This window comes from Proteus sp. G2674, assembly GCF_009915195.1.
In the GTDB taxonomy this organism is placed as follows: Bacteria; Pseudomonadota; Gammaproteobacteria; order Enterobacterales; family Enterobacteriaceae; genus Proteus; species Proteus mirabilis.
Genome location: NZ_JAABLS010000040.1, coordinates 173,015 through 216,397, shown reverse-complemented (window position 1 = coordinate 216,397; position 43,383 = coordinate 173,015). Strand labels below are relative to the sequence as shown.

The window sequence follows — 43,383 nt, the reverse complement described above, 5'->3', positions numbered from 1 at the left end:
GTGCAACTGTCGCTGCCGTTTCCGGTCTTCTGCGTTGTTGCGAGGAGGTGCATTCTACATCTTCCTCATTCAGTGTCAAGCGCTAATTTATCAGGCTTTTCACTTTTTATTTTGTTCTCTCAGCCGGTTCGCTTAGCGCCCTGTGCCGTGACAACGAGGGCGCATTATAGGGAGTTTTGTGAAGCTGGCAACACTTTTTTTTGATTTTTTTACCGACCGTTTAATTTTCCAACAAATTTAACTTAAAGCGCCAATTTTCTGAGCGTTTTAAAGCCAAAATCGGCTAAAACCGGTTTTAATAATTCACTATACTCATCTTCTTTAAGACAGTAAGCAAAACTAATTTCTTTTGAACCTCTGATTTTATCTTGATTTACAACTAACCACGCAGTTCTTCTTGCAATTGCACCACCAGAATCAATAATTCGAGTACCATCAGGCAAAACAGAAAGTAACTCTTCTTCTAATAGAGGAAAATGGGTACACCCTAATACTACCGTATCTGGTGGCTCTTTCATTTTAAGCCAAGGGGCTAAAATTCTACGTAGCTCATCGCATGACACCTTTTCGCCATGCAGTTTTTTTTCAGCCAACTCCACCAGCTCTGCTGAACCTAATAGATGCACTTTACACTCCGTCGCAAAGCGTTCGATAAGTTCATGGGTATAAGGTCGCTTAACCGTTGCTCTTGTGGCTAATAGACCGACCACACCATTACAGGTAAGTTTTGCTGCAGGTTTAATCGCAGGAACAACACCAACAATGGGGATATCAGTAAATTTAGCACGTAAAGCAGGCAGACTTACTGTACTTGCTGTATTACAAGCGATCACAATCGCTGCTAACTCATGCTGTTGCGCGACAGCACTGACGATACGAACGACACGCTCAATAATAAACTCTTGCGGTTTCTCACCATAAGGAAATGCTTCATTATCGAAAACATAGATATAGTGAGCATCCGGCAGTTTTTCACGGATCTCTCGATAAATAGATAAACCGCCAACCCCAGAGTCAAAAACTAAGACAGTGGGATTAGCGGTAGATTGTGCATCAGAAGTTGTAGCTTCCGGTGAGGAAATATTCACGTCCTGGCGTGCGATAGCCATAAGCTGTCTCATAATCTTTATCAAACAGGTTGGCTATTCTACCACGAATTGAGAGATGAGATGTAATAGGATATGACGCAGTTAAATCCCAAAGACTTACCCCACCTAAAGAAACATTCTTATTTGTGCCATAATCTTTATCTGTACGCTGACCAATATATTGGTAAGTAACTCCTATATCGAGTTTTTCAACTTGCCAATCAAGTTGATATTTCAACTGTTGACGAGCCCGACGATCAAGACGTTGGTGTGTTCCTTTATTTCTAGTATCTATATATTGTAAATTAAAGGTATGATGGAAAATCCAAGTATCCATTTCTCCAGTAAATTCAACACCTTTAATTAACGCTTTGCCAATATTATAATTTTTCCATCCTTGCTTATCATCGGCTTCAATCAAATTAGTAATATTATTTCTATATGCAGTCAAACGCCACTCTAAAGGCCCTGTTATCCCTTCAAAGCCTCCCTCCCATTGTTTACTTTCTTCTGGCTGTAAATTTGGGTTGCTTCCCCATGTACTATAGAGTTGCATCAGTGTTGGTGCCTTATACGCAGTACCATAACCACCAATCACGCGATAACCTTCCACAAATTCCCATGCTAAATTCGATTGCCAAGTCGTATGCCAACCATATTCAGAATGCTTATCCGAGCGTACTGATGCTTCAGCAATAACATCGCCTAACTTTTGCTGCCCTGTTAGATATAAACCCGTATTATCGAAATGTTCTTTATTAGGGAATCCATTAGAGCCCGCTTTAATTGATTGACGCTGCCAATCAATACCCCCCCCAATACTGCCATTTCCTAATAAAAGGTGATTACCCCACTGAACATTATATTGTTCGGAGTTGGTAAACCGGCTACCTTTACCATAGCGACCTTGATGTGGATCGTAATCATAATCTTTGGTGTAGTTATAACTGGTATTCAAATAAGAAGAGTAGTTATCACGATGAAACTTCACACCACCATCATAAGTGCGGCTAAATAGTGCACGAGTATCAGTAATAATGGTATTATCGTTATAATCTGGCTCAGCATCATAAGCCATACGATTATCAAAACCATAAGCCCGTGCATATACAGAAACGTTATCATTTATATCGTGATTAACGCCTAACCATAGTGACTTATTCATAAAACCATCACGATCAGGTTGAGGATGCCCTCCTGTATTACCTCTCGCTTCTACATCATAGCCTTTGGTATAGAGATAACTACCTGCCACCGTTAGTGTTGTTTTATCACCGATTTTTTGTTTTACAGAGCCATCATATTCTTGATAACCATGAGAACCCATTGTGGCATTAAGCGTTCCTCCTTCCGTGTTTCTTTCTGTGAGGATATTAATCACACCACCAATTGCATCAGATCCATAAACCGAAGAGCGAGGCCCTCTTATATATTCAATTCGCTGAACAAGAGAAAGGGGAATTTGGCTAATATCAGAACTTCCTGAAACATTCGCCTGATTTAAACGTACACCGTCTACTAAAATAAGAACATGGTTTGAATTTGTACCTCTCACAAATATTGAGCTTTGTTGCCCTATACCACCACTTTGTGCTACATCAATCCCTGGCATTCTACGCAATACATCAAGCACACTATTGCTCTGCCAGCGATCGATCTGTTCACGATCAACAATAGTCACTGGCGCTAAAATAGAGGAGGTAGGTTGTTGAAAACGGTTAGCAGTCACACTCAATGTATTATCAGCCTGTGCAAATAGGTTGAAACTGCTCGTCATAACACTTAAAGCAACACTTGAAAGAAAAAATACTTTTTTATTATTCATGAAATCTGCATCCAACAGAAATAAGTAGCAGGATGCCGCCAAAATTAAATAAAACGCGTACTTAATTTTACATGCGACAAATGTTCGGCAGGTCTTCGGACTCTAGGTTAAATACTCTGAGCATTTAAGATAATGACTTCCCACAGCACTGATTTTGGTGCATTGCAGTGTCTTTTATTATCCTTGATCCTATTACCGCTGCGCGTCAGTTCTGGCTTTGCACCAGATTCCCTTTTCACTCCATATCGGAGACCGAATCGCTATGCTACGATGCCAACTTCACTGAGTCCAGAAATTGAACATGAAGAATACTGGACATCTTCATGAGGATCTCTACAATTTCGCTCGCTTAACTTTATTACTGCCAAAAACAAGGCGAGATACCATGCAAAATTCATTACCTACGCAAACATACCAGTCTCAACTGAATGAAAAGACCGAACGCCTACAAAAGATGATGGCACCTTTTAATGCGCCTAATGTAGAAGTTTTTTCATCACCAAAACAACATTATCGTATGCGTGCAGAATTTCGCATCTGGCATGAGCAGGACGCTCTGTATCATATTATGTTTGATCAAGAAACTAAGCAGCGTATCCGCGTTGACCAATTTCCAGTGGCGAGTCAACTGATTAATCAGATGATGGTAGCTTTATTGGCAGAAATAAAAGATAAACCAACACTGCGCCATAAATTATTTCAAATTGATTATCTTTCAACCTTAAGCAATAAAATCATTGTATCGTTGTTATATCACAAAAAAATTGACGAGACTTGGCAACAAGAAGCGACAGCATTACGCCAAACATTAATTGCTCAGGGATTTGATGTGCAATTAATTGGCCGTGCATATAAAACTAAAATTATGCTCGATAATGATTTTGTCGATGAAGTATTACCTGTTGCGGGTCAACAGATGATCTATCGTCAAGTAGAAAATAGCTTTACCCAACCTAATGCACAGGTCAATATTAAGATGTTGGAATGGGCACTATCAGTCACTGAAAACTCAACCGGTGATCTGTTAGAGCTTTATTGTGGTAACGGCAATTTCTCTCTCGCCCTTGCGCGTAATTTTAAGCGAGTGCTGGCCACTGAGATAGCGAAGCCTTCAGTGCATGCAGCGCAATATAATATCGCGATGAACCATATTGATAATGTTAAAATTATTCGTATGTCAGCGGAAGATTTTACTCAAGCAATGAATGGCGTAAGGGAATTTAAACGCTTAGAAGGGATTAATCTACAAGATTACCAATGTGAAACTATTTTTGTTGACCCACCACGCAGTGGTTTGGATGAGAAAACTGTTGAGTTGGTTAAGAATTACTCGCGCATTTTATATATCTCTTGTAATCCCCAGACTCTGTGCCAGAATTTAGAAACGCTGATCAAAACTCACAAAATCAGTAAGTTAGCACTTTTTGACCAATTCCCTTACACCCATCATATGGAATGTGGTGTGCTATTGGAGAAAAGATAACTTTTAGTTTTAGAAGTTATAGTAGAAATTACCACTAAAACGCCAATAAAAACAAAACACCAGTAAGTGCACTTACTGGTGTCAAAATCTCGCTGTGTTTACAACCAAAAGCTGATAACAATTAATATTGCTCTGCTTGCGATGCTTTCTCAGCGTCTTCTTCCTGTTCACGTAGACGTTTACGCTGTTTAATTTGACGATAAATCCATAAAGCAATAATCACAATACATACAGAAGAGAAGAAGTTAGAGCCCATTTCAGGGTTAGAGGTTTTTAAATAAGCATTGTAACCAAATAGCCCTAATAAAAAGAATGAGAAAATTAACTTAGGCATACCATCAGTCATTGGTTGATTTAAATAACGTTGGTATAAGCAGTAAACAGCTAGAACTAAACTAATCAGTGGAAAAATAGACCAAGGTCCAGTAAGTGGGTTAAATAAAGTTGAGTAACTACCATGTAAAGCAACACCGATAACTACGGAAAGTAATAGTGTGCTTTTTTCACAGCGATTTTGTTCCATCATTTATCTCCTTTCTGATGCATTTTTTTCTTTATTTCGGGGTTATTTTGTAGAGGTGTTTCTAAATCACGTCGATACCAATAGTAAGCGCCTTTGGCAATCATCCGTAGTTGTATTACTAATCTTTCTTCTAATTGTTGGCGTTTTTCAATATCAATATCTAATGCTTCTGCCCCTGCACTAAATACGATAGTCACCATCGCTTCAGCCTGCATTTCAGTAAAATAACGTGGCATATTACTTTCTTGCTCAAGGTAGTCTGCCAGTTCTGCAATAAAATGTTGGATCTCTCGTGCGACAGCGGCACGAAATTCAGCAGATGTGCCAGAGCGTTCACGTAACAATAATCGAAAAGCATTCGGATTATTACCAATAAATTCCATAAAGGTAGAAACCGATGTACGGATCACACTTCCACCTTTAGCAATACGCTGTCGTGCTTGTCGCATCAATTGACGTAGCATCAGTCCACTTTCATCGACCATAGTTAACCCCAACTCATCAACATCTTTAAAATGACGATAAAATGAGGTAGGTGCAATACCCGCTTCTCGCGCCACTTCTCGTAAGCTTAGGCTAGTAAAACTACGTTCTGCACTGAGTTGGCTAAAAGCTGCTTCAATCAAAGAACGGCGGGTTTTTTCTTTTTGTTTCGCTCTGATGCCAATATTATTACTCACAGCAATCCTGATAATCCAAATGTGGTTTATAACCAATATATCAAATTTTTACAGAAAATAAGTACGTACCGTTATCCATAACGACACATTCAGATAAAAAACTAAATAAAGTGTGACTAATGCCCCTAATGTCAATTGGGCTATTATTCATTCTAATGTTAATATGTCGTTGTCGTTTTGTATAAAACAGGTCTCTTCCTATGCAACATTCTCATTTCGATGCAATTGTAATCGGTTCAGGTCCTGGTGGTGAAGGCGCGGCCATGGGGCTGGTTAAACAAGGAAAACGCGTCGCCGTCATTGAACGTTATGATCAAGTCGGTGGTGGTTGTACTCACTGGGGAACTATCCCTTCAAAAGCTCTACGCCACGCGGTCAGTCGTATTATCGAGTTTAATCAAAACCCGCTCTATAGCGACCAATCTCGCCTGATCAACTCCTCTTTTTCTCAAATACTACGCCAAGCCAGCACGGTAATCAGTCAACAGACTAAAATGCGTCAAGGCTTCTACGAGCGTAATCATTGTACGATGTATTCAGGCGAAGCTGCTTTTATTGATGATCATAGAATTAGCGTACGTTATCCTGATGGTACTTGTGATATTCTCAGTGCAGATAATTTTATTATTGCCACAGGCTCTCGCCCTTATTGCCCACCGGATGTTGATTTCTCACACTCTCGTATTTATAACAGCGATACCATACTCGACCTTGAGCATGAACCTCGCCATGTCATTATTTATGGTGCTGGGGTCATTGGTTGTGAATACGCTTCTATTTTTAGAGGTCTAAGAGTAAAAGTTGATTTAATTAATACTCGTGATCATCTACTATCATTCCTTGATCAAGAAATGTCAGATGCACTCTCTTACCATTTTTGGAATAACGGTATTGTTATTCGACACAATGAAGAGTACGACACCATCGAAGGCGTTGATGATGGCGTTATTGTTCATCTAAAATCCGGTAAGAAAGTCAAAGCCGATTGTCTGCTTTATGCTAATGGTAGAACGGGTAATACCGATACACTTGGTTTGGAAAATGTTGGGATCAAAACCGATAGCCGTGGACAAGTGGCAGTTAATGCGCATTATCAAACCAGTTGTGAACATATCTATGCAGTGGGTGATGTGATTGGCTATCCAAGCTTAGCCTCTGCGGCTTATGATCAAGGGCGCATTGCGGCACTTGCGCTTACCACAGGTACCTCGGAAACGCATTTAATTGAAGATATTCCAACGGGTATCTATACCATTCCAGAAATCAGCTCTGTGGGTAAAACGGAACAGCAACTCACCGCAATGAAGATCCCCTATGAGGTCGGTCGTTCACAATTTAAGCATCTTGCTAGGGCCCAAATTGCGGGTATGAATGTCGGTAGCTTAAAAATTCTTTTTCACCGTGAAACCAAGCAAATTTTAGGTATACACTGCTTTGGCGAGCGCGCTGCTGAAATAATTCATATCGGCCAAGCAATTATGGAGCAGAAAGGAGAAGGCAATACTATCGAATACTTCGTTAATACCACCTTCAACTATCCAACCATGGCGGAAGCCTATCGCGTTGCTGCTTTAAATGGTTTAAATCGCTTATTTTGATGCTGCTTTCTTAGCCTCATAAAATGCGGTCATATGATCACGGATTGTCTCTGCTAATTGTTCATAACGATTACGCAAAGGCGATCCGGGGCGATAAGCTAAAATAATAGAACGTGATGGATTAGGTGAAGTACAATCTAAATAGCAAACGCCATCGCGTTTTTGCGCTTGAGGTACCGCTAAATCAGGTAAAAGTGTAATACCACTTCCTGCAGCGACCATATTACGCAATGTTTCTAAACTAGTTGCTCTAAAATGGGTATCTTCTTTAGCCCCTGCTTGGAAACAAAAACCTAAAGCTTGATCACGTAAGCAATGCCCATCTTCTAACATTAATAAACGTTGGCCTGCTAAGTCCCCCATCGGCACTGATTTGCGATCATGCCATGGATGCTCATCATAAATAGCCAATTTCATCGGCTCTTCAAACAAAGGCACTTCTATAAAAGGGGCACTCTCTTTTACCATGGCTAAAATAGCACAGTCGAGTTTACCACTATCTAGCTGAGCTAATAAGCTATTGGTTTGTGCTTCGTGAAGATACATCTCTAACTTAGGGTAGTTTCTATGTAATTCGGGAATAATATGCGGTAATAAATAAGGTCCAACAGTAGGAATAAGCCCAATATGTAACGGCCCTGCCATACTCTCACCTTGTAGTGATGCCATTTCTTGTAGCACTTTCACTTCACGTAATACCGTTTTCGCTTGCTCTACTAGCAATAATCCCTGCTGGGTAAACAGTACTTTGCGACTAGTTCTTTCAAGTAACATAACGCCTAATTCGTCCTCAAGTTTACGAATTTGGCCACTTAATGTTGGCTGGCTCACATGGCAAGAATCTGCCGCACGGCGAAAATGTTTATGCTCAGCTAGAGCCACCAGATATTCCAAATCACGGATATTCATTGCAGATCCCATACTTATTACTGATAGTTAATAGCTATAGATAATATAACAACTGATAAATTTTTCTATCAATCGTGCGTTATTGTAACGCGATTTTTTCATCTTTTATCAATAAATAGTGATATATCAATTGATTAAACTATTATTATCGGTAAGCGTCCATAAAAAAGCAGGGCATGAGCCACCCCGCTTTTTTTGAATAATCTGTCAGTTATACAATGGGATAAAACTACTCATCCATATTAAGCTGTTTTTTGGCCTCAATAATGGCATAAGAAACCTGCTGTTGAGATACTCCACCTTTTGCTAATCGTTTATCTAAACAAGATTGCAATGAAAGGATCTCGTAAACTTCAACGGTAATTTTGCTACTAAACTTCTGTAATTCAGATAGCGCCAACTCTTCAAGCGCTTTACCTTGCTCAATTGCACTAACAACAACTTCACCGACAATATGGTGAGCTTGGCGAAATGGCACCCCTTTTGCGACTAAATAATCAGCAAGCTCTGTCGCATTGGCATAACCTTGTTTTGCGGCCTCTTCACAACGAGGACGGCGAACCTGCAACCCATCAAGCACTAATGTTGCCATATGCAAACAATCAGACCAAGTATCAACGGCATCAAACAGCCCTTCTTTGTCTTCTTGCATATCTTTATTATAAGCAAGAGGCAACCCTTTTAGGGTCATCATCATTGCGGTTAATGCCCCTTGTACACGCCCGCACTTACCACGAATAAGCTCTAATGCATCAGGATTTTTCTTCTGTGGCATTAATGAAGAGCCAGAAGTAACTTTATCTGAAAGCTCAATAAAACCTGCTTCCCCACTATTAAAGAAAATCAAATCTTCAGCAAAACGAGAAAGATGCACCATACCAATAGCGGCCGCAGATAATAGCTCTAACACATGATCTCTATCTGATACGCTATCTAAACTATTGTTTGTTGCACTGGCAAAACCCAACCATTGAGCTAATTGTTCACGATCAATATCATAAGCGGTACCCGCCAAAGCGCCACTACCCAGTGGGCTTACATCTAAACGCGTTAATGCATCCGCTAAACGACTCTCATCTCTTGCTAACATCTCTTTATAAGCTAAACACCAATGCGCAAAAGTGACGGGTTGAGCACGTTGTAAATGAGTATAACCGGGCATCACAGCATGTTGATTTTGCTCAGCGGTTACCACCAACGCCTTTTGTAATTCAATAATAGCCTGACGTAAGTGGGCGACTTCTTCTTTACACCACAATTTTAAATCTGTCGCGACCTGATCATTACGGCTACGTCCAGTGTGCAATTTCTTACCTAAATCACCCACTTTGGCAATCAGTTTGCTCTCTACCCAACTATGAATATCTTCCGCATCACTTTGTAAAATAGAATGAGGATTAGCGGTTACTTCCTCAGACAGTTCATAAAGTGCCTGTTCAAGTTGAGCTTGTTCATCCTGCGATAAGACACCTACTGTGACTAACGCTTTAGACCAAGCTACTGAACCAAAGATATCTTGTTGTGCGAGTCGATAGTCAAACCGCAGTGAATCATTGAATTGTTTAAACCGTTGATCAGCTTGCTGACTAAAACGTCCACCCCAAAGTGCCATAATCACATCCTATTTTGTCTTTGTTAAAAGTCATGCTTGATAAAAATGTAGAGAGTGATGCCTTTTGTCACATCACTCTCATTGGTCTCACCTTATTTCTTTTTACTTAATGCCCGAATACGTGATGGCAAAGAGTATAGGCGGATAAACCCTTCTGCATGGCTGTGATCATAGACTTCATCTTCACCAAAGGTGGCGAACTCTTCCGAGTAGAGGCTGTTGTCAGATTTTTTCTGAATAGCATTCACATGGCCTTTATAAAGCTCTAACACCACTTCGCCATTTACCTCTGTTGCCAGCGAGTCAGCGGCAGCTTGTAATGAAGCCCGAATTGGCGTAAACCAACGACCGTCATAAACAACATAAGACATCTCTAAACCCAACTGTTGACGCCATTTAAAAGCATCTCTATCCAAAACCAGTTGCTCAACACCACGCAGTGCCGCCATCATAATGGTGCCTCCCGGGGTTTCATAGCAACCGCGAGATTTCATACCGACCAAACGATTTTCCACAATATCAATACGACCAATACCGTGTTTTACACCTAGCGTATTTAATGTAGCTAAACACTCATAAGGAGATTGAGCTTTGCCATTGATAGCAACCACTTCACCTGCTTTTACCGTTACAGAAACCTGTTCAGGTGTATCAGGGGCTTTTTTCGGATCTACCGTCCATGCCCAGCAATCTTCATTAGAGGCATTCCATGGACTTTCTAACACTCCGCCTTCTGTTGAGATATGCCATGCGTTTTCATCACGACTATAAATTTTCTCAAGTGTCGCCGTGGTTGGAATATGACGAACTTTTAGATAATCCAGTAGAGCTTCACGGGAGCGCAAGTCCCACTCTCTCCAAGGTGCAACCACTTTAAGTTGCGGTGCCAGTGCGGTATAAGTACTTTCAAAACGAACTTGGTCATTACCTTTACCTGTTGCGCCATGCGCCAAGGCATCAGCCCCGAGTTTTAATGCCAATTCAACTTGTGCTTTCGCAATCACAGGACGTGCCATTGAAGTGCCTAACAAATAGCTCCCTTCATATAATGCCCCTGTTTTTAATACTGGATACACATAGTCTTTAATAAACTCTTCTCGTAAATCAACCACATAGCATTCACTGGCCCCTGACGCCAATGCTTTTTGCTCTACGCCTTCCAGATCTTCACGGCTTTGTCCCACATCAGCAACAAACGCAACCACCTCGCAATTGTCATAATGCTCTTTTAACCAAGGGATGATAGCCGATGTGTCTAGACCACCTGAATATGCCAGTACAATTTTTTTAATACCTTTCGTCATAGTGATAACCTTTATTCTCAATTGTGTTTATTTCGCCAATATACAAAGCGTTATGTGGTTGTGTTTAAGCTAAAATACGTGTCCCTATCGCCATACCATTAAATAAATCAGTCAGTTTTTCCGCGTGACGCCAACTGGCTATTTCAACAGGACGTCTAAGCGTTTTTGCCGCTTCTAACGCAGCATTAACTTTAACAATCATGCCGTCGGTGATAATGCCTTGGTCGATTAATGCTTGCGCTTTTGTGGCAGATATTTCTGTGAGTTTTTGTCCTTTGCCATCCAAAATGCCACTTACATCTGAGAGCAACACCAAATCTGCTCCTAAGGTTTCAGCAATCGCTGTTGCCGCTTGGTCAGCATTAACATTCATCAGTTCACCTTGGATACTCACACCTATAGAACTAATAATCGGGAGATACCCTGCATTCAGTAATAGATTTAATAACTCAGGAGAGCCAGGTTCAGCATTTCCCACATGACCTAGTTCATCACTAATTTTTGTTACTTTGGCTAATTGGCCATCGCCCAAACAAAGTCCGACACCATTTAAACCAAAGCGTGTGGCCCATGACAGCAATGTTTTATTGGCACTTCCTGCCAACGCGCCAGTAATAATGTCAATTTGATCGGCGGGGGTAACTCGTAGGCCTTGTTTTTTAACAACGGGCAATTGCAGCTTTTTCATCAGAGAATCAACCAAACAGCCACCACCATGAACAATCACTAATGGACGGCTATGACTAGTGCGATATTCTTGTAGTGCTGTAAAAAAACGTGTTAACGCTTTTTCGTTATCTAGCAGTACACCGCCTAGTTTGATAATTAATGGTTCCATAAAACGTCCCTACTCATTATTTAGATAAGTGTTTCGGTTGGTGCAAAACCGAACCGAATGTTCATACATTGCACCGCTTGTGCTGCGGCCCCTTTTAATAAGTTATCTTCCGCACCGACAATAATTAAATGCTCATCTTGTTGTGCTAACCCGATATCACAAAAGGCGGTACCGACAACGGCTTTTAATGCAGGTAGACCTTTGTCATACACACGCACCAACGGTTGGTCTTGATACGCTGTTTCAAATGTCTGCCTTACCTCATTTTCTGTGACACCTTGTTTTAACTTACAGGTGATAGTGGCTAAGATCCCCCTAGCAAAATTACCAAGATGAGGAGTAAAAATGACATCAATGCCAAGGTGAGTAGCAATTTCCGGTTGGTGACGATGCGTAAAAACACCGTAAGGTTGTAAACTCACTTCACAAAAGCTGTTTGTTAAAGACGCTTTTCTGCCTGCGCCACTTACACCGCTGGTGGCATTGATAACAGGCCAGTGAGTGCTGTCTAATAATCCCGCTTCAACTAATGGCTTTAACGACAGCTGAGAAACGGTGGGATAACAACCCGGCACAGCAATAAGTTGAGCCTGACTAATCTGATCAGCGTTCCATTCGGCAAGACCATAAACCGCCTGTGATAACCAATCAGTATTCTTATGCTCGAATCCATAGTATTGTTGGTAGAAATGCTTATTTTGTACTCGGTAGGCGCCGGATAAATCGAACACCACACACCCCTGAGCGAGAAAAATAGGGGCAATGTCATGACTGACTTCATGTGCGGTGGCTAAAAAAACGATATCGATATTTTCAGCGGCATTAGCAACATCGACCATAGGCTCAAGTGGCAAATCAACTAAGCCACGATATTGTGGGTAAAGCTCAGAAAAGCACTTCCCTGCATCTATACTTTGAGCGGATACCATCAGTCTGCTCAAATTCACATGGGGATGCTGCTGAAGATAGGCTGCTAATTCAGCACCGGTGTAACCACTTGCTCCTACAATCAGAGTATTTAACATGTCATTCTTACCTTGTACTATGAACACAAACCGATTAATGTATTTTTATTCAAAAAAAGTGCATGAATATTGATACTATTATGAAGAAAGGCTGTCAACAGTGAATATTAAATTACCTACATTTATTGAGCTTTATCGACAATTAATTGCAACGCCCTCAATTAGTGCAACAGATGCTAAGACAGACCAAAGTAACGAGGCACTGATTAATCTGTTGGCTAATTGGTTGGAAACACTCGGTTTTTCAATTGAAATACAACCAGTACCTGAAACCAGAGGGAAATTTAACCTACTTGCTACCCTTGGCAGTGGAACCGGCGGGTTATTACTCTGTGGACATACGGATACAGTGCCATTTGATGAAGGGCGTTGGACTCAAGATCCCTTTACCCTAACGGAAAAAGAAGGCAAGTTATATGGTTTAGGTACGGCAGATATGAAAGGCTTTTTTGCCTTTATTATTGATGCATTGCGAGATATAGATACCTCTCAACTCACACATCCTCTGTATATTCTTGCTACAGCAGATGAAGAAACGTCGATGGCTGGTGCACGTTATTTTGCCGCTAATACCGCTATTCGTCCTGATTTTGCGATTATTGGCGAACCCACCTCATTACAACCAATACGAGCTCACAAAGGGCATTTATCTAATGCTATCCGTATTACTGGGCAATCCGGTCACTCTAGTGATCCGGAAAAAGGTGTCAACGCTATTGAGTTAATGCATGAATCTATCACCCATCTCAGTACACTGCGCGATAGATTAAAAACCCGTTATAACAATCCGGCGTTTGTTATTCCCTATCCCACCATGAACTTTGGTTATATTAACGGTGGTGATGCTGCTAATAGAATTTGTGCTTGCTGTGAATTACATATGGATATTCGCCCATTACCGGGATTAACGCTGCAAGATCTTGATGATCTGCTACACGAAACATTAGCCCCGGTAAAAGCGCGCTGGCCGGGACGTTTAAGTGTCGAAGCATTGCACGAGCCTATTCCCGGCTACGAGTGTCCGACCGATCATAAAATGGTTGCCGTGATTGAAAAACTACTGGGTGAGAAAGCGCAAACTGTTAATTACTGTACCGAAGCACCTTTTATTCAAGCGCTATGCCCTACGCTAGTGCTTGGTCCTGGCTCCATTGAACAAGCCCACCAGCCTGATGAGTTTATTGATATGGCTTTTATTGAGCCAACTCGTGAATTAATGGGACAATTAATTGAAAACTTTTGTTTAGCAGAGAAAGCGAAATAATAAAAAATCCTATCGACTTATGTTGAAATGCAAGTTGCAGGTAGGCGATTAGCCCCTGCAACTCGCAATATAACGATTATGCGTTTAATGATTAGCGCAACCAGTTGGTTTTCGCTAATTGCACTATTTCATCGCCACGACCATTAATAATCGCTTTCATCATATACAAGCTAAAACCTTTGGCCTGCTCAAATTTAATTTCCGGAGGCATGGAAAGCTCTTGTTTTGCGGTTACCACATCCACAATAACAGGGCCATCATGTTCAAAGGCTGTTTTTAATGCTTCATCAAGATCTTCGCCTTTCTCAACGCGAATACCTTTAATTCCCGCCGCATTGGCAATAGCGGCAAAATCAGGATTATGTAAATCGGTGCCGTCAGTCAAATAGCCCCCCGCTTTCATTTCCATCGCCACAAAACCTAATACGCTGTTATTAAAAATCACCACTTTCACCGGTAAGTTCATTTGAGCCAATGAGATGAAATCACCCATTAACATGGTAAAACCACCGTCACCGCACATCGCCACAACTTGACGTTTTCTGTCCAGTGCTTGAATACCAATAGCTTGCGCCATCGCATTCGCCATTGAGCCATGATTAAACGAACCAATTAAACGACGTTTACCATTCATTTTCACGTAACGTGCCGCCCAAACTGTTGGCGTGCCAACATCACAGGTAAATACCGCATCATCGTTGGCTAATTCACTTAATCGACGTGCTAAATACTGAGGGTGGATCAACTCACGCTCACTAGGTTGAGCCAATGCATCTAAATCTTTGCGTGCTTTAGCATAATGTTTTAACGAGGCATCAAGATGTGCGGTATCTGTTTTCTCTTTTAATCGCGGTTGTAATGCATTAAGGGTTGCTTTGACATCCCCAACAAAAGCCATATCCACATGGCAATGTGAACCAATGCTACTTGGATTAAGGTCAATTTGAATAATATTAGCTTTGGCAGGATAGAAAGCGCGATAAGGGAATTGAGTACCTAACAGTACTAAAGTATCGGCATTCTCCATTGCGTGATAACCCGATGAAAAACCGATAAGACCCGTCATTCCCACGCTACATGGATTATTCCACTCAAGATACTCTTTACCACGTAGTGCATGCACAACAGGGGCTTTTAAGGTTTGTGCTAGTTTCACCACTTCATCATGTGCTTGAGCACAACCCGCACCACACATTAAGGTGATATTTTTAGCGTTATTCAGTGCCTCAGACAGTTTTTCGATTTCAAAACGATTCGGCATAATCAGTGGTGATTGTAGTGGATACCAATTTTCATGGGCATCTTCTGGAGCGGGTTTTAACGCTACATCACCGGGTAATACCACCACCGCAACACCCTTTTTCAAAATAGCGGTGCGCATAGCGATAGCCAGAATTTGTGGGATCTGATCGGGATTAGAGACTAATTCACAATAGTGACTACATTCACGAAATAACTCTTGAGGATGAGTTTCTTGAAAGTAATTACTACCAATTTCAGCAGAGGGAATATGAGCGGCAATCGCTAATACGGGAACATGATTACGATGACAATCAAAAAGTCCATTAATTAAGTGTAAGTTACCTGGTCCGCAGGAGCCGGCACAAACGGCTAATTCACCATTGATAGCCGCTTCTGCTCCGGCAGCAAAAGCCGCGACTTCTTCATGGCGTGTGCCCATCCATTCAATGGTACCCATTTTGCGCAAGCTATCACTTAATCCATTCAATGAATCGCCCGTCACCCCCCAAATACGTTTCACACCTGCATTATGGAGCACTTTAGCAATATAGGTTGCAACTGTTTGCTTACTCATGTGACGCATTTCCTTTTTATTTTAGTGGGTAATCTCTCTACATGCTGCCCCAGATATAACAACCGACTCTTTTACCACATCATATAGAGAATACCGTGTTATTAAATCAAATATTAAGAATAACATCTCTTGATTGATTGTCACGGTAGATAGGTCAATTAATAAAGGAAATTAACTATAAAAAATAATACTATTGATAAATGCACTTATCGCTTTTATGACTCATTTCGCATTAAATAAGAATCTATCTCATTTATATTGTATTAAAATCATCAAGTGCTAGACAAAATAAACTTATAGGATTATTTTAATAATTAAACTAATTTTTAATTGCTCTTTTTCTACTATCATTTTATTTAACAATATAGCTGACACATTTCAGCCTTACTCTCTGTCTTTCCTCAATAATTTCAGTTAACTCAAATTGTTAATAAATTTATTGCTATTATTTTATTTCATGTCCCATGAAAAAGAGGTATGAAGTAAACATGACATTGGTCACGCTACCTTTTGCTTTTTGTCCTCTAGAATAAAGCCTGTTTATTTTTCTACGGAGATTAACGGATGGACAAAAGTAGAAGTCCGATAAAGGTTTTCTTTATTAGTATTCTGGCAGTCCTTTTCTTAATTTTTATTTCACAATATGTGATTGGTAAAAAAGAAATTAAGATTGGCATTGCAGTCATTCCTATTCTACCAATGTTATTTGCAGTTATTATTGGTATGTTTATGTCGGCTGGATTTACCCGCAAAAAAATTAAAGTTTGGGGTAAATTATTTACAGAAAAAGAAGAAGGCTTCTGCGGTAAAATGGTAGGTTTCAGCCTACTTATTTTAGGTACGCAATATGCTGGCATGATCGTCCCAAATATAAAAATGATTTTAAGTGTCGGTATTCCTTTATTTGTTCAAGAGCTAGGAAACTTATTACCAGTATTAATTGCCGTACCATTAGCCATTAAATTTGGTTTTGGTCGCCGTGCAATTGGTGCATGTTCATCTATTAGTCGAGAACCTTCTATCGCCGTTATTCAAGGTAGATTTGGGACTGGCTCACAAGAATATATTGGTGTATTAGCTATTTACTTATGTGGTTCTGTTATCGGGACTTTATGGTTCAGCGTATTAGGTAGTCTTGCACCATTAACAGGCTTACACCCACTTGCTCTAGCAGCAGGCTCCGGCGTAGGTTCAGGTTCAATGTTAAGTGCTGCATCAGGGGCATTAATTAACGGTTTAGACGAAGCTTTAGCACAACAAGTATTAAGTGTTGCGGCTGCATCTAACTTATTATCTTCTGCACTTGGCGCACTCTCATTAACCTATTTAGGTTTACCTCTTTCAGAAAAAATTTATAAAGTTTTCACCAGAGGCAAAACTGCATGAAAAATATAATTATAGATATGAAATTAGTATTCGTTGCTATTTTACTGGCAATGTTTACTCAAACGTTAACATCAGGGATTGCTATTTATGCAATGTGGGATAGCTTTATTGCTATGTCTGTAGTGGTTTTTATTTCACTCGTTGCTAAACAATATTTACCTTCATCTCTACCAACATTTGCTTATGCAACTATTATCGGGATACTTATTTGTTTACCTGAAACACCTGTAAGAGAGTTTTTTATTAGTTCTATCGGTAAAGTCTCTTTCTTATCTTGTTGTGTACCTTTATTAGCATTTGCTGGTTTATCCGTTGGTGGCCAATTAGAAGAACTTAAGAAAATGTCATGGAAAGTGATCCTTATTTTCATGATTGTTTCTACCTGCTGTTTCTTCGGCGCATCAATCGTCGCACAAATTGGATTTACTATCCAGGGAGTTATCTAATGAATAATATTTATAATGTCAGCGAAAAACTCTTTCAATTAAATGACTTTAGTAAAAAAACACGACAAGATCTGCACAAAATTCCTGAGTTATCAGGTGAAGAATATAAAACATCAAAGTATTGCCGTGAATTGATGGAAAGCTTTGGCTATCAAATTAAAACCTTTGATGGCTATACTGGATTTACTGCCGATTTAATTGTTAATGCTGATTTTCCACTGATTGCCATCCGTGCAGATATGGATGGATTAGAAATGCCAGACTTAACGAACAACGAACACAGCTCTATCCATCAAGGTTGTGCACATAATTGTGGTCACGATACTCATATGACCATTGCATTAACGGCCGCTAAATACCTTGCTGAAAACCAAGCAGAAATGAGCGCTAATGTGCGTTTTATTTTCCAAATGGCAGAAGAGGATATGCGTGTTCCTGGTGCTGACAAAATGGTTGAATTAGGTTGCATGGAAGGCGTTGATGAAACTTACGCACTACATAATGATGCAGCTATCGAAACTGGTTGTGTACGTTTTAATGATGGTGTCATGTCATCTTACGGCTCAGCATGGACATTAGATGTTTATGGTGTTTCTGCGCACGGATCTACACCGCATAAAGGTTTAGATGCTATTCGTGAAGCAACTCGCTTAATTGATTATATGGATTATGTGGTTGCCAAAAAAACTGATCCCTTTAGCCCTGCGGTATTTGGTTGCGGCATGATCAATGGCGGTACTATTCCTAATGCGTTAGCAGATCACGTTCAAGCCCGTGGTACTATCCGCTCTATGGATGAAAATACCGACAAAGTATTAAAAGAAAGCTTTAATGAAATCGTAGCACGCAGTACAGCGGGTGGCTTTAAAACAACATTAACAGCGACAGGCTACCCTGCTGTTATTAACCATCCTACGGCTTATCAGCGTTTACTAGAAGCCACTCGCCAATTTTTACCAGAAGAGAATATCGAATCTAACGGTAAACCAATGACGGGTAGTGAAGACTTTAGCTATATGGTGAATGCCACTAAAGGTAAAGTTGGCGCAATGTTCTTTTTAGGCAGTGGTAATCAAGCTAAAGGTATCAATAACTACCTTCATGCTAATCCTTATTTTGTTGATGATGATTGTTTATTAGTGGGTGCACAGATTTTTGTTAATCTGCTAACTCGCAAATAATTACTTATTCTGCCCTAAGCCCGTTTTTTGCCCCCGCAAAAACGGGCTTTTTAGTCCCTCATCTTAACTGAAGATTTATTCTATTATTTTCTCTTTGCTATTTACCGAAATCAGATCAGGTAACCCCTGATACACTTCTTTGCTATGCCACTGGGTTTCCCACTGCTCTGGCATCTGAATAATATTTCTATCAATATGCGGAGCATAGAGTGAAATAAACTCATGCATATAATCTTTCATATGCGTATGTTTACTTAGGCATATATGTGTATAACTGGGCTGTACTAAGTGATCGATATTGATGCACTTTAATGCTTGGCTATCTTCTATTTCATCATAAGCAACCGTGGCAATCACACCAATCCCAAGGTGGCGCTTGACATAATATTTAATAATTTCGGTATCTGTCGCCGTCAATGCCACTTGAGGTTTAAGATGGTTTTTATAAAACACTTTATCGAGTTTAGAGCCTCGAGTGAAACCAAACACATAGGTAATAAGGGGATATTGACCAAGTTGTTCAATGGTAACCTGTTGATCATCAGGTAATGATGCAAGAGGGTGATCATAAGGTACTAATAAACTGCGAGTCCAGCGATAACAAGGCAAAGTAATTAAATCTTCATATAAATGCATCGATTCTGTGGCAATCGCAAAATCGACATCGCCATTTTTTACCATTTCTGCTAACTGAGCAGGAGCACCTTGGTGAAAATGGAGTGAAATATTAGGGTAATAGCGGCGAAAATGATCAATGACGTTGGGTAAGGAGTAACGTATTTGCGTATGTGTTGTGGCAATGTGCAAATCTACTTTTTTATTACGATCTTCTTCTGCCACAATACTTTTAATTTTATCAACCTGTCCAAGAATATCGCTAGCTATTTTATGGACCTCTTTCCCCATAGGACTAAGTGCTAATAAATTATTATTTTTACGGACGAATAAAGAAACACTGAGTTCGTCTTCTAATATCTTAAGTTGCTTACTAATCGTTGGTTGTGAGGTATAGAGTTTCTCTGCCGCATTCGTAATGTTAAAGTCATTTCGCACTACTTCAACAAAGCTTTTCAGTTGATTAATATTCATGAGGAGTACCTGGGTTAATTGGCACAAGCATGCCGTTAATTATTGATTTTATAAAAATAATTATTGTTAATATTTATACCACAATGTCATTACTCAAATTATCTGCTCTTATGCCTAGTGGATATTATGACATCTCCTCTCTTTTTGCTCTCTTAATAAGAATAGTGATATCTACTTAATTATCCACTGACTTACCTTATCTATTTGCTAGAATAGAAAAATGACTGCACCAAATCTAGCAATGACTGTTTTTATTTCTGTGTTTTAGCACAACGAATAATAGATGATTTCATCCACATTAAAGCAGATATTAACTATTTATTATGCATAATTTGACTATCAATATATTATTTCTAATCAAAAAATAAAAACCAAACATAACCCATTGTTATATAATAATATTTACTATTAGCTTTTTATCGCCATCTTCATCTAACTTAATTCAAATTTACAACCATTAACATCATGGATTTTACACAAAAGTCATATTCAGCTATGATATAGGTTACATTTTTTACTTAGAGGCTTCGTTTTGTTATATCAAAACAACGACAAAAAATCCCTAATCTTTCATTTAACCTCATCTATACTTAATAAGTGTTCCATAAGCTATTAGTTCACCCTCACTATTTAACTATGTAGAAGTAAACTGTTTTTTAGTGAATTATTACCACTCTCTTTTCTCGCTATAAAATAGTCACTTCATTTCGTTTAATTATTAATTGAATAACAACAATTTACTAATACCTTAATTGAAAGGTCACTTAATATGAAATTGAAGAAAAAAAGAAACAAACCATTAAGAATCAATGATATAACCATTATTGATGATAGCAAACTTAAAAAAGCCATTACTGCGGCAGCGTTAGGTAATGCAATGGAGTGGTTTGATTTTGGTGTATATGGCTTCTTGGCTTATGTATTAGGTCAAGTGTTTTTCCCTGGTGCATCACCTGGCGTACAAATGATCGCAGCACTTGCGACATTCTCAGTCCCATTCCTTGTTAGACCATTAGGTGGGGTTGTATTTGGTATGTTGGGGGATAAGTTTGGACGACAAAAAGTCTTATCTGTCACCATCATAATTATGGCACTAAGTACTTTTGCTATCGGTCTTATTCCTGGGTATGACACCATTGGAATATGGGCACCCGTCTTACTGTTATTAGCAAAACTAGCCCAAGGCTTCTCAATTGGTGGTGAGTACTCAGGTGCAGCGATTTTCGTTGCCGAATATTCACCAGACCGTAAACGGGGCTTTATGGGAAGCTGGTTAGATTTCGGCTCTATTGCCGGCTTCGTTATGGGGGCGGGTGTTGTTGTTCTTATCTCAACCATTATGGGTGAAGCTGCATTCCATGAGTGGGGATGGCGTATTCCATTCTTCTTGGCATTACCTTTAGGTCTGATTGGCTTATATTTACGTCATGCTTTAGAAGAAACCCCGGCCTTCCAACAACATGTTGATGAAATGAACAGCGATGATCGTAAATCTATCGAAAATCCGCCACGTGTTTCATTACGAGAAATCGCTTCCAAGTATTGGAAGAGTTTAACGGTATGTGTGGGCTTAGTGATTGCGACCAACGTCACCTACTACATGTTGCTAACCTATATGCCAAGTTATTTATCCCATAACTTAAATTATTCCGCCGATCATGGGGTCTTGATCATCATCGCGATTATGATAGGGATGCTATTTGTTCAGCCTGTGATTGGATTACTGAGTGATAAGATTGGTCGTAAACCTTTTGTTATCGGGGGTAGCGTTGGACTGTTTATATTGGCATATCCGGCATTTATGATGATTAACAGTGATGAAATCGGTTTAATTTTCTTAGGATTATTAATTCTTGCGGTTTTATTAAACTGTTTTACTGGGGTGATGGCCTCTATTTTACCGGCTATTTTCCCAACCCATATTCGTTATAGTGCCTTAGCTATTGCATTTAATATCTCGGTATTAATTGCCGGTGCCACACCAACTGCAGCGGCTTGGTTAGTTGAAGCGACTGGCAATTTATATATGCCCGCCTATTATCTAATGGTAGTTGCTGTTGTCGGTTTGATAACGGGTATAAAAATGATTGAAACAGCCAACAAACCATTACGTGGAGCAACACCGGCAGCATCAGATAAATCAGAAGCGAAAGAGATTTTATCTGAGCATTATGACAATATCGAACAACGTGTTGAAGATATCGAAGCGGAAATTGAAGCATTACAGAAAAAACGCCAAGCGCTTATCGATCAACATCCAAAATTAGATTAAGAGAGGTTACATGCACTCAGCGCCTGTTCATTTAGTTTGGTTCCGTCATGATCTAAGAGTGACCGATAATAAAGCGCTCTTTTATGCTTGCCAAAATACACAGGCGCAGGTGCATGCCATTTTTACCGTCACGCCTGCACAGTGGAAAGCCCATCATATGGCTTTATCACAGCAGGCGTTTATTCATGATGCATTGCTTAATCTTTCCCATTCACTAGCTAAATTAAATATTCCACTGACACTTATCATCAGTGATACATATGCTGATGCGGCACAAAGTATTGTGGATTATTGTCAGCAACATCAGGTCACTGCGCTATTTTTTAATCATCAATATGCGCTTAATGAGCAAAACCGTGATAAAAAAGTAATGGAATTACTCGCCCATAACACCACGGTTTATTGTTACCACGATAACGTTTTTGTGCCACCGGGGAATGTCGTGACCCAACAAGGAGAGATGTACAAAGTCTTTACTCCTTTTAGAACCGCATTTTTACGGCTATTTCTGTCGCAAGATAATGCTTCATTACCAGCCCCCGAAATAAGAGCACACCAAAAAGCCGTTTCACCGTTAAATGCACCACTTTTTGCACTACCAATATCATCAACCAAGATGTTCCCAGCAAGCGAACAAGCAGCGTTACAGCGTTTAAAACAGTTCTGCTATGAAAGGGTGATACATTATGCAAAATGGCGAGATATTCCTGCTATTGATGGAACCAGTCAATTATCCCCTTATCTTGCCATAGGCCTAGTGTCTGTGCGCCAATGTTTTAATCGCCTTTACCAAACAGAGCCTGATTTCTTAGAAAATAACCATTCCAGTGCATTTGTTTGGTTTAATGAGTTAGTTTGGCGCGAGTTTTATCAACATCTAATAGTTGCTAACCCGAGTTTATCCAAACAGATAGCTTTTCAACCATGGACAGAAAATATTCGCTGGCGTAATGACCAAACTGAATTTACCGCTTGGACACAGGGCTTAACAGGCTTTCCTATTATTGATGCCGCGATGCGACAACTGAATCAAACCGGCTGGATGCACAATCGCTTACGTATGCTGACGGCAAGTTTTTTAGTCAAAGATCTACTAATTGATTGGCGCTGGGGGGAAAATTATTTTATGTCACAATTAATTGATGGTGATTTCGCGTCAAATAATGGTGGCTGGCAATGGGCAGCATCAACAGGCACTGATGCTGTGCCTTATTTTCGTATTTTTAATCCGACAACCCAAGGACGTAAGTTTGATCCTGATGGTGAGTTTATCCGCCACTGGCTACCAGAGCTTGCTGATGTCCCAGATCGCGATATCCATACTCCTTCTGAATGGGCAATCAAAACAGGTCACTACCTCGATTATCCACAGCCAATTGTTGATCACGCCAAAGCACGAGTAACTGCAATTGCGTCTTATGAAGAGGCCAAAAAAAGGTAAAATAGCGCGATATTATCTCTCAATCCTTGGCGGGCTATTGTGAAAACACCGATTATTTCTGTTATCGTTCCTATGTTTAATGAGGCATCTCGCATTACGCGATTATTAGAGAGCCTACTTTGCCAAACCTTTCACGACTTTGAAGTGATCATTATAAATGATGGCTCAACGGATAATAGTGTTGACATCGCTATGCTCTATTGCCAACAAGATAATCGTTTTCACCTTTATCACCAAACTAACCAAGGGTTATCTAGCGCGAGAAATACTGGCTTAAAATATGCTCAAGGTGATTGGATAGTCTTTTTTGATAGCGATGATTTTATTAAACCTCAATTACTGGCACATTGGCATCAATTAGCCTGCGAACAACATATCGATGTATTAATTGGCAATGGTGAACGCTATGATGTACATAATCCACAAAAGCATCAAACTACCATCCACCAACGTCAACCTTATCAACAAGTGATCAGCGGTCAAGAGTGGGTGATCCATGCCGTTACGCAACATCAATGGCCACATTTTGTTTGGTTACAATTTATTCGCCACGAAATAATCAAAAAACATCACCTACGCTTTATTGATGGCCTTTATCATGAAGATATTTTGTGGACGACACAACTTGCACTGGTCACTCAACGTATCGGCTTTGATGATCAACCTCTTTATTACTATTGCGCTAATCCTAACTCTATTACGCGTAAACCTAATCCACAAAAAGAAGCCAAGCGCGCACAAAGTTATTTGCAAATTGTTATACAACTCTTGCAGCTTGCAGATAAACAACATCAACCACTATTAGCCAACGCGTTGCGCCAACAAGCACTACGTGAACTTGGCAGTTTCTTTATTCTTTTTCGTAAACGCTGTGATACAAAAAACCAAGCCATCATTGCACAGCAATTTAGTACTTATCACCTCTTTCCAGCCCTTAATAAAGGCGCCCAAAATTGGCATCAACGTTGGTTTATTTGCCGTGTTTATTGCGTCCTTTATTGGCATCGTTGGAAAAAAAGATAAAAAAACAGCGCTAAATTTAGCGCTGTTTTACTAATAAAATAACCCTATTGCGACCACTAACCGGTATTACGCATACCCGCAGCAATACCTGCGATAGTCACCATCAACGCTTGTTCAATACGTGGATCAGACTCGCTATGAGTACGAGAGCGTTGCAATAGCTCTGCCTGTAGGACGTTAAGTGGATCAGTATAAACATTACGCAATGCGATAGATTCAGCAACCCACGGTAAGTCCGCCATTAAATGCTCATCTTTGGAAATCGCTAATACACTCTTAATATCATCAGAGAGTTGTTGACGTAATTTCGCCCCTAATGGCCATAAATTTTCTTCGACTAAACGCTGATCGTAATACTCCGCAAGCCATAGATCCGCTTTTGCATACACCATCTCTAGCATAGCAATACGAGTATTAAAGAAAGGCCAATTCTCACACATATCATCTAATACGGCTTGTTTTCCGTTATCTATCTCATGCTGTAAAGCAGCACCGGCCCCTAACCATGCGGGTAACATTAAACGGTTCTGAGTCCAAGCGAAGATCCACGGAATAGCACGCAATGTTTCAACGCCTCCTGTTGGACGGCGTTTAGCAGGTCGAGAGCCTAATGGTAATTTACCTAATTCACCTTCTGGCGTCGCTGCACGGAAATAAGGCACAAAATCTTTTTCGCCTCTGACATAGCCACGATACATCTCGCAAGATACATCAGATAAAGCATCCATAACCTCAATCCAAGCTGTTTTTGGCTCTGGAGGAGGTAATAAATTAGCTTCTAAAATCGCACCAGCATAGTGAGCCAGACTACTGATAGTCACTTGCGGTAAGCCAAATTTAAAGCGGATCATCTCCCCTTGCTCTGTCACCCGCAATCCACCTTTTAAACTACCCGGTGGTTGTGATAATAATGCAGCATGTGCCGGCGCACCTCCACGGCCGATAGTACCCCCACGGCCATGAAATAGCGTTAATATCACGCCTGATTTCTCACATAACTTAATTAAAGCATCCTGTGCTCGATATTGCGCCCACGATGCCGCCATCACACCCGCATCTTTCGCTGAGTCAGAATAACCAATCATTACCATCTGTTTGTTATCAATTAAATCGCGATACCAGGGAATATCAAACAGACGGGTCATCACACTTTCTGCGTTATTTAAGTCTTCTAACGTTTCAAATAATGGTGCTACAGGTAAACGAATATCTGCCCCTGCTTCTTTTAATAATAGTTTAACGGCTAATACATCCGAAGGGACTTTCGCCATGGAAATCACATAAGAAGCAATAGAATCTTTTGGTGACTCAGCAATTACCCGACAGGTTTCAAATACCTCTTTAGTTGCTTCACTCGGTTGCCAATGAGTAGGGATCAATGGGCGTTTAGAGTTAAGTTCTGTCAGTAAAAACGTCTGTTTTTGCTCTTCAGACCAACTAGCATAATCACCAAGCTCTAAATATTGCGTTAATTCAGACAGCGCTTCGGTATGATTAGTGCTTTCTTGGCGAATATCGAGTCGCACCAGTTGTAATCCAAAACAACGGATACGGCGCAAAGTATCTAATAACTGTCCATTGGCAATAATGCGCATACCACACTGATGCAGTGATTGGTAACAAGCATATAAAGGTTCCCAAAGTGCTGAATTATCAATCAGTAAGCCTTCAGGAGGTAATGATTGCTGACCTTTGATACGTTGTTCTAAATAATCACGAGTCACTTGTAAGCGAGTGCGCAATTGTTTGGCTATTTCACGATAAGGCTCGGCAACATCGGCACCGCCCGCTAATTCACGTAATTCTGGTGTGCTTTCTGTCATAGACAGCTCAGAAACGAGCACCTGAATATCATTTAAAAATAGATCGGCGGCTTTCCAGCGACTAAGTAATAATGCATGACGGGTAATTTCAGCGGTAACATTTGGGTTACCATCACGATCTCCCCCCATCCATGAAGTAAAGCGAATAGGAGAAGCTTCTACCGGTAAATTGTAGTCAATAGACTCTTCTAACTGTTCATTAAATTCACGTAAGAAAGCAGGCACACCTTCCCATAAGCTATTTTCGACCACCGCAAAGCCCCATTTCGCTTCATCAATAGGGGTTGGGCGAATTTTTCTGATCTCATCGGTATGCCACGATTGCGCAACCAATTGGCGTAAACGGCGCATAATATTGGTACGTTCATAATCGGCAAGATCATCATGATCAAGCTGAGATAAGCAAGTATTGACTTCCACTAGCTTATGAATAAGCGTGCGGCGAGCAATTTCCGTTGGATGAGCCGTTAAGACTAATTCAATCGAAATTTGTTCAACGGCTTGTTTGAGTTGCTGATTAGTAAAGTTTTTATCTTTCAGCCGTTCAATTAATTTAGCCAATGCCACAGGATTACTTGCCGCCTCACCATGAGGAGAAATGCTATGGTATTGCTCTGCCACATTAGTCAGGTTTAAGAATTGGTTGAATGCTCTAGCAACAGGTAATAACTCATCATTAGAGAGATTTTGTAAGGTTAATAGTAGCTTTTGTCGCTGAACTTCATTACCTGCTCGTGATGACTTAGATAACTTTCGGATAGATTCCACTTTATCTAAAATTTCTTCACCGAGTGCCTCTTTTATCGTGTCGCCGAGTAGTTTGCCAAGCATGCTGACATTACTACGCATAGCAGAATATTGTTGATTCATAAGACTCCTGACCTTGGCTTTGTGTCGGTAACAACATGCTTTCTACTAAAAAAAGTCATGTCCTTCCAGTTGTGTAATTAATTTTCATTTTTTATGTGACTTTATTGTGATTTTTGTGATAAGCCACACTGCTTTTGACTTATAGCCTACTATTCATATCAGAAAATAAGCGTTTTGGGGGAATTTTCTGAAATTTAATTACGGCTTTAGTGTTATAAGAATGGCTAATATCGACGTTGTTTTTGCTCAATATTAACCATAATAAGGACATTTTTTTGTTTCTTATCGTCTAAGAAGCGTTTTTTACTAGAAAGGGTGAAATAAGTAAAAATTTATCTGGCGAAAAATTTAGATGAATTTTTTTAATATTGATAAATTGTCTGGTATTTTTCTCCAACTTCACCCTATCGATACTCCTTAAATAGAAAAGGCGCTGACTATGCAGCGCCTTGTGTTAACAAATAGCACATTCACTTTTTCAATGAATCAATCTTTTTTTCTACGTTTTCTTTAAGATCAGATGCACCATGTTTTAAATCGTGGGCAACTTCAGATAATTTTTCTTCTGTCCGATGCTTCACCTCCGTCGCTTTATCTTTTAGCTGATCAACATGTTTTTCAATTTTTGACATTAATCGCTCCTTTGTGACTAGAGATGATTTAAGTATAGCCAAGGTTAAAAATAACGACGTGCTGTAGCTCTCATTTTATCACCCTTGATTGGCTTTATTTGCTCGCTTACTTCGTTTAGAGATCTTCTCTAAATAGCCCATCACAAAAGCGGAAAAAACAAAAGTCAGATGGAGCACCACATACCATAATAACTTGTTATCGGGGATATTTTTTAAGTCCATAAACACCCCTAACAAATGAATAGAAGAGATAGCAACAATAGAAGCAGCAACTTTATTTTTCAGCGATTCTGCATCCATGTTACCTAACCAAGAGAGTTTATCCTTCGCGCCTTCGATTTCCATATTGGTAATAAAATTCTCATAACCTGAGAAAATAACCATTATCAATAACCCCCCCACTAATGCCAAATCAATTAGCGATAATAAACGTAAAACTAAATCAGCTTCAGATAAGGCAAATATATTGGGTAAGATCTCGTACATTGACTGAAAAAACTTAATCGTTAATGCCAACAATCCAAGAGATAAGCCAATATAGACAGGTGCAAATAACCAACGAGAGCGATACATCCATTTTTCAACAATTCTATTCATATTTCCTCTCTATCTACACAATTAATCATCATCTTTTTCAGTATAGAAGAGAAAAAAATACACAGAAAACTATCAGCAATAAAAAAATCACTGATAGTTTTGATTAAAAAGAAAATAGTCTTTTACAATAGTTGAGAAAGGCGATTGAGATCAGACTGAATAGCCCCCGCAGTCACATCACGTCCAGCACCAGGACCTCTAATGACTAATGGGTTATCACGATACCAACGGCTTTCAATAGCAAATAGGTTATCCCCCGGTAATAGTGATGCCAGAGGATGATCTTTTCTCACCGCCTCAACCCCAACCTTCGCTTTGCCGTTAGCATCAAACCGCGCAATATAACGCAGTACCATATCCATCTCATTGGCAGCCGCTAAACGTTGTGCCATTTGTTCATTAATCACACTGCTATTTTCAAAGAAGGCTTCTAATGATCCACTTTGCGCTTGAGCAGGAACCAGCGATTCAACACGGACTTGCTCAGGTTCAATATCATAGCCAGCTTCACGGGCTAAAATAATCAATTTGCGCATCACATCTTGTCCTGATAAGTCGATACGAGGATCAGGCTCGGTTAGGCCTTGTTGCCATGCTTGTTCTACCAAATCACTAAAAGGTACGCTGCCATCAAATTGTAAAAATAGCCATGACAATGTGCCGGAGAAAATACCACTGATAGATAAAATCGTATCACCGCTTTCACGTAGATCACGTACCGTATGATTAATAGGTAATCCCGCACCAACTGTCGCATTATATAACCAGTGGCGTCCTGTTTTAGAGAAAGCATCACGAGTTGCGCGATAGCGTAAACTTGATGCTGAGCCTGCGATTTTATTCGCACTAATCACATGAAAACCATAGCTGGCAAAATCTTCATAACAGGCGGCAAGCTCTTCATTAGCGGTAATATCGACCACCACTAAATCATCAAAAGGATGCGATCTCATCCATAAATGAAGCGACTCTTCACTATGCACTGTTGCTTCATCATCAAAAAAGGCCAGTGCGCGACTAGGATCAATACCTTGGTGATCTAGTAGGCTGCGACGGCTATCTACCACCCCCGCCAGAATAAATTCAAAATCACTACGTGCAGATAATGGCTCTTGTTCACGAGCAAACAGTTCTAACCAACGTGAGCCAATATTCCCTTTACCAAACAGCACTAAACCAATCTGTTTTTCTGCCCTAAATAATGTTTGATGTAAACCTTGCAATAATGAAGCCGTATAGTTACGTAATACCGCAACTAAACTGATGTTATCTTCCGCGTGCCAAATAAACTCTACCGGTTGATCTTTAAGTTGTTGGTAGAAACGGTGGCAATGGAGTGGATTTTTACATACCCCGGCGCCAACTAAAGCAACGAGAGAAAAGCCCTCTCGCAGATGTAATTTACCCGGTAAGGCCGCATCTTGCAGAACATCTAACGCACTATTAGCGACTTCACTGGTGTAACACAACTGTAGCAACTGACTATCTCTATCAATACCTGTTGCCAGTGGACGAATTTGTACCCGCTGAAGTAATGCATCCACTTCTTTAGCGATTTGTTCAAAATTTTGATGTGCGGCTAATTGAAGCTCAATTAAACAAACATCATCATGGCTAGTGACAATTTTTGCCCCTGTGCCTGATGCTAATACCCGTTCAATTCGAGTTGAACCCTGCTCTGGTTGGTAACTGCAACGTAATTGTAAATCGATATTGCTCCCTGAGACGGGTTGTAGTGTGCGTGTATGTAAAACGGGTGCCGCTAATCTTGCCAGCTCGCTCGCCTCATCTAAACGCAATAACGGTAGCAAACAGGCATCTTTCACTTTTCGGGGATCGGCACTATAAACCCCTGCAACATCGCTCCAAATAGTCACTTTACCCACATCCGCTAAAGCACCTACTTGGGTCGCTGAGTAGTCACTACCATTACGGCCTAATAGCACCGTCTCACCTTGTTGATTACGACTAATAAAACCCGTTACCACAAAGCGACATTGAGGATATTTAGCCAGCAGTGATTGTAACAAAGGACGCGATAAGGCTTCATTAACTTGAGGCTGTGCGGCGCGCTCTGCACATAAAAATTCTCGCGCATCTAACCACACACTAGGTAAACCCTGCTCCGTTAATAAGCTTGCCATTAATCTCGCTGACCAAATTTCACCATGACCAACGACTTCAGCATAAGTTGCATCCGTTATCGGCTTATCAAGTAAGTAACTTAGTCTTTCTAAATCAGCAATAAAGGCCTGTGAAAGAGCTTGTGCATGCTCTTTTGATAACAGTCCTTCAATCAAGGATAGCTGATAACGACGTAATTCTTGCTGAGCTTGATGGGCAGAAATACGATCACTTTGACTCAGTTTTAACCAGTTAATCAGCTGATTTGTTGTCGAGCCTGCTGCAGAAACCACCATTAAATCATTAGGTTGGCTATAATTTGTCATGATATTCACGACTCGCTGATAACATTTTATGTCTGCAAGACTGCTACCACCGAATTTATGTAACTGACGGCAAGTTGGTTGCGCCTGTTGTTTAATCGCCACTACGCTCATGATCCATGGTTACCTTTTCGTTGCTGCATTAAACGCATTTTGTAAATCGTTGATGAGATCCAGACTATCCTCAATCCCCACGGAAATGCGCAATAAAGCGTTACTGATCCCAGCGGTTTTTCTCGCTTCTTCAGACATTCCTGCGTGTGTCATGGTCGCCGGATGACAAATTAATGTTTCTACACCACCTAAAGACTCTGCCAGTGTAAAGAGTGTTAAATGAGATAAAAAGGATTTAATTGCCTCAATCCCCCCTTTTAACTCAAAACTTAACATCGCACCAAAACCTTGTTGCTGTTTTTTCGCTATCGCGTGACCGACATGATGTTCTAGTGCTGGGTAATAAATTTTATCCACTAAGGGTTGTGTTTGTAGATAATCCACCAATGCTTGAGTATTTTCTTGTTGTAATCGAATTCGTGGTACTAAGGTTCTGATCCCTCGTAATAACAAATAACTATCAAACGCCCCAGCAGTAACACCAATATTATTTGCCCACCAGCTTAAATCCTCAAGCTGTTTCCTACACTGACTAATCACAACACCCGCGACAAGATCAGAATGCCCATTAAGATACTTAGTGCAAGAATGCACCACTAAATCAGCCCCTAAAGCCAATGGCTTTTGCAATACCGGGCTCATAAAGGTGTTATCCGCCACCACCAACGCCCCAACTTGGTGAGCTAATTGGCTTATTTTCTCAATATCAGTGATGCGCAATAATGGATTACTGGGTGTTTCAATAAATACTATTTTTGGCGCTAATGCCAACGCTTGTTGTAACGCTTGCTCATCGTTTTGATCAACAAATACCACACGATAAGCACCACGTTGCTGCTGACTATTAAACAGACGATAACTGCCCCCATAACAATCATGGGGCGCCACAATGACATCACCCGGTTTTAAAAAAGTCGTACAAATTAAATGAATTGCTGACATCCCACTGCTAGTAACAACCGCTCCCACCCCACCTTCAAGCTCTGCTAATGCATTTTGCACCATATCGCGCGAGGGATTGCCCCGACGAGAGTAATCATGTTCACGAGGTTGATTAAATGCTAAGAAATTATAGGTGCTAGAAAGATAGATTGGCGGTACAACACAGCCATATTGCTTATCTTCATTAAGCCCATTGTGAATGGCAATGGTTGCGGTTTTCTTCGTCATACAGACACCTTGTTACAGCGCTAAGTGGAAAAGTCGCTTACAGCATATCCAATTAGACACCAAGACGTCAATACATCTAGACATCTAAACTCCTTTACGGATAGACCAACAAATGGAATAATATAAATATTAAGGATATCGCCAGGTAACTATTGCTTTTTCTCACACCTTTAGCCAGTAACAGTCGGTGGTTTTAGAAAAGTCATGATAAACTGGCATGGCTCGTCAGAATAGGGCATCAACCCTAAACTGGCTTCAACTAAATGATATTAATTAAGGTAATCCATGGCTGAATGGAACGGTGAATATATCAGCCCTTACGCTGAGCATGGTAAAAAAAGCGAACAAGTCAAAAAAATTACAGTTTCAATTCCATTGAAAGTGCTAAAAATTTTGACAGATGAGCGCACTCGTCGTCAGGTCAATAACCTAAAACATGCCACCAATAGTGAATTATTGTGTGAAGCATTTTTACACGCATTTACCGGACAGCCTCTCCCCAATGATGAAGACTTACGCAAAGAGCGTAACGATGAAATCCCTGAAGAGGCAAAAGAAATAATGCGCCAGCGGGGTGTTGATCCCGAGACTTGGGAATATTGATCAGAAATTATTTTTGATAGCAAAAATATAACCAGAAGCCCAAAGCCAACACTTTGGGCTTCAATTTGTGCATTACTCTAGACGAGAGATACGCGAACTCGCTTCATCCAGATGATTGCGTAACGCGTTAAGGCAGGGAGAAAAATTGTCAGAAAGAGCATGACAATGAGTAAGCAAAGTATAAAACTGCTCTGCGAGTGCTAAACTCTCCCGCCAAATTTCACGGCTGATCCCATCAAGTAATGTCGCTGGTCGCAGTGTGTTGACTATTTCTCCTCCTACTTTAGGCGCAAATCCCATTGGTAGAATATCGTAAGCAGGCGCAAGCGCATATGGTCGGCCATGGCGACTAATAAACGATAAATTGCCATGGTGCATATCAGTATTTCCAATCAACATACCAAATGCCCAACGTCGCATTGTACTTACCGAGGCATCAGGCTGAACCTGTTTTTGCTCAATTAACGCATCAACTAACACAGGCCATGGCTCTCTTGCTCGCCCGACAAACTGTGCATCTAATGCTTGTAAAGAAAAAAGTCCGACACGACCTAGAGCACCTACACGGTCAAAACGCGGTATTTCAAGAAAACGTTGCCCTTCAAAATCAAAAATTTCTGTTTCAACGCCTAGCACCTTTAAGGCAAGATGCTCAGCTTGAAGGAGATCACGCCAACGCTCGCTGATAGCATTATTGTCAGAAGCCGTAAATTTAACGATGACATGGCCTCTATCAGTATAGGTACAAAATTTGGGTTGTTCACCACCTGCGGATGAGCCAGGATCTTCCCCTGAACTAACCGCTCGAGCTAATGTTGGGTAAGTTGTTGAACGAGCAACCACAGCAGGTATCGGCATCGCCAAAAAATGTTTTTTTGCCTGTTCCCCTATTAACAAATTTCCCACTGCATCATGACCGTGAGCAATTAAAGCTCTGATAATATCTGTGTCAGACCAACTGTCTGGATTATGTGGTAAACCCAACTCAGCGGAATAAGTCGCAGCATAAGCACGTCCAAGATACCCTTGTGGACGCATATCAAATAACCACCACGGCAATCCTTCGCTATACCGATTGACATTATCAACCTGCTCCATAACAAAACCGGCTGGATAAACTGGTGTCAATTTACCCAACAATTTAATTTTACCTTCTTCATTTATGCGATAAATGGGTACAGAGTTGAAGCCGCGCGAACCATCACGTAAAGCATATTGAATAGAACGACCCGAGCCAATTTGAACAATATCATTAGACAACTTTTTTAATGCCCTAGACAGGGTTGGCTGACTAATATTCATAATATTAGCTAGTTGCCTTGCTGGCTCAGGTCCATTACGTAGTATTTTTCGTATGACTTCTGCTCGTTGTGTCATGATATTAGCTACTTATAAATAGATTAATGAATAGATAAGTGAATAGGATTATGAATAGATAACTTATCAGCTGTGATCTGTCTTGTCACTATTAAAAGCGCGAGTATTGGCGACGATATTACATAAAAAACGCATACAAAAGAGCGCTATCGCTTTGAGGTATATTCGATATGTTATTTTATCATTGGGAGATCACGCTAGGTGATGAATAGAGATAGGGAAAGCTTACTATCAATAATAAAAGATCAAGCGGTTAAAGTGTGATACAAAGTGACCATAATTTAGAGGATAAAGAATAACAAAAAGCCCAAAGCAAATACTTTGGGCTTTCTTCAATTCCGTTTTCCCTACACGTTTTCAGTGTTACCTGAAAAGTTGTGGTAACAAATATCTTATTTGCTGCCTGGGATTTTGAAACGTTTGTTGAACAGATCAACACGACCACCGGTTGCAACATCACGTTGTTTACCAGTATAGAATGGGTGGCATTTATCACAAACGTCCAGATTCAGGTTGTGGCCTGCTGTGGAGTTGATTTTCATAACGTTACCGCAAGAACAAGTTGCAGTAATTTCTTCGTATTTAGGATGAATATCTTTTTTCATGGAAAACCTCTGCTAAGGCCGTGTCGCTATTCAGCCCTCAGCCGAACACCACACGTCGTGTTGATTGAATTAAATTGTTTGGTATTTTATCTACCAAAGGGGGCGGATCATACAGAATATCCGCCAAACGCGCAATGAAATCTGCACACTTTTTGTGATATTCTTAATACTATCTTTTCGCTAAAACACTCGGAAACCCTGATATGACTATAGTTCAGGTAATATTACCTGTACCACTGTTTTCTTCCTTTGACTACCTGCTTCCAGAAGGTTGTGCCATGCCAACAATAGGTTGTCGCGTGGTCGTTCCCTTTGGCAAACAGCGTCGCTCTATCGGTATTGTTAAAGGTTTTAGTTCACACAGTGAGTTTCCCATTGAAAAACTGAAACCTATTGAAGAAGTACTTGATACAGAGACACTGTTTCCGGGGATCTTATGGGATATGCTTAATTGGGCAAGTGCTTATTATCATTATCCTTTAGGTGAAGTTCTCTTTCATGCGATGCCAATTCTACTACGACAAGGGAAACCGGCTGAATTTACGCCCTTATGGCAATGGTATGCCACTCAAGAGGGAGAAGCGCTTGATCTTAACAGTCTAAAAAGCGCTAAAAAGCAACAACAAGCTTTAGCGGCACTACGCCGTGCCCCTTTGTATCGCCACCAGTTAGATGAATATGAAATTACAACAGCGACACTAAATAACTTAAAAAAGAAAGCATTAGCGGATTTACGTCCTATTCAACCCGCCCCTATACAGTGGCAAAGCACTTTTGCCGTACAAGGCGAACTATTTAAACTTAATGCCGAACAGGCGGTTGCTGTTGGTGCTATCACGGCACAAGCAGACCAATTTTCGCCTTGGTTATTATTGGGGATCACAGGCTCTGGTAAAACAGAAGTGTATCTCAGTGTACTTGAAACTATTCTCGCTCAAGGTAAACAGGCACTGATCTTAGTCCCTGAAATAGGTTTGACCCCACAAACCATTCGCCGTTTTAAAGCACGTTTTAATGCCCCCGTCGATGTTCTTCACTCCGGACTCAACGATACGGAACGCCTTGCGGTATGGCTACGAGCGAAACGGGGAGATAATGCCATTATTATCGGTACGCGCTCTGCATTGCTCACCCCTTTTCAGCAATTAGGGATTATTATTATTGATGAAGAGCATGATGGCTCTTATAAGCAACAAGATGGCTGGCGTTACCATGCACGGGATTTAGCGGTCTTTCGCGCCAAGCAAGAAAATATTCCTATCGTGATGGGCACAGCCACCCCATCGATTGAAACCAGCTATAACGTTGCACAAAAAAAATATCAACAACTGACGTTAACGCAACGGGCGGGAAATGCTAAACCTGCCACAGAGCATTTAATCGACCTAAAAGGGCAACCGCTCACAACCGGACTCTCTCCAACACTCATTAAAGCCATAAAAGAGCATCTTAATGCCGGTAACCAAGTGATGTTGTTTTTAAATCGCCGTGGCTTTGCGCCTGCGTTACTCTGCCATGAGTGTGGTTGGATTGCCGAATGCCCTCGCTGTGATCACTATTATACCTTACATCAAAAACACGGCATGCTACGTTGCCACCAGTGTGATAGCCAACGTCGTATTCCATCACAATGTCCTCAATGTGGTTCAACTAATTTAATGCCAGTAGGATTGGGCACAGAACAACTTGAACAAGGCATTGGCGAGTTATTTCCTAATACCCCCATAACCCGTATTGATAAAGATACCACCAGTCGTAAAGGAGCATTAGAGCAACAACTAGAAGACATCTATCAAGGTGGATCACGTATTCTAATTGGCACACAGATGTTGGCTAAAGGTCACCACTTCCCAGACGTTACGCTGGTGGCGCTACTTGATGTTGATGGTGCTTTATTTTCTAGTGACTTTCGTGCTGCTGAACGTTTTGCTCAGCTTTATACTCAAGTATCAGGTCGTGCAGGAAGAGCTGGGAAACAAGGTGCCGTCTATTTACAAACTCACCAACCCGATCACCCACTATTATTAACGCTGTTAGAAAAAGGCTATGATGCTTTTACTAAAGAGGCGTTACAAGAGCGACAAGCAACCTTTTTACCCCCTTATTCCAGCCATATTATGATCCGCTCTGAAGATCATAATAACCAAAAAGCCCCCCAGTTTTTACGCCAGCTTAAACAGTTCTTCGAGCAACACCCGATGAGAGATAGTCATTTATGGGTGATGGGCCCCATTCCGGCCATTCAGGCAAAACGAGGAGGAAATTTCCGTTGGCAACTATTATTGCAACATCCTTCAAGGGGTTATTTACAAAAGTTAATGTCTGTTACTTATCCTCAGATAGTGGCGCTTCCTGAGAGTAAAAAAGTGAAATGGAATATTGATGTTGATCCAACAGATTGCTAAGCCTACTGATATTTAGCGCACTTATAATTCAAAACTATTTATCAATTTTGCGAACTACCTCATAAAAACGATTGGTATCACACTTTTTATGCAAACTAGGTAACAGTATCTATTCAAAAAGTGGGTAAAATAACAATTTAGAATATTTCTTGAATTAAAAAACCGTCGCATCTTTGTATTTTGGACAACGACGGTTTTTTTGCAACAAAAAAGCAATCGTTTAACCAAACCATCAGTACGGAGGTATGGGGTTTGCAACAGAATAATAAAGAGAGCGCACAAGCAACAATGAAAGATGTTGCTTTTGCTGCTGGCGTGTCAACAGCCACGGTGTCACGCACATTAATGAATCCAGAAAAAGTATCCTCACAAACCCGTCAAAAAGTTGAGCAAGCTGTTCTTGACGTGGGTTATTACCCACATAATTTGTCAAAAAACCTGAAACGTAACGAGTCAAAAACGATCCTCGTGATCGTCCCTAACATCAGTGATCCCTTTTTTACAGATGTCGTATGTGGCATTGAAGAAACCGCAGCTCAACACGGCTATCTTGTGTTAATTGGTGACTGTAAACACCAACAAAAACATGAAAATGCCTTTATTAATTTAATTATTACTAAGCAGATTGACGGCATGTTACTGCTTGGCTCTCATATCCCTTTTGATGTTTCTAAAGAAGAGCAAAAAAATCTTCCTCCTATGATCATGGCAAATGAATTTGCCCCAGAGCTTGAATTGCCAACCGTTCATATTGATAATCTGACAGCTTCTTTTAGAGCCACCCACTATCTACAACAGATGGGACATAAGCGTATTGCCTGTATTACTGGCCCTGAAGATATGCCGCTATGTCGTTATCGTTTACAAGGTTATATTCAAGCTATGCGTAGAACCGGTGTCCCTCTACGCGAAGATTATATTATTAGAGGTGATTTTACCCACGAAAGCGGTGCAGAAAGTCTGAAAAAGTTAATTTCGTTACCTGAACCACCGACAGCCGTTTTTTGCCATAGCGATATTATGGCGATTGGTGTGATGTGGCAGGCTAAAAAACTGGGCTTACAATTACCTGACGATCTCTCTGTAATTGGCTTCGATAACCTTGATATTACACGCTATAGCGAGCCTGCATTAACCACTATGGAACAGCCACGCTACCAAATTGGTCGTCAATCCATGTTGTTACTGCTTGATCAGTTACAAGGTAGACCTGTTGCACCCGGCTCTCGCCTATTAGATTGTGAGTTAATAGTAAGAGAAAGTGTCTGTCGGCTTAAAAGCTAGGCAAAAGACACTATGTTAAGTAACATATCGGTTGTGATACCTATTCATTTAATTATCAGCGAATCGAACTGTGGCACAACGAGACTATGTGGGACGAGGACAGTCATCTGCTCGTCGTAAAAAGACAACGAAAGGCAAAGGTAAAAAGGCGGCCAGTGGGTTGCCTTTAACCACACTTATTGTAGCAATTGCGCTTGTGGCGCTATTTGTTGGCGGCCTCTATTTTATTACCCATAATAAAAAAGAGGTTATCGAACCAACTTCATCAAGTGCAGGGCAACAACCAACTAACAACTTACCACCTAAACCGCAAGAGCGTTGGCAATATATCAAAGAGCTCGAGAATCGACAGGTGGGGAACCCATTACAGCCACCAGCGACCTCTTCAGGGAGCCAGATTAATCCGCTTTCACCGGAGCAATTACGTTTTTTACAACAAATTGAAGCGGATAAACGTCAACCGGCGGTAGAGTTACCAGAAGTGCCTTATAACGGTGAAGTACCACGTTCACAGGTTGTCATTACCCCACCGACAACTACCGCACCTTCGGTACAACCCTCGCAACCTTCAGCACCGGTAAAACAGGAGCCTGCACCTGCGATAACAACACCAAAACCTGCGACGACTGAAGCGCGCTTTTTAGTCCAATGCGGTTCATTTAAAACCAATGAACAAGCCGAATCTGTACGCGCAACCTTAGCATTTTCCGGTATCGAAAGCCGTGTGACCAAAGGAAATGACGGTTGGATCCGCGTTTTATCTGGCCCATTTAATAAAGAGCAAGCCAATACGCTAAGCCGTCAAGCTGCAGGCGCAGGTGTATCAGGTTGTATTCTTCGTACTGCGGGGGGTTGAAAAATAAAATTTCTCCCCCACCTATAAATCTAATTCACATAATGGGCTGTGTTTTTTCTGATATTAAAGCACAACCCACTTCTTTTTATTGATAAACCAGGGGCTGACTCATGACTACAATCGTAAGTGTTCGCCGTAATGGCCAAGTCGTAATCGGTGGTGATGGACAGGCGACGATGGGTAATACCGTCATGAAAGGCAATGTTCGCAAAGTACGCCGTCTTTATAACGACAAAGTGATTGCGGGATTTGCCGGCGGCACTGCTGATGCTTTCACGCTTTTTGAACTTTTTGAGCGTAAATTAGAGCTCCATCAAGGCCATTTAACTAAAGCCGCTGTTGAACTTGCGAAAGATTGGCGTACAGACAGAATGTTACGCAAACTAGAAGCATTACTGGCTGTGGCAGACGAAACAACATCTTTGATTATCACTGGTAACGGTGATGTTGTGCAGCCAGAAAACGATCTGATTGCTATTGGTTCTGGTGGCCCTTATGCACAAGCAGCGGCGAGAGCGATGTTAGAAAACACCGATCTAAGTGCACGCGAAATTGCGGAAAAAGCACTGAATATTGCCGGTGATATCTGCATCTACACCAACCATAATGTCAACTTTGAAGAAATCTCTTCAAAAGAGTAAGGATTTGAGAGCATGTCCGAAATGACTCCTCGCGAAATTGCCAGCGAACTCGACAGATTTATTATTGGTCAAGATAAGGCCAAACGTGCGGTTGCTATTGCACTGCGTAACCGCTGGCGTCGCATGCAGCTTGATGAAGCGCTGCGTCATGAAGTAACCCCAAAAAATATTTTGATGATTGGACCTACAGGGGTAGGTAAAACTGAAATTGCACGTCGCTTAGCAAAATTAGCCAATGCACCTTTTATCAAAGTCGAAGCCACAAAATTCACTGAAGTGGGTTATGTAGGTAAAGAAGTCGATTCTATTATCCGCGATTTAACTGATTCTGCTGTTAAAATGGTACGTAGCCAAGCGATTGAAAAAAATCGTTACCGTGCTGAAGAAATGGCAGAAGAGCGTATTCTTGATGTACTGATCCCACCAGCCAAAAATAACTGGGGAGTCACAGAATCGGCATCATCCTCAGAGCCTTCAGCAGCGCGCCAAGCGTTCCGTAAGAAACTCCGTGAAGGCCAATTAGACGACAAAGAGATTGAAATTGAATTAGCGGCCACCCCAATGGGTGTTGAAATTATGGCACCTCCTGGCATGGAAGAGATGACTAATCAATTACAATCCATGTTCCAAAATTTAGCGGGACAAAAGCAAAAAGCGCGTAAGATGAAAATCAAAGAAGCGTTTAAACTGATTGTCGAAGAAGAAGCCGCTAAACTGGTTAATCCTGAAGAGTTAAAACAACAAGCCATCGATGCAGTTGAGCAACATGGTATCGTGTTTATTGATGAAGTAGATAAAATCTGTAAACGTGGTGGTCAAAGCTCTGGCCCTGATGTTTCTCGTGAAGGTGTACAACGTGACCTATTACCACTGGTAGAAGGTTGCACCGTATCCACTAAGCACGGTATGGTGAAAACAGATCATATTCTGTTTATTGCCTCAGGCGCATTCCAAGTCTCTAGTCCTTCAGACTTAATTCCTGAGTTACAAGGCCGTCTGCCTATTCGTGTTGAACTACAAGCACTGACTGCAGAAGATTTTGAGCGTATCCTTACTGAGCCAAATGCATCATTAACAAAACAGTATCAAGCATTAATGGCTACCGAAGGAGTAAGCATTAACTTTAGCCAAGACGGTATTCGCAAAATTGCCGAATCTGCATGGCGTGTAAATGAAACCACTGAAAACATCGGTGCACGTCGTCTACATACGGTATTAGAGCGTTTAATGGAAGAAATTTCCTATGATGCGAGTGAACGTCAAGGCGAAACTATTCTTATTGATGCAGAATATGTGAAACAGCATCTGGATGAGCTTGTAGCAGATGAAGATCTGAGTCGATTTATTTTATAATCAACTTATGCGATCCTTAATCAGCAATATTAACGTGGGAGGCTTGCCTCCCATTCTTATTTTTATAATAACAACGAACATGAGTATTGAATTTCAGCATGAGCGCTCAACATTCCATTAGCCGGACACAAGCCTGGCTTGAAAGTTTACGACCCAAAACCCTACCTTTAGGGTTAATTGCTATTGTGACAGGCTCCGCCTTAGCGTATTGGACGGGTCATTTTGAGCTACCTATTGCATTACTGGCGATTTTAACTGCTGGCACACTACAAATTCTCTCTAACTTAGCGAATGACTATGGTGATGCCGTTAAAGGGACAGATACTGAAGAGCGATTAGGGCCACTGCGTGGAATGCAAAAAGGGGTTATCACCCCTACTCAAATGAAAAAAGCCTTAATTATCAATGTGATTATCTCCTGTGTTTCAGGTATAGCCTTGATAATTGTCGCCTGTAAAAAACCCGAAGATGCTATTGGCTTTTTAGTGATGGGCTTATTGGCTATCGTGGCAGCCATTACCTATACCGTAGGGAAACGCCCTTATGGCTATATGGGATTGGGCGATATTTCGGTATTAATTTTCTTTGGCTGGCTAAGTGTGATTGGCACTTATTATTTGCAAGCTAATGCTTTTAATATTGTGACACTACTGCCTGCCACCGCCTGCGGACTGCTCTCGGTCGCAGTACTTAACATTAACAATATGCGTGATCTTGAAAACGACATTCAAGCCGGTAAAAATACCTTGGCGGTGCGTTTGGGGGCTTCTGGTTCACGGATTTACCACACCTGCGTGATTGCCATAGCCATTATCTGTTTGATTGTGTTCACCCTGATTTATATGCACCGTTGGACGGCGTGGCTATTTTTATTAGCCGTTCCGATGCTATTACTGCATATTAAACGCGTTAATGCTGATCTTAGTGGCGAAGCCATGCGACCACTGCTTGAACATATGGTCAAAGCGGCGCTGTTAACCAATATTCTTTTTTCTTTAGGTTTAGTTTTAGAGTAATTTACCGCTATTGTTGATTTGACTCACTGAATTGTCAGTGAGTCTTTTGCCAACACCCCCTGTTAAGGGATATACTGGACTTTCCTGAGGCAACCTGACGTAAATCCTATGAAATATGATACTTCTGAACTCTGTGATATCTATCAAGAAGATATCAATGTCGTAGAACCGCTTTTCTCAAACTTTGGTGGTCGTAGCTCCTTTGGTGGACAAATTACCACTGTCAAATGTTTTGAAGATAATGGTCTGCTTTATGACTTACTAGAAGAAAACGGTAAAGATCGTATTCTATTAGTTGATGGCGGTGGCTCTGTCCGCAAAGCGCTAGTCGACGCTGAATTGGCGCAACTGGCGGTACTTAACGAATGGGAAGGTATTGTTGTTTATGGTGCAGTACGCCAAGTGGACGCTTTATCTGAGCTTGATTTAGGTATTCAAGCGATGGCTGCCATTCCTGCAGGTTGCCCAAGTGAAGGCATCGGCGACAGTGATATCCGCGTAAACTTTGGTGGTGTTACTTTCTTCTCTGGTGATTACCTTTATGCTGATAATACTGGCATTATCTTATCTGAAGAGCCTTTAGGCTTAGATGATGACGATTTAGATGATGATTTATTAGAAGAATAATAGACCATTCTCTTATTAACAAAGATAACGCATAAAGCGACAAAAGCCACTTTATCAGTGGCTTTGTTTTTAACTGGTGAAAACGGTGGACGATTATTGTACGTCTTCCATTTTTCCTAGCAGAGCACGTAAACGCTCTTGCCAGCTTGATTGCTCTTGT

The 43,383-nt window shown here is 40.9% G+C and carries 36 protein-coding genes and 1 riboswitch (1 of these 37 running past the window's edge); of the genes, 17 read left to right on the top strand and 19 right to left on the bottom strand.

Going from position 1 to position 43,383, the window contains the following annotated elements; genetic code table 11:
- Nucleotides 1-242: 242 nt before the first annotated feature.
- Together murI and btuB are read right to left on the bottom strand one after the other, a co-directional pair.
- Nucleotides 243-1,109: a glutamate racemase gene (gene murI / locus GWI58_RS16715; protein ID WP_004246377.1), complete on the bottom strand. Its 867-nt coding sequence runs from the start codon at nucleotides 1,107-1,109 to the stop codon at nucleotides 243-245.
- Complete coding sequence (gene btuB, locus GWI58_RS16710) at nucleotides 1,054-2,913, bottom strand: TonB-dependent vitamin B12 receptor BtuB (protein ID WP_149127276.1); 1,860 nt, start codon at nucleotides 2,911-2,913, stop codon at nucleotides 1,054-1,056. The genes murI and btuB overlap by 56 nt, the downstream gene beginning before the upstream one ends.
- A gap of 69 nt (nucleotides 2,914-2,982) precedes the next feature.
- Nucleotides 2,983-3,185: riboswitch (cobalamin riboswitch) on the bottom strand.
- Nucleotides 3,186-3,298: 113 nt separating this feature from the next.
- On the opposite strand from btuB, the gene trmA reads away from it, so the two are divergent.
- Nucleotides 3,299-4,396 carry a tRNA (uridine(54)-C5)-methyltransferase TrmA gene (gene trmA, locus GWI58_RS16705; RefSeq protein ID WP_161769402.1) on the top strand — a complete coding sequence of 366 codons (1,098 nt, stop codon included), beginning with the start codon at nucleotides 3,299-3,301 and terminating at the stop codon, nucleotides 4,394-4,396.
- Between the two features lie 121 nt (nucleotides 4,397-4,517).
- On the opposite strand, the gene GWI58_RS16700 is transcribed toward trmA, so the two are convergent.
- Together GWI58_RS16700 and fabR are read right to left on the bottom strand one after the other, a co-directional pair.
- Nucleotides 4,518-4,919, bottom strand: coding sequence for a YijD family membrane protein (locus GWI58_RS16700; protein WP_004249699.1), 402 nt, complete (start codon nucleotides 4,917-4,919; stop codon nucleotides 4,518-4,520).
- The gene (gene fabR / locus GWI58_RS16695) at nucleotides 4,919-5,599 is read right to left on the bottom strand and encodes an HTH-type transcriptional repressor FabR (RefSeq protein ID WP_004246383.1); all 681 of its coding nucleotides are present in this window, start codon (nucleotides 5,597-5,599) and stop codon (nucleotides 4,919-4,921) included. The genes GWI58_RS16700 and fabR overlap by 1 nt, the downstream gene beginning before the upstream one ends.
- 200 nt (nucleotides 5,600-5,799) lie before the next feature.
- Between fabR and sthA the strand changes: the two genes are divergently transcribed.
- A complete protein-coding gene (gene sthA, locus GWI58_RS16690) occupies nucleotides 5,800-7,197 on the top strand; it encodes a Si-specific NAD(P)(+) transhydrogenase (protein ID WP_004246384.1) in 1,398 nt (465 codons plus the stop codon).
- Here sthA and oxyR read toward each other — a convergent pair.
- From oxyR to argC, 5 genes are all read right to left on the bottom strand, one after another.
- Entirely contained in the window at nucleotides 7,189-8,106 is a 918-nt protein-coding gene (gene oxyR / locus GWI58_RS16685) for a DNA-binding transcriptional regulator OxyR (RefSeq protein ID WP_004249700.1), read from the bottom strand. The genes sthA and oxyR overlap by 9 nt on opposite strands.
- A gap of 229 nt (nucleotides 8,107-8,335) precedes the next feature.
- On the bottom strand, nucleotides 8,336-9,718 hold the full coding sequence (gene argH, locus GWI58_RS16680) for an argininosuccinate lyase (protein WP_110229676.1): 1,383 nt from the start codon (nucleotides 9,716-9,718) through the stop codon (nucleotides 8,336-8,338).
- Nucleotides 9,719-9,810: 92 nt separating this feature from the next.
- Nucleotides 9,811-11,022 carry an argininosuccinate synthase gene (locus tag GWI58_RS16675; RefSeq protein ID WP_004246387.1) on the bottom strand — a complete coding sequence of 404 codons (1,212 nt, stop codon included), beginning with the start codon at nucleotides 11,020-11,022 and terminating at the stop codon, nucleotides 9,811-9,813.
- 64 nt (nucleotides 11,023-11,086) lie between these two features.
- Nucleotides 11,087-11,860 (bottom strand): acetylglutamate kinase, encoded by a 774-nt coding sequence (gene argB / locus GWI58_RS16670; RefSeq protein WP_004246388.1) that lies wholly within the window; start codon nucleotides 11,858-11,860, stop codon nucleotides 11,087-11,089.
- Between the two features lie 20 nt (nucleotides 11,861-11,880).
- The gene (argC, locus tag GWI58_RS16665) at nucleotides 11,881-12,885 is read right to left on the bottom strand and encodes an N-acetyl-gamma-glutamyl-phosphate reductase (RefSeq protein ID WP_094959826.1); all 1,005 of its coding nucleotides are present in this window, start codon (nucleotides 12,883-12,885) and stop codon (nucleotides 11,881-11,883) included.
- Nucleotides 12,886-12,985: 100 nt separating this feature from the next.
- Between argC and argE the strand changes: the two genes are divergently transcribed.
- Nucleotides 12,986-14,149: an acetylornithine deacetylase gene (gene argE, locus GWI58_RS16660; protein WP_004249893.1), complete on the top strand. Its 1,164-nt coding sequence runs from the start codon at nucleotides 12,986-12,988 to the stop codon at nucleotides 14,147-14,149.
- 91 nt (nucleotides 14,150-14,240) lie between these two features.
- Here argE and poxB read toward each other — a convergent pair whose 3' ends face one another.
- A complete protein-coding gene (poxB, locus tag GWI58_RS16655) occupies nucleotides 14,241-15,965 on the bottom strand; it encodes a ubiquinone-dependent pyruvate dehydrogenase (RefSeq protein WP_004246391.1) in 1,725 nt (574 codons plus the stop codon).
- 564 nt (nucleotides 15,966-16,529) lie between these two features.
- Between poxB and GWI58_RS16650 the strand changes: the two genes are divergently transcribed.
- The 3 genes from GWI58_RS16650 to GWI58_RS16640 are packed head-to-tail and all read left to right on the top strand — an operon-like array spanning nucleotide 16,530 to nucleotide 18,978.
- The gene (locus tag GWI58_RS16650) at nucleotides 16,530-17,351 is read left to right on the top strand and encodes a DUF3100 domain-containing protein (RefSeq protein ID WP_004246392.1); all 822 of its coding nucleotides are present in this window, start codon (nucleotides 16,530-16,532) and stop codon (nucleotides 17,349-17,351) included.
- Nucleotides 17,348-17,797 carry a hypothetical protein gene (locus GWI58_RS16645; RefSeq protein WP_004246394.1) on the top strand — a complete coding sequence of 150 codons (450 nt, stop codon included), beginning with the start codon at nucleotides 17,348-17,350 and terminating at the stop codon, nucleotides 17,795-17,797. The genes GWI58_RS16650 and GWI58_RS16645 overlap by 4 nt, the downstream gene beginning before the upstream one ends.
- Nucleotides 17,797-18,978: a M20 metallopeptidase family protein gene (locus GWI58_RS16640; RefSeq protein ID WP_004246396.1), complete on the top strand. Its 1,182-nt coding sequence runs from the start codon at nucleotides 17,797-17,799 to the stop codon at nucleotides 18,976-18,978. Before GWI58_RS16645 ends, GWI58_RS16640 begins: the two co-directional genes overlap by 1 nt.
- 75 nt (nucleotides 18,979-19,053) lie before the next feature.
- Here GWI58_RS16640 and GWI58_RS16635 read toward each other — a convergent pair whose 3' ends face one another.
- Entirely contained in the window at nucleotides 19,054-20,067 is a 1,014-nt protein-coding gene (locus tag GWI58_RS16635; protein ID WP_004246397.1) for a LysR substrate-binding domain-containing protein, read from the bottom strand.
- Nucleotides 20,068-20,836: 769 nt separating this feature from the next.
- Between GWI58_RS16635 and proP the strand changes: the two genes are divergently transcribed.
- Genes proP through GWI58_RS16620 form a run of 3 tightly spaced genes read left to right on the top strand, consistent with a single transcriptional unit; the run spans nucleotide 20,837 to nucleotide 24,803 of the window.
- Nucleotides 20,837-22,339: a glycine betaine/L-proline transporter ProP gene (proP, locus tag GWI58_RS16630; protein WP_004246398.1), complete on the top strand. Its 1,503-nt coding sequence runs from the start codon at nucleotides 20,837-20,839 to the stop codon at nucleotides 22,337-22,339.
- A gap of 10 nt (nucleotides 22,340-22,349) precedes the next feature.
- The gene (gene phrB, locus GWI58_RS16625; RefSeq protein WP_094959830.1) at nucleotides 22,350-23,780 is read left to right on the top strand and encodes a deoxyribodipyrimidine photo-lyase; all 1,431 of its coding nucleotides are present in this window, start codon (nucleotides 22,350-22,352) and stop codon (nucleotides 23,778-23,780) included.
- 39 nt (nucleotides 23,781-23,819) lie between these two features.
- Complete coding sequence (locus tag GWI58_RS16620) at nucleotides 23,820-24,803, top strand: glycosyltransferase (RefSeq protein WP_020946559.1); 984 nt, start codon at nucleotides 23,820-23,822, stop codon at nucleotides 24,801-24,803.
- A 56-nt stretch (nucleotides 24,804-24,859) separates the two neighbouring features.
- Here GWI58_RS16620 and ppc read toward each other — a convergent pair whose 3' ends face one another.
- The 5 genes from ppc to metB form a co-directional block, all read right to left on the bottom strand.
- Complete coding sequence (ppc, locus tag GWI58_RS16615; protein ID WP_161769401.1) at nucleotides 24,860-27,496, bottom strand: phosphoenolpyruvate carboxylase; 2,637 nt, start codon at nucleotides 27,494-27,496, stop codon at nucleotides 24,860-24,862.
- A gap of 470 nt (nucleotides 27,497-27,966) precedes the next feature.
- A complete protein-coding gene (locus tag GWI58_RS16610) occupies nucleotides 27,967-28,128 on the bottom strand; it encodes a hypothetical protein (RefSeq protein WP_004246404.1) in 162 nt (53 codons plus the stop codon).
- Nucleotides 28,129-28,206: 78 nt separating this feature from the next.
- Entirely contained in the window at nucleotides 28,207-28,725 is a 519-nt protein-coding gene (locus GWI58_RS16605; protein WP_004246405.1) for a TIGR00645 family protein, read from the bottom strand.
- Between the two features lie 122 nt (nucleotides 28,726-28,847).
- Nucleotides 28,848-31,286, bottom strand: a complete 2,439-nt coding sequence (locus GWI58_RS16600) for a bifunctional aspartate kinase/homoserine dehydrogenase II (protein ID WP_004249705.1) — start codon at nucleotides 31,284-31,286, stop codon at nucleotides 28,848-28,850.
- A 9-nt stretch (nucleotides 31,287-31,295) separates the two neighbouring features.
- Nucleotides 31,296-32,456, bottom strand: coding sequence for a cystathionine gamma-synthase (gene metB / locus GWI58_RS16595; RefSeq protein ID WP_004246408.1), 1,161 nt, complete (start codon nucleotides 32,454-32,456; stop codon nucleotides 31,296-31,298).
- Between the two features lie 285 nt (nucleotides 32,457-32,741).
- Between metB and metJ the strand changes: the two genes are divergently transcribed.
- On the top strand, nucleotides 32,742-33,059 hold the full coding sequence (gene metJ / locus GWI58_RS16590) for a met regulon transcriptional regulator MetJ (RefSeq protein ID WP_004246409.1): 318 nt from the start codon (nucleotides 32,742-32,744) through the stop codon (nucleotides 33,057-33,059).
- Nucleotides 33,060-33,131: 72 nt separating this feature from the next.
- Here the strand turns inward: metJ and yjjJ are convergent, their stop codons facing one another.
- Complete coding sequence (gene yjjJ / locus GWI58_RS16585) at nucleotides 33,132-34,436, bottom strand: type II toxin-antitoxin system HipA family toxin YjjJ (protein WP_094959832.1); 1,305 nt, start codon at nucleotides 34,434-34,436, stop codon at nucleotides 33,132-33,134.
- Between the two features lie 392 nt (nucleotides 34,437-34,828).
- Nucleotides 34,829-35,041, bottom strand: coding sequence for a 50S ribosomal protein L31 (rpmE, locus tag GWI58_RS16580; RefSeq protein ID WP_004246411.1), 213 nt, complete (start codon nucleotides 35,039-35,041; stop codon nucleotides 34,829-34,831).
- A 203-nt stretch (nucleotides 35,042-35,244) separates the two neighbouring features.
- On the opposite strand from rpmE, the gene priA reads away from it, so the two are divergent.
- From priA to rraA, 7 genes are all read left to right on the top strand, one after another.
- Nucleotides 35,245-37,446: a primosomal protein N' gene (priA, locus tag GWI58_RS16575; protein ID WP_094959833.1), complete on the top strand. Its 2,202-nt coding sequence runs from the start codon at nucleotides 35,245-35,247 to the stop codon at nucleotides 37,444-37,446.
- 252 nt (nucleotides 37,447-37,698) lie between these two features.
- Nucleotides 37,699-38,730, top strand: a complete 1,032-nt coding sequence (gene cytR / locus GWI58_RS16570) for a DNA-binding transcriptional regulator CytR (RefSeq protein WP_004249710.1) — start codon at nucleotides 37,699-37,701, stop codon at nucleotides 38,728-38,730.
- A 70-nt stretch (nucleotides 38,731-38,800) separates the two neighbouring features.
- Nucleotides 38,801-39,586 (top strand): cell division protein FtsN, encoded by a 786-nt coding sequence (gene ftsN / locus GWI58_RS16565; RefSeq protein WP_161769400.1) that lies wholly within the window; start codon nucleotides 38,801-38,803, stop codon nucleotides 39,584-39,586.
- Between the two features lie 110 nt (nucleotides 39,587-39,696).
- Complete coding sequence (gene hslV, locus GWI58_RS16560; protein ID WP_004246416.1) at nucleotides 39,697-40,227, top strand: ATP-dependent protease subunit HslV; 531 nt, start codon at nucleotides 39,697-39,699, stop codon at nucleotides 40,225-40,227.
- A gap of 12 nt (nucleotides 40,228-40,239) precedes the next feature.
- Nucleotides 40,240-41,580 carry an HslU--HslV peptidase ATPase subunit gene (hslU, locus tag GWI58_RS16555; RefSeq protein ID WP_004246417.1) on the top strand — a complete coding sequence of 447 codons (1,341 nt, stop codon included), beginning with the start codon at nucleotides 40,240-40,242 and terminating at the stop codon, nucleotides 41,578-41,580.
- 98 nt (nucleotides 41,581-41,678) lie between these two features.
- Entirely contained in the window at nucleotides 41,679-42,596 is a 918-nt protein-coding gene (locus GWI58_RS16550) for a 1,4-dihydroxy-2-naphthoate polyprenyltransferase (protein WP_004249897.1), read from the top strand.
- Between the two features lie 108 nt (nucleotides 42,597-42,704).
- Complete coding sequence (gene rraA / locus GWI58_RS16545; RefSeq protein ID WP_004246419.1) at nucleotides 42,705-43,223, top strand: ribonuclease E activity regulator RraA; 519 nt, start codon at nucleotides 42,705-42,707, stop codon at nucleotides 43,221-43,223.
- Between the two features lie 93 nt (nucleotides 43,224-43,316).
- Here rraA and zapB read toward each other — a convergent pair whose 3' ends face one another.
- On the bottom strand, nucleotides 43,317-43,383 hold the final stretch of the coding sequence (zapB, locus tag GWI58_RS16540) for a cell division protein ZapB (protein WP_012368679.1). Its footprint extends 176 nt past the window's final position; 67 of the gene's 243 nt are visible here — the last part of the coding sequence; its start codon lies off the right edge, out of view; it ends in the stop codon at nucleotides 43,317-43,319.

Coding starts and splice junctions, on each gene's coding strand:
- murI (WP_004246377.1), bottom strand. CDS start 1,109: ATGGCTATCGCACGCCAGGACGTGAATATTTCCTCACCGGAAGCTACA.
- btuB (WP_149127276.1), bottom strand. CDS start 2,913: ATGAATAATAAAAAAGTATTTTTTCTTTCAAGTGTTGCTTTAAGTGTT.
- trmA (WP_161769402.1), top strand. CDS start 3,299: ATGCAAAATTCATTACCTACGCAAACATACCAGTCTCAACTGAATGAA.
- GWI58_RS16700 (WP_004249699.1), bottom strand. CDS start 4,919: ATGGAACAAAATCGCTGTGAAAAAAGCACACTATTACTTTCCGTAGTT.
- sthA (WP_004246384.1), top strand. CDS start 5,800: ATGCAACATTCTCATTTCGATGCAATTGTAATCGGTTCAGGTCCTGGT.
- oxyR (WP_004249700.1), bottom strand. CDS start 8,106: ATGAATATCCGTGATTTGGAATATCTGGTGGCTCTAGCTGAGCATAAA.
- argH (WP_110229676.1), bottom strand. CDS start 9,718: ATGGCACTTTGGGGTGGACGTTTTAGTCAGCAAGCTGATCAACGGTTT.
- GWI58_RS16675 (WP_004246387.1), bottom strand. CDS start 11,022: ATGACGAAAGGTATTAAAAAAATTGTACTGGCATATTCAGGTGGTCTA.
- argB (WP_004246388.1), bottom strand. CDS start 11,860: ATGGAACCATTAATTATCAAACTAGGCGGTGTACTGCTAGATAACGAA.
- argC (WP_094959826.1), bottom strand. CDS start 12,885: ATGTTAAATACTCTGATTGTAGGAGCAAGTGGTTACACCGGTGCTGAA.
- poxB (WP_004246391.1), bottom strand. CDS start 15,965: ATGAGTAAGCAAACAGTTGCAACCTATATTGCTAAAGTGCTCCATAAT.
- GWI58_RS16650 (WP_004246392.1), top strand. CDS start 16,530: ATGGACAAAAGTAGAAGTCCGATAAAGGTTTTCTTTATTAGTATTCTG.
- GWI58_RS16645 (WP_004246394.1), top strand. CDS start 17,348: ATGAAAAATATAATTATAGATATGAAATTAGTATTCGTTGCTATTTTA.
- GWI58_RS16640 (WP_004246396.1), top strand. CDS start 17,797: ATGAATAATATTTATAATGTCAGCGAAAAACTCTTTCAATTAAATGAC.
- GWI58_RS16635 (WP_004246397.1), bottom strand. CDS start 20,067: ATGAATATTAATCAACTGAAAAGCTTTGTTGAAGTAGTGCGAAATGAC.
- proP (WP_004246398.1), top strand. CDS start 20,837: ATGAAATTGAAGAAAAAAAGAAACAAACCATTAAGAATCAATGATATA.
- phrB (WP_094959830.1), top strand. CDS start 22,350: ATGCACTCAGCGCCTGTTCATTTAGTTTGGTTCCGTCATGATCTAAGA.
- ppc (WP_161769401.1), bottom strand. CDS start 27,496: ATGAATCAACAATATTCTGCTATGCGTAGTAATGTCAGCATGCTTGGC.
- GWI58_RS16610 (WP_004246404.1), bottom strand. CDS start 28,128: ATGTCAAAAATTGAAAAACATGTTGATCAGCTAAAAGATAAAGCGACG.
- GWI58_RS16605 (WP_004246405.1), bottom strand. CDS start 28,725: ATGAATAGAATTGTTGAAAAATGGATGTATCGCTCTCGTTGGTTATTT.
- GWI58_RS16600 (WP_004249705.1), bottom strand. CDS start 31,286: ATGAGCGTAGTGGCGATTAAACAACAGGCGCAACCAACTTGCCGTCAG.
- metB (WP_004246408.1), bottom strand. CDS start 32,456: ATGACGAAGAAAACCGCAACCATTGCCATTCACAATGGGCTTAATGAA.
- metJ (WP_004246409.1), top strand. CDS start 32,742: ATGGCTGAATGGAACGGTGAATATATCAGCCCTTACGCTGAGCATGGT.
- yjjJ (WP_094959832.1), bottom strand. CDS start 34,436: ATGACACAACGAGCAGAAGTCATACGAAAAATACTACGTAATGGACCT.
- rpmE (WP_004246411.1), bottom strand. CDS start 35,041: ATGAAAAAAGATATTCATCCTAAATACGAAGAAATTACTGCAACTTGT.
- priA (WP_094959833.1), top strand. CDS start 35,245: ATGACTATAGTTCAGGTAATATTACCTGTACCACTGTTTTCTTCCTTT.
- hslV (WP_004246416.1), top strand. CDS start 39,697: ATGACTACAATCGTAAGTGTTCGCCGTAATGGCCAAGTCGTAATCGGT.
- hslU (WP_004246417.1), top strand. CDS start 40,240: ATGTCCGAAATGACTCCTCGCGAAATTGCCAGCGAACTCGACAGATTT.
- GWI58_RS16550 (WP_004249897.1), top strand. CDS start 41,679: ATGAGCGCTCAACATTCCATTAGCCGGACACAAGCCTGGCTTGAAAGT.
- rraA (WP_004246419.1), top strand. CDS start 42,705: ATGAAATATGATACTTCTGAACTCTGTGATATCTATCAAGAAGATATC.